This window comes from Pleomorphochaeta caudata, from assembly GCF_055395745.1.
On sequence record NZ_AP042458.1, the window covers coordinates 2,249,191 to 2,306,861 of the forward strand.

The following is a 57,671-nucleotide window of genomic DNA, read 5'->3' on the forward strand; positions in this document are numbered from 1 at the left end:
ACCACATTCTTTACAATCCATTAATGAATATTTATCAAGTGCAACTTGGTAATTACCATTTTTAATATTTCTATAAAGCATAGTTGGCATTAAACCAATTGGACAAACATCAACACATTTACCACATGAGATACAAGCAGTTTCTCTTGCTGCGTTTCCTTCTTTAATGCAAATTACACCACTAGTACCTTTTAATACAGGTAAATCTAAAGATGCAAAAGCAAAGCCCATCATTGGTCCACCACTTACAATTTTATCAGGATCTTCTTTTAAACCACCACAGTAATCAATTAACTCTGAAATTGGAGTACCAATTGGAACAATAAGGTTTTTAGGCTCTTTAACACATTCGCCAGTAACACAAACTACTCTATCAATTAATGGCTTATTTAAGGCACAAGCTTCATAAATTGAATAACAAGTTCCAATGTTTGCAACTACAGCACCAATATCTAATGGTAGTTTACCACTTGGAATTTCTCTATTTATTGTAGCCTTTAATAATTGTTTTTCATCACCTTGTGGGTATTTCATTTTTAAAGGTTGAACAGTAATTGGATAATTATTTTTCTTAATAATTGCTCTTAAGTTTTCAACAGCATCCATCTTATTTTGTTCAATACCAATTATAACATTTTTGGCTTTAGTAACTCTTTTAGCAATCATAATACCTTCAAGAGCTTCTTCACCTCTTTCTAGCATTGTTCTATAATCGCTTGTTAAATAAGGTTCACATTCAACCCCATTTACAACTAAATATTCAACAAATTTCCCTTTAGGAATCATAAATTTGACGTGAGATGGAAAAGTTGCTCCACCTAATCCAACTATTCCTAAATCTTTGATTGTAGAAAGCAATTCTTCATCAGTTTTACTTTCGTAATCAACTCTATCAAAGATAACTGGTTCTGCATCTTGATCTACTTCAATCAAAAATGCATCAGCAACAACACTGTTAGCCAATGGTTGTTTTATAATTTTTTTAATTGTCCCCGAAACAGGCGAATGAACTTCAGCACTAATAAAGCTTGAAGCAGTTCCAATTTTTTCACCCTTAACTACAGTCTCTCCAACTTTTTTTAAAGGCTTAGCGGGGGCTCCTAAATGTTGAGATAAACTGACAACTACTAAAGATGGTGTTGGCAATATTTCTAAAGGTTTATCTTTAGAGTATTGCTTTTGATCTTTAGGATGCACTCCACCTCTTTTAAACGTAAGAACGTCTTTAGGCATTTTTGGCTCCTTATTTTTATCCAATTTGAATATTAATTGATGTATTTGAGTATTAATTTATCTATTGTTATACTTTTTGTGAAAAGTAGACAATAAACGATAACACTCTGGTAATAATAAAGCTTATACACTCTATTTTCAAGTACAGTTTTAAAGAAATTGTACAAAATAAAAGCAAATTAATTTAGGCCGTTTTTGTGAAAATTAGTTAATTATTTTACCTTATAGTACTTAAAATAAAAACGAGTTTAAAATTTAAACTATTTTTTTATTAATATATTTAAAAAAAACAAAACTATAGTTATACTATGTATATATGAATCGAATTTTTAAATACGCATTTTGGAAAATTGGTGGAATAAAAGTATTCGCTTTGGTTGGAAAAAGTGGAACTGGAAAAAGCTTTAGATCTAAAATGTTAGCTGAAGAATATAATATAGACTTAATAATTGATGATGGATTATTAATTAAAGGCAATAAACTAGTAGCTGGAAAAAGTGCAAAACAAGATGAAACTTTTTTAGCTGCTGTTAGAACTGCTGTCTTTGATGATCCTGAACATTATAAAAGTGTTTTTGAAGCTTTAAAAAAAGAAAGATTTAGAAAAATTTTAATTATTGGTACTAGTGAAAAAATGGTCAGAAAAATTGCAACTAGACTTTCACTTCCTCAACCAGATAAAATTTTCGATATCAGTGATATAGCCACAAAAGATGAAATCGATACAGCTATGCGTATCCGTTTTACTGAGGGTAAACATGTTATACCTGTTCCATCTATTGAAATTACTAGAACCTCTCCTAAAATTGTATTAGATTCAATGAAGGTTTTATTTAATAGAAATATTTTGAGACCATGGAAAAGAACAAAAGTTTTTGAAAAAACTGTTGTAAGACCACAATTTACTAAATTTGATAAGACTGTTATAAGTGAAGCAGCACTTACTCAAATGGTTATCCATTGTTTAGATGAATTTGATCCTGCAATAAAAGTAGTTAAATTGAAAGCTAAAATTTTAGAAAATGGTTATTCTTTATCTATAAAACTAAGAATTCCATCAAAGCATATGATGAAAACATCTTTGAAGGAATTACAAGAATTTATATCTGAATCTTTAGAAAAATATGGTTCAATTTTTATAGCAAGAGTTTTTATTGAAATGGAAGAATGGAACTAATTCTTAACTGTGCTTTGTGAATTAGGTTTTTTCTTTCTTTTTGAATTATCAAATTTCTTTGGAGTTCTCTTTTTTGATGCAATATATTTTCGTCTTCTCTCGAAATTTTTATTTGCGCTAGTTTTTGGATGTCTTACACAACCTTTTGGAACTTTATAGCCTTTCATACTTAAAAGTTGAGCACAACATAATTCGACTTCATAGTTGCTAGGGGTCATTGGAGAAATTAAAACTTTTACTTGTCTAAAAGTTTCTTTAAATCTTTCTCTTGCAGTTAAAGTCTCATTACTAAAAATTATTAACTCTTTAACTAAATGCAAAAGCATAATAGATCTTTTAATTTCCTCACCTTCACCAATTTTATATTGACGAATCTTATAATCTAATTCTAAAAGACTATTTTGTACTGTATCTAAGGACGCATATAAATTGAAACAAGGCAATAAATATACTAGAAGTTTATATTTTTTTAATTTAATAAAAATATCTCTACTGTAGCCTGAAGATAATATTTTATTAACTTCTTCAGTTAATCTACTTGTTGAAACTTTTGCAAGTTCACAATGATCTCTTTTTATTGCTCTTTTTACATCCCATCTTAATTTAAAATCTGTAGTTACACTATATTTAATTGCTCTAAGCATTCTAACAGGATCTTCAATAAAAGTTGTTTTTAAATCAATTATGGAAGAAATCTTTTTCTTTTTAAAATCTTCCATAGCATTGTTGAAATCTAAAACTTGCTCATTTATTGGATCATAATAAAGTGCATTTATAGTAAAGTCTCTTCTTTTAGCATCTTGTTCTACAGTTCCAAAAACATTGTTATTGTTTCCAAAGTTTTCTTCTTCTGATCTAAATGTTGAAACTTCTAATATTTTGTTTTCATATTCTAGATGTACTAATTTAAATCTCTTACCAATTATTCTAGAGTTCCAGAATAATTTATGAATTTGTCTAGGAGATGCACTAGTTGTAATATCAAAATCTTTAGGTTTTTTATTCAACAATAAATCACGAACAGCACCTCCAACTATATAAGCTTCAGCACCAGTTGCCTGAAGTTTTCTAATCGCACGGAGTGCATCATTATCTATATATGATAAATTTATTTTATGTTCATCTTTAGTATATATCTTAGCAAATTGAATACTATTGCCTTTTGAATCTTTTTTATATCGAATTAGCATTAACCTTTTCTCATCACCATAGTTTTTAAATTAAATTTTATTTTGACTACCTTTTGAGAATACAATGTTTATTAGCTTTTTGTAAAGTAATTAATAATTAATACTTAAACTTATATTTTTAGCTAGCAAATATAAAAGATTAAATAATATAGCAATCATTGAATAAAATAAAATAATCAAGTATAAATTACCTATAAAATTATAAAAATTTAATTAATATTTAATATACAAATGTTGGAGTATATATGTCACAGAAAAATAAAATTATTGAACCTAAAGTTTTAAAAGGTTTTTCAGATTCTTTACCTACTATTGAAATACAAAAAAGAAGAATTATAAATAAATTAGAACAACTTTTTTCTTCCTTTGGTTTTGTACCAATTGATACTCCTGCTTTAGAATATACTGAAGTATTATTAGGTAAAGGTGGTGGAGAAACCGACAAACAAATTTTCCACTTCCAAGATAACGGTAAGAGAGAAGTTGCACTTAGGTTTGATTTAACAGTACCTTTTGCACGTTTTTTAGCAGCAAACTTTAATGACTTAGCCTTTCCTTTTAAAAGATACCATATAAATAAGGTATGGAGAGGAGAAAAACCTCAAAAAGGAAGATTTAGAGAATTCTATCAATGTGATTTTGATATCGTTGGTGTTGATAATAGTGAAGCCGATTTTGAAATTTTAGCTATGATGAACCACTCATTCTCTAAATTAGGAATAGAAAATTATAAATTCCATGTTGCTCATAGAGGTCTTTTTAATGCGTTCTTAACCCATTTAGATTTAATTGATCATAGTGTAGAAATATTAAGATCCGTAGATAAACTTAGAAAAATTGGTGAAGAAAATGTAAAAAAAGATTTAGTAGAAATTAGTGGTGATGAAACTAAAGCTAAATTGATTTTAGATTATATAAAATATGATGAGAATGAAACATTCTTACAAACTTTATCTAGATTGTCAGCTCTTAGTGGTGGTGAAGTTGAACATACCACTAGAATGACAGAGATCTATAATTACTTAGATAAAGCTGATATTAGTGAACACTTTATTTTAGATCCATCTATTACTAGAGGCCTTGATTACTATACAGGTATTGTTTATGAGACTTTCTTAACTGATTTACCTAATTTTGGTTCAGTTTGTAGTGGTGGTAGATATAATAATCTAGCTTCCTTATATACTAAAAATGAATTACCTGGTGTTGGTTCCTCTATTGGTTTAGATAGACTTTTAAGCGCTTTAGTTGAATTAAAGAGTCCTTTAATTCAAGGTTCAAGCTCAGCAGATGTAATTATTTTTAATAAAGGTGGTCAGTTCTATCCATTAGGAACTATGGTAGCTACAAGTTTAAGAAATAATGATTTAAAAGTAGATCATTATTTAATTAATAAGAAACTCCCACAACAGTTCAAATATGCTGAGAAAAATTCTATCCCTTATGGTATAATGTTAAATGATGAAACAATAAGCGATAATACTTTTACACTAAAGAACTTAGAAACTAGAGAAACATTTGACCATGTAACAATTGAACAAGCAACACAAATCATCAAAGGGAATTAATGAAAGATATGAGTCATTTGCCTGTATATTTACACAGGCAAGAAATAATAGAGAGTTTAAACTCAAACCAAGTAATTGTAGTTGAGAGTCCAACAGGTTCAGGTAAAACCACTCAACTACCAATTATTTTACATGAAGCGGGGTTTGACAATAATTTATGTGTTGGTATAACCCAACCTAGACGAATTGCAACCCTTTCAGTTTGTGATTTTATAAAAAAACAAGTAGAAGATACAGGTACTTTTGTAGGATACAAAATGAGATTTAGTGATACTACAACTTCTTCTACTAAGATAAAAATTATGACTGATGGTATATTATTAATGGAATTGAAATCTGATCCATTATTAAAAAATTATTCAGTTATTTTAGTTGATGAAGCACATGAGAGATCTCTAAATATTGATTTTATTTTAGGTATGTTAAAACAGGTAATGATTCAAAGACCTGAGTTTAAAGTAATTATCTCTTCTGCGACAATTAATACTAAGAAATTCTCACAGTTCTTTAATGATTGCCCTGTTGTATCAATAAAATCTAAATTGTTCCCAGTAGAGGAAATATATTTACCAGATAGTTATAATAATGAAGATGTTTTACACCGTCAAATTGTAAAAATTGTTAAAGAAAACAGCTCTAAAGAAGATGGTGATATATTAATTTTTTTACCTGGTGAGTTTGATATTAAGGGTTGTATAAAAGCTTTAGTTAAAAGTGATCCAAAAGAAAAATTAGTTATTTATCCATTATATGGAAGATTAAGTAAAGAAGAGCAGGAAGAAGTATTTACACCTACTCCTGAAAATAAAACAAAGGTAGTTGTTGCAACAAATATTGCTGAAACCTCAATTACTATAGATAATATTTCTACAGTTATTGATTCAGGACTTGCAAAAATAAATTTCTACAATCAAAAGAATTTTACAAGTTCTCTTATTACTTTACCAATTTCTAAATCTAGTGCTATGCAAAGAAGAGGTAGAGCTGGTAGAACTCGTAGTGGTAAATGTTACAGACTATATTCTAAAAAATCATATACCTCTAGAGATATGTATACTCTAGAAGAAATATTAAGAACTGATTTAAGTGAAGTTGTACTTAGAATGAGTGATTTAGGACTATATGATTATGAACATTTTCCATTTATTACAAAGCCAAATAAAGATGCAATTAAAAGTGCCGAACATACATTAAAGGTAATTAATGCAATTGATGATGATAGACATTTAACTAATATAGGTGAATTTATGGCTAAATTCCCATTATTGCCACGTCATTCAAGAGTTGTTGTTGAATCCATTTTCAACTACCCTTCTGTAATTAATGAAGTATTAATTGCTATAGCTTTTTTATCTTCAAAAACACCTTTTGTTTTACCTCCAGATAAAGTAAATGAAGCTAGAAATGCTCATAAAGCTTTTAATAATGAAAGATATGGTGATTTTGCTAGTTATTTAACTCTATTTAAAACTTATGATTCAATTGAAGCTAAAACTTCAAGAATGGAATTTTGTAAAAATAATTATTTAGATTATCAATCCATGCAAGAAATTGTTCATATTGTTGAGCAACTTGGTGAAATTATAAGTGAAAATGAAATACCTTTAACTGGTAATGGCTCTATGCATGATTATATTTGTTGTATTGCTAGTGGCTTAAAACAGTTTATATGTATTAAAGAATTTGGCTATATGTATAATACATTATTTGCTAATCAAATATTCATACATCCTGGATCAGCAGATTTTAGAAATTTACCTAAATATCTAGTAGCAGGGGAATTAGTTCAAACTTCCCGTTTATTTGCTAGAAGTGTTTCTCCAATTAAAGAGGAATGGCTTGATGATATTCAAAAAGGCCTAAAATATGAATTAGAAAGCAAATTAAAAGGCAATGATAATTCTAAAAGAAATAAAGATAAACGAAAAAGAGAAAAGAACTCTCGACTTGATGAAAAATCACTTAAGAGCGGTTCTATTACTATCTATTCAAGGAATTATAAAGTATTTAAACATAAAAAATCTAAAAAAGAAATTAACATTGTTAGAATCCCTTATAATGAAATATCTTATCTTGCAAAAAAACATTTTAATTCTAAAAAACCAATACAGAATTTAAAAGCTGAAGTTGTTTATCAAGATAGAATTATTCAGAAAAATGGATCTTTCTATTCCTTGCTTGCTTTAGCTGATAAATATGATAATCCTAGAACTGCAATAACTTATGTACCTCTATCAAATTATGATTTAGATAATATTGATTCATTGATTAATGACTTTAATAAAATATTAAAATTAACACCAAGTGGTAAAAATCAATATTTCTTTATTAAATTACATGCTTCAAAAAATGGAGTATTCTTCTTTGAACCAGCAAAGGATTATGGAAAAGCTTTAAATGATACCCTATTCTCTTTACTTGAACTTATGGAAGATTTAAAGAAAATTAATGATAAAGATAACTTTAGAAAAGTTCAAAATTATTATTATAAACTATTAAAATTATTGGATGAATAATATTAGTTTAACCAGTGTAAATAATCTCTTAAATTAAAGAGATTATTTTTTTTGTTTGAAAATTATAGATTAAAATATATAATGGTATAAATAATTAGAAATATTTCTTTATCTAATAATTATTATTTCTATTAGGAAAAAACAAAAAGGAGCTGAAATGAAAATTAGTATCTTTTTAGCTGAAGATGAATTAATCATTAGAGAAAACATAAAAAATAACATTGAATGGGAAAAACAAGGTTTTGATTTTTTAGGTGCTGCAGCTGATGGAGAACTTGCACTACCAATTATTTTAGAGAAAAAACCTGATATTTTAATTTCTGATATTAAAATGCCTTTTCTTGATGGATTACAATTAGCAACTATAGTAAAAAAGAAATTGCCATCAACAAAAATTATTTTTTTAACTGGTTATAAAGAATTCGATTTAGCTCAAAAAGCAATAAATATTGGCGTTACTGATTATCTATTAAAACCAATCACTACAAATAGATTAGTAACTCTATTAAAAGAACTCGCATTAGAAATTGAAAGTGAAAGAGAAAATGAGAAATTACTTCAGCAATATAAAGCTGAAATGAATGAAAAAAAACTATTTTCTAAAAATCAATTTTTTATCGATTTGATTTCAAATAAATACTCTTTATCTCAGATTTTAGATAAAAGTAAAATTTATGATATCGATTTAGTTGGAAACAACTATGCCATAATGCTCTTAAAATTAACATTTTATGATAAAAATTTAGAGAATGAACAATTATATAATAAGATTGGAGAAACTCTGCCAATTGAGAAAGATTGGTTACTCTTTAATAGAGGTGATGAAGGCTTTGGAATTATTTGTAAAAATATTAATAGAGATAAATGGAATGATTATCAAAAAACACTTTCAAATTTTTTAAATCAATACTCTCAATTATATTATTTTGGTGCTTTAGGCCCTATCGTTAATCGAATTTCAGAAATTAATCAATCTTACAAAGCTGCAAATAAAGCTTTTGCATTACGATTTTTTATAAATAAAACTAATATAATTAGTGATTATAAAGATTTGCATATGCTTGAAGAAAAAGAAATTAGTATTTCTTTTGATAAACTTAATAATAATAAAATTGATAGAACTTATATTAAAAGGTTTTTGAAATTAGGCGAGCAAAATGAGATTGCTGATTTTATTAATGAATATATTAACAATAAAAATAAAAATGCAATTGACTCCTCTAGTTTTAGATATTATTTATTAATGGATACTTGTATCTGTTGTAGTGAATTTTTAACTTCAATTGGAATATCAAAAGATGATTTAGAAAAACTTTCCATAGCTGGGGCACAAGCTGTTACTTTTGATAAATTTATTGATTCTTTTGATGATATTATAAGACAGTCCTTGAAATTACGAGATTCAATATCATGGGGAAAACATAAAGAAATTATTGAAAAAACCAAAGATTTCATGCAAAAGAACTATAATAACAAAGAAATTTCTTTAAATTATGTCTCTGATGAAATGGGAATTAGCTCCACCTATTTATCAACAATATTTAGTACAGAAACCAATGAAACCTTTATTGAATATCTAACAAAATTAAGAATGGAAAAAGCAAAAGATTTATTATTGACTACAGAATTAAGATCAAGTGAAATAGCTTTCTACATTGGTTATCAAGATGCTCATTATTTTAGTTATTTATTTAAAAAATACACAAAAATGTCTCCTAGAGATTTTAAAAGGAGAAGCAATTAATGATACAAAATAAGCAAAACTCTTTAAATAAAAGATTAAAAACATATTTTATTCATTCAATTGTTACCTTTGTTGTAATAGTTACTTTTCTTTTAATTTTAATAAGTATAATTGGTAATTCCTATAACCAGATTGTTTTAAATATAACTAAGGCAAATGAGAATATATTAACATTTAAACATGATGTAGATTATGCATTATATAGAACTGTAATTGGTTCTGCTAATAACTGGGATACAACTTTCGATAAAGATATAAAAGATCCTTATAAAACAATAGATAATATGAAAAATAATATGATTATGCTTAAATCAATGACAAATGATAAGGATAATTATACTAGAATAGAAAACATTATTAAAAGATTAGATAGCTTAAGAAATATGGCTGACACTCTATATGATAGGTCTCAAAAAAAAGGTTTTTATGATGAGAATATGAACTTTTTAGAATTAAATGTATATATTCTTACAGAATTGATTACTAACCAAGTTCATGAATATGTTTATTATGAAGCTGCACACTTAGAATTAGTTAGAAAAAGATTAGAAACAACCTTGCTTGTTACAATTATTGTTGGACTTTTGGCATTATTTGTTTCTTTAATTCATTTAAGACATATGAATAATAAGATTAAAGAAAGTGTTTTAATTCCTATTCAAGATATCTGTAATGCAACTAGCGAAATTGGTAAAGGTGAATTTATAAATATCTCTGATGAAAAATATGATTATGAGGTTGCTATACTATCCTCATCAGTTAATAAGATGTCTAAAGAAATAAAAAGACTCTTAGAAAAAACAAAATCTGAGCAAGAACAGTTAAGACTTAGAGAATTACAATTATATCAAGCTCAAATTAAACCACATTTTCTATATAATACTTTAGATACAATTATGGCTTTAGTAGAAAGTAAAAGAAATGAGGATGCTCTTTTGTTAATAGAACAACTATCGTCATTTTTTAGAACTACTCTATCTGGTGGTAGAGCAAAAATTACCATAAAAGAAGAAATTGAGCATGTGAAATCTTATTTGCAAATTCAACAAATTAGATATCAAGATATAATGGAATTTAAAATTGATGTCCCCTTCTCTCTTTATGATTATTTAATAATAAAATTAACATTACAACCTCTTGTAGAAAATGCATTATATCATGGAATAAAACAAAGACGAGGTAAAGGTTTAATTACAATTAGAGGATTAGAAATTAATTCTGATGAGATTGAATTTCAAGTAATCGATAATGGGGTTGGAATGGATGAAGAAAAATTAAATGAAATAAATAGAATTATAGAAAATAAAAAACCCGTTTCTAATGAAATCTTTTGTTTAAGAAACGTTAATCAAAGAATTAAATTAAACTATGGAAATAAATATGGATTAAGAATTGAAAGCAAAAAAAATCTTGGTACTACAGTATTTGTTAGATTACCAAAAGATATCTAAATGTATGCGTTAACGTACACTATAATAAAATTATCTAAAAAAAATCAACTTTGATTTAAAAATATTTAACTTTTAAAAATAATATAAAAAAATTTTCATCAATTTAAATAAATTTGTCTGTATCTTTATTGCGATTTGTATCCCTACAATTTAGATATAAAAAAAAAGGAGTCAAATAATGAAAAAAACATTAATGCTATTAAGCGTTTTTTTGGTAGTTGGTAGCATGCTATTTGCTAATGGATCAGCTGAAACATCTGCTTCAGGTTCTGATAATGATTTAATTGTTGTAGGTTATGCACAAGTTGGAGCTGAATCTGACTGGCGTACAGCAAATACAGAATCATTTAAAACAACATTCGTTGAAGAAAATGGCTATAGATTGATTTTCGATGATGCTCAACAAAAACAAGAAAACCAAATTAAAGCAATTAGAAGTTTTATTCAACAAGATGTAGATTATATCGTTGTTGCACCAGTTGTAGAAACAGGTTGGGATACAGTTCTTAAAGAAGCAAAAGATGCTGGAATTCCTGTAATTCTATCAGACAGAATGGTTAAAGTATCTGATGATTCACTTTACACCTGCTGGGTTGGTGGTAACTTCTTAAAAGAAGGTAGTGATGCTGGTGAATGGTTAGCAGAATATCTAGAATCAAAAGGTAGAGGAAACGAAAAAATTAATATTGTAACTTTACAAGGTACAATTGGTTCTTCTGCTCAAGTTGGTCGTACTGAAGGTTTTGGTGAAGTATTAGCTAAACATTCTAATTGGAATATGTTAGCTCGCCAATCTGGTGAATTCACACAAGCTAAAGGCCAAGAAGTAATGGAATCTTTCTTAAAGAAATATGATGACATTGATGTTGTAATTAGTGAAAATGATAATATGTCATTTGGTGCAATTGATGCTATTAAAGCTGCAGGTAAAACTTGTGGACCTGATGGTGATATTATAATTGTATCTTTCGATGCTGTTAGAGCTGCTTTTGAATCAATGATTGATGGCGATTTAAACTGTGTTGTTGAATGTAACCCATTACATGGACCACGTGTTGCTGAAATTATTCAAAATTTAGAAAATGGCAAATCAGTTGATAAAATTAGTTATGTTGTTGAAAAAGTATTCCCAGCAGAAGTTGCTGCAGAAGTCCTTCCAACAAGAAAATATTAATTCGATGTACAAAATTAATAGACGAAGGGTTTCTCCTTCGTCTATTTTTTAGAACTATTGTTATTAAGATACAAAATTAATAATTAATCATTTATATAAAGGAGCAGGTCCTTGGTTGATAATATTGTATTAAGCATAAAACATTTATCAAAAACTTTTCCAGGTGTAAAAGCTTTAGATAATGTTGATTTTACACTTAGAGAAGGTGAAATCCATGCTTTAATGGGTGAAAATGGTGCAGGAAAAAGTACTTTAATTAAAACATTAACTGGTGTATATCCATTTGATAATGGTGAAATTTATTTAAAAGGTTTTGAAAAAAATATTGTCAATAAATCACCTGAAGATGCACAAAAAAATGGTATTAGTACTGTTTTCCAAGAGGTAAATTTGTGCCCTAACCTATCAGTTGCAGAAAATTTATTTATTGGTCGTGAACCAAAGAAATTTGGAAATATTGATTGGAAAACAATGAATAAAAAAGCCGTTGAGGTTTTGAAGACTTTAGATATTGAAATGGATGTAACTATAGCCTTAGAAAATTATTCTTTAGCTTTACAACAGATGGTTGCTATTGCAAGAGCTGTAGATATGTCAGCAAAAGTTTTAATTTTAGATGAACCTACTTCATCTCTAGATGATCTTGAAGTAGAAAAACTTTTTTCTATCATGAAAAAATTAAAGGAAAAAGGTGTTGGCATAATATTTGTAACACACTTTTTAGATCAAGTTTATGCAATTTGTGATAGAATTACAGTTTTAAGAAATGGTGAATTAATTGGGGAATATGCTATTTCTACATTACCTAAAGTAAAATTAGTCTCTAAAATGATGGGTAAGAATTTAGATGATTTAGCAGATGTTAAAATTAATCAAACAAATGAATATAAATCAGAAGTAATTATTAAAACTGACCAATTAGGTGTTTCTGGTTCAATAAAACCCTTTGATATTACTTTACACAAAGGTGAAGTTGTAGGATTAGCTGGACTTTTAGGTAGTGGTCGTAGTGAATTAGCCAGAGCTATTTTTGGTGCTGATAAACCAAATACAGGAAAGATTGAAGTTAAAGGAGAAAATTTTATTGCACACACTCCATTGGATTCAATCAAAAAAGGTATGGCTTATTTACCTGAAGATAGGAAAGTTGAGGGAATTATAAAAGATCTTTCTATTAGAGAAAATATTATTCTTGCATTGCAGGCTAGAAAAGGTTTTGCAAATGTAATTAGTAGAAAAGAACAAGAAAAACTTTGTAATGAAATGGTTGAGCTTTTAAAAATTAAAACCCCTTCTATTGATATACCAATTAGTCAGTTATCTGGAGGTAATCAACAAAAGGTAATACTAGCTAGATGGTTACTCACCTCCCCTGATTTTTTAATCCTTGATGAACCTACTAGAGGAATTGATATTGGTACTAAAACAGAAATTCAAAAACTAGTAATTAAATTAGCACAAGAAGGGAAAAGCATAATGTTTATTTCTTCTGAAATTGATGAAATGCTTAGAACATGTAACAGAATGGCTGTACTAAGAGATGGGGAGAAGGTTTCAGAATTACAAGAAAATGAATTATCTCAAGAAAAGATTATGCAAACTATTGCTAGTGGAGGGATTAAATGAAATCTAAATTAATGAGTTTAACTAAAAAAAGACTGTTTATGCCTCTACTTTGTTTATTCATTGTTTTAATCATCAATGTTATAAAAACGCCGGATTTCTTTTCGATAACAATAAGAGAAGGTGTTTTATATGGTTATATAATTGATGTAATAAATAGAGCTAGTGAATTAGTAATTTTAGCTGTTGGTATGACCCTTTGTATTTCCTCTTCCGCGGGTACTGATATATCTGTTGGAGCAGTAATGGCAGTTGCAGCAGCAATTTGTTGTAGTATATTAGCCGGTGGACAAGTCTCTGTAACAGCTTATCAAAATCCTTATTTGTTTGCTGTCGTTATGGCTTTATTAGTTGGTGCTCTTTGTGGAGCCTTTAATGGTTTTTTGGTTGCAAAATTAAATATTCAACCAATGATCGCAACATTAATTTTATATACTGCAGGCCGTGGTATTGCTCAATTAATTACAAAAGGACAAATTACATATGTAAGAGTAGATTCTTATAAACTTCTTGGAGCAAATATTCCAAATGTTCCACTTCCAACTAGCGTATTTGTTGCTATATTTGTAATTATTTTAGCTCAAATAATATTAAAGAAAACTTCTTTAGGTATGTACATTGAAGCTGTTGGTATTAATTCAAAAGCTGCAAGACTTGTTGGGTTAAAGAGTACTGCTATTATATTTGCTACATATGTTATTTGTGGATTATGTGCAGGAATTGCAGGTTTAATAATGTCGAGTAGAATTTATTCTGCCGATGCTAATAACATTGGCTTATTAATGGAATTAGATGCAATTTTAGCTGTTGCTTTAGGTGGAAATAGTTTATCTGGTGGTAAATTTAGTTTAATTGGATCGGTTATTGGTGCTTATACCATCCAAGCTTTAACTACAACTTTATATGCAATGGGTGTAAGTGCTGACCAAATACCAGTATATAAAGCTTTAGTTGTTGTAATTATTGTAAGTGCTCAATCTCCAATATTAAAAGATTGGATTTATAGTAAAAAATTAAAAGCTACAAAGTTAAAGACTATTAAAAATGAGGTACTTGCATAATGAAAATAAAGAAAAATTTTGATTCGAAAAATATATTACTAGCAATTACTATTATATTATTTTTTACAATGTATATATTAGGAATGATTATTTATCATGACAGAGGATTTGCAAATTTACAAAACTTTTTAAATCTATTTATCTCTAATGCAGGCCTAATAGTTATTAGTGCAGGAATGACTGTAGTTATGATTACTGGTGGTATTGATATTTCTGTAGGATCTTTTGTAGCTTTAACATGTATGATGCTTGCTGATTTGATGGAAAATAAAGGAGCTAGTGTTGGATTTTCTATAGTATTTGTATTAGTAATAGGAATAATTTTTGGGTTTGTACAAGGTTGGTTTATAGCTTATTTAAAAATTCAACCTTTTATAATGACTTTAACTGGTATGTTCTTTGCAAGAGGTATGACAGCGATTATTAGCAGTGATATGATAAATATTCAAAATAAAGTATTTTTAGCTATAGCTAGTAAAAAGATTTATTTACCATTTGGAGGCTATGTTAACAAACATGGAAAATTAATACTTCCTTATATTTATCCGACAGTAATAATTGCTGTTTTAGCAATATTAATTATTTTCTGGATGTTAAGATATACAAAACTAGGAAGAAGTATTTATGCTATTGGCGGAAATGAGCAAAGTGCATTATTAATGGGACTTGATGTTAAAAAAACAAAGCTTTGTGCTTATACTATAAGTGGTATTTGTAGTGCAATTGGTGGTATATTATTTGCACTAAATACATGCTCTGGATTCGTTGAACAAGCAAAGGGCCTTGAAATGGATGCTATTGCATCAGCAGTTATTGGTGGTACTTTATTAACTGGTGGTGTTGGAAATGTAATAGGAAGTTTATTTGGTGTATTAATTAATGGTACAATTCAAAGTTTTATTACTTTCCAAGGAACTTTATCTTCTTGGTGGGTAAGAATATCAATTGCTGCATTATTAGCTTTCTTTATTATTTTACAAAGTATATTTGGAATTATTGCAGAAAAAAGAAGAAAATTATAAAAAATATGGGGCAAATATGCCCCATTTTTTTTAATCTATAGTATTTAGAATATCAGTTAATTGTTTATATAAACTTTCCATAGAAAAATACTCTTTACCAATTTCAAAATTTTTTTCAACACTATTTTGTCTTTTATTTATATCAAATAAGTATTCTATAGATTCTTTTGCTGCTTTATTCGTTATTTTATCATCTATATAAACTAAATCGGTATTATTATCAGTTTCATAAGAAGAGCCTAAACTTATATAATCAAAACCTTTATTTTTGATATCTGTTATAAAGACTGGATACTCAAAAACAATCATTGGTTTTTTAGCAAACAATCCTTCTAAAAATTGATTACCCCAACCTTCCCAATATGAAGGATATGAAATTAAATCAGCAAAAACATATGTATCCCAAAGACTATAAATTTTTACATCATTATCTTCTCTTGTATGAGCTACTTTTGAGCTTATCACTTTTAGATCAATTTTTTTAAGTTTTGCTTTTGCTTTTAACCTATTTAAATAAGTTCCACTATCATCATCGCCATCGTATCCAGCAAGCAATAAAACGAAATTTGAATTTTTATTAAAAGTCCTACCATCATAAAGTGTTTTATTTATTAATGAATCTTTAAATTTATTCATATTAGAGATAACATCAATTGCTAATTCAATTGCTTTTCTATCAACAATTCGTGTTGCTTGTAAAATGATTATATCATCATCACTTAAGCCAATATCTTTTTTAAAATCTTTATTAAACGAATCTTTTTTCCATAAAGGTGCTCTAAAATCAAATACATTTGGAACTATAGTACTTTCAAGGTTTTTTCTTCTTAAGAGAGTATCATGACCTTGTTGGTTTATTACTACATGTTTATAAGTTGGATTTACTGGAGGTAAATATTTATTAGAAACATACTGTGCAAAATCACATCCGTAATTAACACCTGTTTTTCTTTCCCAAAAGAAATCATGATGTTGAGCTAAAACTTTTAAATGTTTTTTTTCTATTACATTCTCTAAAGCTATTGCAACCGCAATATTCATAGCAACAGACCAAACATTTTGAGCAATGACTAAATCAATATTATTTTCATCAACAAATTTTTCAATAATTTCTTCACATTTTTCTACTTCATGTTTAAGTTTATCTTTATATTCTTCTTCATTTTTAAAAACAGGTTTATTTTGGAAAGAATAGCTATAAAAATCTCTTGCAATTTGGGATATATGATATAGAGGTGGATAAACAATTTCTCTATCCATCTCTCCTCCAAGCATAATTACTTTATGTCCCATTTTATTAAAAATATTTTTCCATTTATCCATTTCGAGGGATACGCCATCTGTCCCCCCTACTTTGTAATGAATCATTAAAATATTCAAAATTTTATTCTCCTTTATTAAACCAAGCAATTTGATAAGGTTCTAATGTTCCATCAAATAATGTCCCATCTAACAAAGTACAAGATTTATAATCGGTTTTAACAGTATCACAACTAACATTAGTTAGACAAATTACACTCTTATTATTATAAATTCTCTCTAAAGCAAAAATTCTTTTATCCATATTATCAATTATTTTCTGATCAGCAAAAGGAGAAAAACATTCATTGCTTTTTCTAATATTTAATAAATTTTTATATCCATCTAAAATTTTAAATCTAGAGGAGTCATTATTTAATAATTTAGCCACTAAAGCATTATATTCAATTTTTTCTCTGTTAATTGATCTATTGCTATTATTAAGTTTTACACCTTCAATCCAGTTTCTTGAACCAATTAAACTATGAATATAAATTCCAGGAATACCTTTTAAACACAAAAGAATTGATTGGCTAGCTAAAAATCTTTTTACTTCTAAATCTTTATCAACATCACCACTTATTTTTAGCGCATCAAAGAAGTTTACATTCATTTCATACGGAGATTGTTTTCCATCAGATTCTGTTTTGTATGAAACAAAACCACCAATAGATTTAACTTTTTTTGCCATTTCTCTTACTTCACCATCTTCAACTAGTCCTTTTGCAGGTAATAAACCTATTCCATCATGACTAGCTAAGAAATTAAAAAATGTAACTTTATTTGATGGTAAATCTAAAGTTGATACCCATTTTTTTATAATTGAAGTGTCTTGTTTCATAAAAGTATATAATGTTAGTGGTGGTAATGGAAAATTATAAACCATTGTTGCTTCATTATAGCCATTACCAAAATAAGAAATATTTTCTTTATGTGGTACATTAGTTTCTGTTATTAATTTTACATCGACCTGTGCCAAATCAATCATCAATCTAATAAGTTGAATAATTAGGTGAGTTTTTTCGTTATGTATGCAGCTAGTGCCTAGCTCTTTCCAAATAAAGGCAATTGCATCTAGTCTAATATACGAAGCACCTTCTTCAACATATAAATTAAATACATCTAAAATTTCCATTAACAATTTTGGGTTTTGATAATTTAAATCAATTTGATCACTTGAAAAAGTAGTCCAAACATTTTTATTACCAGTTTTAGTCATTACTTCAGTTAATAATGGTAATGCTCTAGGTCTAAACACTTTAGTATAATCTTGTTTTGGATCACAAGTAATAAAATAATCATCGTATGGTTTTTTACTATCTAAATAACCCTTAAACCATTCACTGCTTTTTGATACATGATTAGCAACAAGATCAAACATTAATTTAAAGTCTTTATTTAAATCTTTTATATCAGACCAAGTACCAAGTTTCTCATTTACTTTTTTATAATCAACAATGGAAAAGCCATCATCTGAGGTATATGGGAAAAAAGGTAATATATGGACAGTGTTGATATAGTTTTTTAGATAGTTTGAAAGAAACTTATGTAAAGTTTTTAGTGTTTTTTCACCAGTTTCTTTATCATAAATACTATCCCCATAAGTAATTAATATTGACTCATCTGAACCAATGGTATTATTTGATAATTTTTTTCCAACTTTATTTAATTGAGCAATTTTCTCAACTACAATTGGAACATATTCATTAGCAACTTCATTTCCATATAAAGTTGCTAATATATTAAAGATTTTAGTAGTATCATTAAGTATCATTTTTATTCTTTAACTCCACCTTCTGCTGTATTTCCTGATAAGAAATTTTGAATTAACATAAATAAGATAACAACTGGAACGGCTGTTAATAATGATGCAGCACTAATTCTATCCCAAATAGCATTCTTAGAAACAAATAGAGCTTTAAGAGCAATAGGAAGAGTGTGCATATCTGTAAATGATTTCAAGAATACAGATGCAAATAAATATTCATTCCATGCAATCATAAATGAATATACCCAAACTGTTGCAATTGCACTAAAGCTTAAAGGAATAATGATTCTTACAATAGTTTGAAATCTTGAATAACCTTCAATAAAGGCTGCTTCTTCAATTGAAAAAGGAATCGATCTAAATGAGTTGCCGAGCATATATAAACATACAGGTAGTGTTTGTACTATATATATAACAACTAAGGCAAAGGTTGTCCCCCCTTCAGTTGCAGTTAATCCTAAAGTTGTAGATATTTTATATAGAGGAATCAATAATAGAATTCCACCTACCATATATACGAATAAAACACCTCTTTGGATCAACGTTTGACCTCTATATTTCATTCTCGCAATTGAATAAGCACCAAAAATTGCAATTAACAGTGAGAAAAAGGATGCTGTTAATGAGAATTTTAGAGAATTTCCAAAATATTTAAAGAAAGGGAATACGTCAGTATTATCAGTATATTTACTTAAAATAGTATCTCTTTGTTCTGGTGTTAAATTTGGAGTTTCTGCTAATAATTTTTGTACAGATGCAGGAACATCTACAGCCTCTGCTTCACTTAATCCAAGTATTTCAGAATATGCACTAGTATTAATTTCTGTAGGAATTAAAGAAGGATTTCCCCAATCCCATGAGAATTTCAAAGATGTTGATAACATTTGTATAAAAGGGAAAATACTAAATACAACAATTAATAAAACTAAAATTGTGAAGCCAATATTTTTTATAACTCTATGCTTACCATTTACCATTTTAATACCTTCTTTACATACAATAAGATTAATCCAATTAATAAAGTGAATTGAATTACTACAAGAGCTGAGCCTTGTCCTAAATCCATACTTCCTGTAAATGCTTTAAAGTATGTATATACAGAAAGAACCTTAACATTATCTGTTAATAAATATACTTCTTCAAATTTATTAAAATTCCAAATAAATCTTAATAAAACAATAGATCCCAAAACAAAGAATAATTCTGGCAAGGTAATAGAAATAAATTTTCTAAAAGCACCTGCGCCATCGATTTCTGCTGCTTCATACAAAGTTTGGTCAATAGTTTGTAATCTAGAGAGAATCATTAAATAAGTAAATGGAAAAGCTTTCCACATACTGAATATAACTGCAACCCACATAGCATACTTTGGATCAGCAATTAAATTGAATCTATTTGCTGATAAATGGAATACATCAACCATAAGGTGCATAAAAATTCCATTTACTGGGTCAAAAAAGAATTGCCAAGAATATACAGTAGAAATAACAGGAGCAACATATGGTAATAAAACTAAAGATCTAACAATAGCTCTACCAGGGAATTTTTTGTTCATAACTAAAGCTACTAACAATCCCATTAATGTTGTTAAAGTTGTCGTTGCTATAACAAACAGGAAGGTTACCCCTACAGATGCCCAAAAAGTAGGATCAGATAAAACATTAGCATAGTTTTTTACACCAATGAAAAAAGCATCACCATTTAATTTAACATCAAAAAAACTTAAATATATATTGTAAAAGATAGGATATATAATTAATAAACCAATTATAATTACTGATGGTAATACTAATTTTACTCCTAAACGTGCATCTTTCTGTTCAAGTGTAAGTTTTGTCGAAGACATTACTTAAACCTCCATAATCTAAAATTTAATAACAGGAGAAGGACTTTTGTTTCCTTCTCCTGAAAACAAAACTAAAATTTAATCAATTTTTTTCATTTCTGTAGTTGCCCAAGCCATTGCACTATCAATATCCATATTTTCTTGTGTGTATTTATAGATCATTTGAGGAAGGATTTGTTGAGCTGTAATCTTATCTGCTTTTTCAATCTTATTACCATCAACGATACCAAAAGACTTAATGTCTTGCATACCATTAACGATTTCTGTTATAGCATCTTTACCATAACTAGAAAGAACAGGATTATCTAAGAAATCATCTGTATCAGCTATACCTTTAATTACTGGATTCATTCCACCTGGAGCCATATGTAAGAATGTTATATATGAATTAGGTTGGAATAAATATTGTACAAATTTTTCTGCTGCTTGAGTTTTAGCTGCATCACCTTGATCAACAAGACTTAATGATACAATTGTTCCATAAGAAGCTGAATCTGTATTAGTAATTGTAGGAACCATTGATGTATGAGCTGCTAATTCTGGGTCAAATTGTGAACCTTGTAGATCACTGAAGTTTTCACTTGTTAATGAAGAAGCTGCAGCATCTTGAATAGCTAAGTCATCCATGATGTATGTTGAATAGAAGAACATTGCCATCTTACCTTGTAGATAATAGTCTCTTGCTCTCCAAGTTTGTGGTCCTGGTGGATTATATTGTGCTAAACGGCCGTAGAATTCAATTGCTTCTTTCATCTCTGGAGTATTGAAAGTTAAATTTCCATCTTTGTCAAATAATTGAGCACCATTAGATTGAGCGATTGGAGTAAAACATTGTTCTGAGAAGTTTTCTACTTTTGTACCAACTAAAATACCATAAGTATTTTCACTTGGATTATAGAAATACTTAGCAGCTTTTTCTATATTTTCCCAAGTTGTAGGTGGTTCTAAACCAGCTTCTTCAAACCAGTCTGTTCTATACCATAAGCCTTGTAACCAACCGTGGAAAGGAATACCGTATGCAGCACCAGATTCAGATTGATTTATTTTTAATGCTCCATCAAAGAATTTACTTCTACCAATACTATCAATTGTAGCTTTGTTAGCATTAACATCAATTAATCCATCTGTACCAAAAGAAACCATTGTTGTTGCAGGGCCTTCTACCAATGTTGGTAATGTGTTTGAACTTGCAGCAGTAGCCATTTGGGATGTTAAATCATTTTCATCAACAGCAATTAATTTAACTTTGATATTTGGATTCATTACTTCAAAAGTATCAATTAACAATTGAATTGTTGATTGTCTATCTGTCTGAGTTTGAGTAGTCCAATATTCAATTGTTACTGGCTCTTGAGCTTCTTGAGTCACTACAGGTGCTGCTTCTTCTTTTTGCCCATTAGCAAAAATAGAAGTTGTTGCAAACAATAATAGTGCAGTACAAATTCCGAATTTTACATATTTCATAAAAATCCTCCTAATTTTTAATTGTACATATTTAGTCAATTCACCTAGTTTTTAAGTAAATTGTTTTAAGTTTCAAATTTATGTTTTAAGTATTATTTTATAGTTTTTCGTATAATAATTTTGGGTGTAATACTTACTTCATCTTTCATATCGAATAAAAACTCATGGGTTTTTGGATTTAATTTATGTAATAAATAATCCACAGCTATTTGACATTTTAATTCTATAGATTGATCGAGCGTTGTTAATGCAAGCAGTGAAGCTATCTGCATGTTATCAAAACCCATAATACCTACATCATCAGGTATCGAATAATTATTTTCCATTAAATATCGGTATCCACCAGCAGCCATATCATCACAACCAAAAAAGATTGCTTGAGGAGGATCGTCTAATTCCATCAATTGCTTTGCAGCTTGATAACCACCCTCCGCTGATAGTTCAACCGTTATATGATATTTATCATCAAGTGTTAAATTTTTTCTTTCAAGAGCTAATTTAAAGCCCATATACCTATCTCTAATATGTTCATCAAAAGGGGCCCAACTGACAAAGGCCATTTTTGTATAACCTCTTGATATTAAATATAGAGCAGCATCATTACAGCCAATAAAATTATTGTTATGTATACTAAAAGTTCCTTCGCACCTAGTCTGTAACAAGACAAGAGGAATGTTGTTCTTTTCAAAATAATTTTTAGCATTTTCATCTACTAAAGCTGTACTAATAATTAAGCCATCAATTTTTTCCAAATATTCAGGATGTTTAACAAAATAACTTAATATATATTGTCGTTTTTTTATATCAAAAACTAATAATTGATAATTTGTATCAGATAATAATTCACTGATACAACCAATAAGAGCTGATGCGAAAACTGATCTAGGATTTGAAATTGTTAATCCTATTACATAATTAGATTTCTTTCTTTTATTATCAGATAAGCTATAACCAATGCTATCGAGTTTTTGTTGAATCATATCTCTAGTTTCTTCTTTTACTAGATTTGGATGATTCAATACTCTAGATAATGTGCTAGCACTTACTCCTATTTTTTCTGATAATTCTCTTACAGTCATCTTGTTTGTCATAATTTAATGTTATTCACACTCGAGTAAAACGTCAAATAAATTTTTTATTGTTTCATCGTTTTTTTATGAAACGTTTCATAAAATTTAACAACTATATACCTAATTACTTACAATGAAATAAAATAAAAATATAACAATAAAAAAATATTTTTTTAAAACTGAATGAATTAATGAAACATTTCAAAATTTAAATATGAAATAAGCAAAAAAATAATGGCCTTATAAGCCATTATTCTCTATTAAATAATCTAAAAATGCTTCACAACCAAGTTTAACATCTTCGTAAGTCTGATTGAAATTACCAGTATACCAAGGATCAGAAATACTTCTATTTATTTTAGCAAATTCTAATAATAAATAAATTTTACCATAATTTCTTTTATCAATAAGCCTTTTTAAATTTGATATATTATTTTGATCCATACAAATTAAATAATCAAATTCATCAGCCTCAGCTTTAGTAATCAGTTTTGAATAATGTTTAATTAATTTTATATTATGTCTTGATAGTACATCTCTAGTTCCATAATGAGGTGGATTAGAAAGTTCTTCTCTGCTTGTAGCGCTTGATTCAATTAAGAACTTATCACTTAATCCTTTTTCTTTAACTAAATGAGAAAAATAACTCTGTGCCATAGGACTTCTACAAATATTCCCATGGCATATAAACATTATCTTAATCATAAGTTAAAGTCCAACTGGATTTGAAATAACCAATTTCATAATCAATTTTTTATCAACGGGACTTAATACATATTCCCCTTGATTTTTCATTAATACAAATTGTACAACACCATCTTTTTTCTTTTTATCTTTTAATAGACTTGAATAGAAATCAATCCATTCTCCTCTACCAATTTTATAATCAATATCATAATTATATAGTTTAAATAATTTAATTGCATTATTAGCAAACTTTTCATCGATTATACCAAGTTCTAAACTTGTTTCGATAGCTCTAACACTACCCCAGGCAACTGCTTCCCCATGAGAGAATTTTGAGAATCTGCCAGATGATTCTAGTGCATGTCCAAAAGTATGACCTAAATTAAGAGCTTGTCGAACTCCAATTTTTTCTTCAGGATCTTTTTCTATAAATTCTTTTTTAACTTCTAAACTCATTTTTAATAGTGTTAATAGAGTATTTTCATCTCTTAACAATATTTGGCTTTTTCTAGATATCAAATATTTATGTAATAGTTCATCTTTTGAAAGTAGAGCATGCTTTAATACTTCAGCTAAACCATTGTGATATTCTCTTTCAGTTAAACTTTTTAATAAAGATGGGCAAATTAATACATCTTGTGCTGGATAAAATGACCCTACTAAGTTTTTACCGCCCATAAAATCACAAGCAGTTTTACCACCTAATGTTGCATCAACCATGCATAAAAGAGATGTAGGAACTAGAATTAATTTACAACCTCTCATATAAATAGAAGCCACAAATGCTGCTAAATCACAAACAACACCGCCGCCAAAACCTATAATATAATCATTTCTAGATAAGCCTTCATCAACACAAACTTTCAAAATTTTTTCAACTGTTGAGAGTGTTTTTGATTTTTCACCAGCTGGAATTACTATATTAGTAGGAGGTAATCTCTTAAATAAATTAGCAGTATTAGAGTCAGCAACCCATAGAGCTCTGTTTCCAAAAGTGCTTAATTTTGAAGATAATTCATTTAAATCATTAACATAACTTACACTTGTAAATTTACCACAAGATAGTTTAACTTTCATATTTTCTTCCATAGGCTACAATATATCATAAAATATATTCTAATGACTATCGTTTTTTCTAAATTAAATACTTGAATAAAATAAATTTTTAGTAAAATATTATAGTTATGTCTATATATTTTGATAATGCAGCAACAACAAAAATTTCTAATAAAGCTCTAGAAGCTTATAATGATATTTGTATTAATTTTTTTGCTAATCCCTCAGCAAATCATAGTTTAGGAAATTTAGCTAAAGAGAAACTTGAAAAAACAAGAGATGAAATTGCATCTCTATTGGGTGTTAATCCATCAACTCTATATTTTACTTCTGGCGGAACGGAGTCTAATAGTATAATTTTATCATCACTATTATGGAGTAAAAACCCAGGTGAAGTAATTATTAATAAAACAGAACATGCTAGTGTAATTAATTTTGAAAGAATTTTAATTGAAAAAGGCTTTAAAGTTATTAAATTAAATGCACCTAATGGTTTTATTGCTCCTAAAACTCTAGAAAAAAATATTAATAGTAAAACTCGTATGATATTAATCCAAACTGTTAATAATGTTACAGGAGCTATTAATGATATTGATACTCTAGTTAAAATAACTAGAGAAAAAGAAAAAGAATTTAATAGAAAAATTTATTTTCACACAGATGCTGTTCAAGCTCTTTCTAAAGTTGATTTTGATTTAACAAAACTTGATGTTGATAGTGCTTCTTTTTCTGCTCATAAATTTCATGGACCAAGAGGAATCGGGCTCTTATATGCAAAAAACAGCAATATACAATCGCTCTCTAGAGGTGGTGGACAAGAAAGAGGACTAAGAGCAGGTACAGAAAATCTAGCAGCTATAGTTGCAATGAAAGTAGCACTTGATGAGAGTCTAAAAATAGATAATTCTAGAATTTTTGAACTAAACAAATATGTTAGAGAGAATTTAAAACCACAGATACTCTCCCCAATGGATAATTACTCTCCTTTTATTATTAACTTTTCAGTACAACCGTTTCCTTCTGAAGTTTTTACAAGAATGTTAGATGATTCAGGATTTTTAGTTTCTGCAGGTTCTGCTTGTAGCAACAATGCTAAAAATAAAGGAGAAAGTGTTTTATTGGCTATGAATTTTGATTCAAAAACTGCTAAATCAAGTATTAGAATATCGTTTGATAAATATACTAAATCAGAGGATGTTGAATTACTTGTTAAAACTATCAACTCTCTATATGATACACTGGTAAGGTAGGATAACGTGGAAACCAAATTATATTTAATTAGATTAGGTGAAATATCTCTTAAAGGTTTAAATAGACCTTTTTTTGAGAAAAAATTAAAGAATAATATAAAATTAAAATTAAGACCTTTCCATAATGTGGTCACAAAACAAAAAGGTCGTTTATATTTTGAAATTGATAGTGCTTGTAGTGACGAGCAGTGTGAATTAGCTTTTTCAACAACTTTTGGCGTTGTTGGTTTTGCTAAATGTGTTAGATGTAATAAAGATATTGAAATAATTAAAGAAACAGTTAATCAATTATTAGAAGAATATCCTTTCAGCGAAGAAGGAACTTTTAAAGTTGCAGCAAAACGTAGTGATAAAAACTTTGAATTAAGTTCTTATGATTTAAGCTGTGAATTAGCCAAAAATGTACATGAAAAATTTCCAAAATTAACTGTTGATTTAAAAAATCCTGATAATATTTTGCACATTGAAGTTAGAAATAAAGCATATATTTATACTAAAGAGAAAAAAGGTCCTAATGGACTTCCTGTAACAACTGCAGGAAAAGGAATGTTGTTATTATCTGGTGGTATAGATAGTCCTGTTGCAGGATATAAAATGGCAAGTAGAGGATTAAAAATGGAATGTATTTATTTCCATGCTTACCCTTATACTTCAGATAAAGCATTAGAAAAAGTTAAAATTCTAGCATCAAAAATTGCTCCATATTTACAAGGTACTAGATTACATGTTGTTCCTTTTACAGATCAACAATTGTGGATTAAAGCTCATAGTAATGTAGATGAAACAACTCTTATGTTTAGAGCTTGTATGATGAAAGTAGCTACAATGCTTGCTGAAAAAAATGCTGGAACTTGTTTAGTTACAGGAGAAGCATTATCTCAAGTAGCAAGTCAAACTCTTGATTCTATGGCTTTTACTGATTCTACTACTCCTATGCTCATTATTAGACCGTTAGTTGGTATGAATAAAGAAGAGATTATGAGTATTGCTGAAGATATTGATACATATGAGACTTCAATTTTGCCTTATGAAGATTGTTGTGTTATATTTAGTCCTAAGCATCCATTAACTAGACCAAATGTTGAAATTGAGACTCAACACTATAATGAAATGCAAATTGATGAGTTATTGGTTAAAGCTGTTGAAGAAACAGAGACTTTTGACTTTTATGCAACAGGTAAAGAAAAAGTTTCTGCTAAAAACTAGAATATAATCCAATTTCATATTTAAAAGTATTAGATAATACTCCATATGAATATTTAAACCCAGGATAAAACTTTGTTAAATTTAAATTTGTTTGTGTAATTGATCCTCCAAACAATGTATAAAGGTTTACTAGTCCTGGGTATTTATATTCCAAATATACTTGAATATTATTTAAATAAAACGGCAATTTGGTAAAAGATGATTGAATATTTTGCTTATATAATAGAACTGATAAGTTTAATTCGTGAGCAATTTTTGCTTGGTTATTTATTATAAATTTATATGATAGCTTGAAAGGTAAATTCAAAGTTATATTATTAGCTTTTAAATTAGGTAATAAATATGGGAATCGAATATCAGCAGATAGAACATTTCTATATGCAAAATCATTATTTAAATAATCAATAATAGAATCAAATTGATAATAAAACTGATACCTAAAAAGATTATCTAAATTTGGACCAATACTTCTTGAATGACTAAACCCTAATTGATAAGAGCTACTATAATTAATATTGTTCAAAAATAAACCTTGCTCTGTACTTAAGAAAACTAAATTGTTATTCATTAAATCAAAAATTCTTCTATAAATGTAATCAATTCTAACATTTGGTACTGCAACGGTTAAAGTTTTTAAAGGGGCATCAGCTAATAGTGAAAAAGTATTTGATATATTTCCTGTCTCATTATAAAACTGTAAAATCAAGTGAGAATTAAAATCTCCATATAAATCACTATTAAATAAAATTCTAGCATTTAAAGATTCAGATGGATCAATACTTTCAAAATATATATTCCCATTGAACGTTTTAAAATCCTCATTTGGTAAAACATAAGCAATTAATGATCCATCAAAAATATATTTAAATTTGTTATAATTCTTAAAAGTTAATAAATCATAATTAGGTATATTTTTGTTTTCAATTAAAGTCTCATTAATGTTAATTGGATGTTTAGTAAAATCAAATTCATTAAAATTAGTTTTTCTTAATTTGTTTGTTTCAAAGAATTTTGAAATGTAATAAACTTCATCATCAATAACAATTGGATTAAAAACCCCACCTACCATATCAAAATCATTTATATATAATTGATCATTTTTTAAATCAATATATGCTAATCTTGGTAATTGATTGTTTTTTACTGTATTTAAAATTATTTTCTTATTATCGTAAGATATAGAAAAATCTATAATTTCTACATTATCAATATCATATGATTTAAACTTGTTATCCTCTAATATAATATTAATTTTATATTTTTCATTAGTATGTGATAAATAAACAATCTTATCATTTAAAATATCTATTTTTTGAATAAATTCATTATCATTTACACTTATTTTCTTTTCAATAAGGTCATTTTTTACAAAAGCTATATATTGTTTTTGTCCTTCATTATAGATTCCAATAATATAATCATTGTAAGCAATAGCCATTCTAAAATTCTTTATATCTAATTCTGTTTTATTATTATTTCTATCTATTACAATTGTATTAGTCTTGATTAATCTATCTCTTTTATATGCGCTTAAGATTATATTATTTTCATTAGCTGTAGCCCAATATGTATTATCAAGATTTTTAATAAGAGTTTTTCCTGTTTCAACATCTTTTATACTATCATTTCTAAGCTGAGCAACTAAAACTGAATTATTATCTCTAAATATAAAACTTGGCAAATAATCATATTCAACACAATTAATATCTTTAGTTTTTGGGGCAATAAAAGATAATTTAAATTCTTGCCAAACATGATATACATCTTTGGAATAAACTTTTTTAAAACTATAATTGGCATCTAAAAATAAGAGATTTGGAGTATTTAATTCTTTAACATAATTTTGGAATTTTTCTAATCCATAAGTATCAATTAAGTATTGATTAAAAAAAGATCCAAATAGATAAAATACATCAGAGGGATATATATCCCTGTTCCCTTGAACTTCATTATATTTTAAAAATTTATTCTCTAATAATATTTCTAAAATTCTAGATTTATAATAGGCATTATTTAATCGACCTTCTCCATTTTGACTTTCACTAATTACTGCAAGACCTTCTGAATTAAACTTGGTCATGTTAAACATTGAAAAAGATAACCCCTGAGAAAAAAATTCTCTAAATATATTATTTTCACCCATTTTGGTTAATGCATGAGTTAATTCATGTTTAAAAGTATTTAATAACAAATCAGATGAGAAAACATTAAAATCATTATTAACAGCAATAGTATTATATAAAACTATTCTAGGGTTTGGATTGAGTGAAAAATAAGCATTATAATTTTGTATATCACTAGTTATTGCCACATCAATAATTTGAGTTCTTTTTAAATTATAAAAATTACTAATTGATGAATATAAATCTTCACAATTATCATAAACTATTAGAGCTTCATTTATAGAAGTTTCATCAAATACAATATTAAAATGTTCAGTATTTAATTCTTTAAGTGCTTGATTAGAATCATAAACACTACTATAAATATTACTCAACGAAAATAACAAAATTATTATTAAATAGATACTTTTTTTCACATACATATAATATCATATTTATTATAAAAAAGAAGTATATTTGAATTTTTTTAACTAAATAGCTATTATTAATCTGACATTTTTAGTATATTTTGTAATAATGTAAGATGTTGCGATTAATATAATCGATTAATATAAGGAATATATATGAGGTTAGGGTTAGACATAGGATCAACAACAATTAAATGTGTATTAATTGATAGTAACAATAAAATAATTTTTAAAACATATAAACGACACTTTTCGAAAATACAAGAAACTACAATTATTTTATTAGAAACAGTAAAAAACTTAATTGATTCTGAAGATATAAATATTTCATTGACAGGTTCAGCTGGTATGGGAATGGCAAATAGACTTGATATCCCATTTATTCAGGAAGTTTATGCTACAAGAACTTCTATTTTAGAATTTTATAAAGATACTGATGTTGTCATTGAACTTGGCGGTGAAGATGCTAAAATTTTATTTCTAAATGGTAATTTAGAAGTAAGAATGAATGGTACATGTGCCGGTGGTACTGGTAGTTTTATAGATCAAATGGCGACCCTTTTAGATCTTCAAACTGAAGATTTAAATGAGATTGCTAAAAGAGCGTCAATCTCTTACCCTATTGCATCTAGATGCGGGGTATTTGCTAAAGGTGATATTCAACCGTTAATTAACCAAGGTGCAAAAAAACCAGACATTGTGCTTTCTATTTTTCAAGCAGTTGTAAACCAAACAATTTCAGGCTTAGCTCAAGGGCGTCCTATAAAAGGAAATATTGTTTATCTTGGTGGACCTTTAACATTTATGAGTGTTTTAAGAGATTGCTTTGATAAGACTCTTAATACAAAAGGTTTATGTCCTGAAAATTCTCTATATTATGTTGCCTTAGGTACTGCGCTCGGTGCAAATGAAAGTTTTAATATAAATTCTTTAATTTCTCTATTGAAAAATACTAATGTTGTTGGCACATATCATAGTTTACCAGCATTATTTAAAGATGATATGGAACTTCATGAATTTAGAAAACGTCATTCCAAGGCTTCATTGAAATATAAAGATCCAAAACAATATAGTGGAAATGCTTATTTAGGTATTGATTCAGGTTCTACTACAATAAAAATGTGCATAATAGATGAAGAAAATAATTTACTTCATACAAGGTATCAACCAAATAAAGGTAATCCTGTTGAAGCTGTTAGAGAATTTTTAAATTCATTTATTTCTCAATATCCAAATATTAACTTAAAAAAAGGTTGTTCAACAGGATATGGTGAAATATTAATTAAAAAAGCATTTAATCTAGAATATTCATTAGTTGAAACTATGGCACACTATAAAGCTGCTAAATATTTTGACAAAGATACTGATTTTATAATCGATATCGGCGGGCAAGATATAAAATGCTTTAAAATTGTCGATGGAGTTATAGATGATATTTTCCTAAATGAAGCTTGTTCCTCAGGCTGTGGCTCGTTTTTACAGACTTTCTTCCAAGCTTTAGGCTATAGTACTGAAGAAGCTTCAACTTTAGCTTTAAATTCAAAGCATCCTGTTGATTTAGGCTCTAGATGTACAGTATTTATGAACTCCAGTGTTAAGCAAGCTCAAAAAGATGGAGCACAAATTGAAGATATTTTTGCTGGTTTAGCAATCTCTGTTGTTAAAAATGCACTCTATAAAGTTATAAGAACAAATACTGGCCTTGGCGAGCATATTGTTGTACAAGGTGGAACCTTCTTAAATGATGCTGTTTTAAGAGCATTTGAAATGGAATTAAATCTTAATGTAACAAGATGTAAAGAAGCAGGTTTAATGGGAGCTTTTGGTTGTGCATTATTTGCAAAAGAACAAGATGCAACTGATGATATTGAAACTACCATATTATCATTAGAGCAATTAGCCAATTTTACTCACAACACTACTACTAGAGTTTGTAAAGGTTGTACAAATCATTGCCAATTAACAATTAATAAATTTGATAATAATAGAATATTAATTAGTGGAAATAAATGTGAAAGATTTACTAATCCTGATAATTTTATAGAAGATAGTGAATTATTAAATATATTTAAATATAAACAAAACTATATTAATAATTTAAAACCACAAAAAGGAACTAGAGGGAAACTTGGTATCCCATTAGCTCTATCTATGATAGAATTAGCTCCTTTCTATTATACTTTATTTACAGAACTTGGTTTTGAAGTTTATCTATCCCCTTTTTCTAAAAGAGATACTTATCTAAAAGGTCAAAGTCAGGTTCCAAGCGACACTATTTGTTACCCTGCTAAACTAGTCCATGGTCATGTAATAGAATTAATAGAAATGGGTGTTGATAAAATCTTTTTCCCTAACTCAACGTTTAATGTAGATGAGAAAAAGTCAGATAATAATTTCAATTGTCCAGTTGTTGCTTATTATGGTGAAGTAATTTCTAAAAATACACCTCAGCTTGATGAAAGTAATGTTACTTTTATTAATGAATATATTTCTCTTGCTAATAAAAATAAATTTTTTAAGCGCTTGAAATTAATAATGAAAAAATATGGAAAATTTAATAATAAAGAACTTATTCTAGCTACTAATTCAGCATACAAGGCTCAAAATGAGTACAGAAATAACATTATTACTAAAGGTCAAGAAATAATAAAACTAGCTAGAGAAAAAAATATGCAAATAATTGTTCTCTGCGGGCGTCCTTATCATATTGATCCTGAAGTAAACCATGGAATTGATGAATTAATTCTTCAGTTAGGGTGTGCAATTATTAGTGAAGATTCACTTGCACCATATATTGATAAAAAATCTTTTAATGTTTTAAATCAATGGACATATCACAACAGAATGTATTTAGCATCTCATTATGTAAATGAGCAAGATGATATGAATATTGTTCAATTAGTATCTTTTGGTTGTGGTCTTGATGCAGTTACAGCAGATGAAGTTAAAGAAATCTTAAGAGAAAAAAATAAAATTTATACTCAATTAAAGATTGATGAGATTGCAAACCTTGGTTCTGTTAGAATTCGTCTAAGAAGTTTATTAGCAGCAATTAAGGAGGATAAAAATGAAAAATGAAAATAGAGTCATTTTTACTAAAAAAATGAAAAAAGATTATACTCTTTTACTCCCTCAAATGTTGCCAATTCACTTTGAAATCATAAAAGAAGTTTTTACTAATAATGGCTATAAAGCTGAACTTTTAACCAATGAAGGACCTTCAGTTATTCAAGAAGGATTAAAATATGTGCACAATGATATGTGTTACCCTGCTCAATTGGTTATAGGACAAATGCTTGATGCAATTAATAGTGGCAAGTATGATAAACATAAAATAGCTTTAGTTATTACACAAACTGGTGGAGGATGTAGAGCAAGTAATTATATTTTCTTACTAAGAAAAGCTTTAGAAAGAGCTAATTTAGAATATATTCCAGTAATCTCATTATCCTTTGGCCTAGAGAAGAATCCAGGCTTTAAATTAACACCAAGAATTATATTACAAGCTTTTGCTGGTATTGTTTATGGAGATTTATTAACTCTATTAAGTAATCAAACTCGTCCTTATGAAGTAAATAAAGGTGAAACAGAAGCAATTGTTAATAAATGGATAGATTTATTATCTAATAAGTTTAAAAATAATAGTGGATATATCGGTTGGGCAATGAAAAGAAACCTTATGGGAATTACTAAAGATTTTACTAATATTCCAATTAATAAAACTAATAAAATTAAAGTTGGTATTGTAGGTGAAATATTTATTAAATTTGCACCTTTGGGGAATAATCACTTACAGGATTTCTTAGAAGAACAAGGTTGTGAAGTAATGATACCATCACTATTAGGTTTCTTCTTGTATGGGATGGAAAATGCTAAATATGATATTAGATACTATGGTGGATTTAAGAGAATTGTTTCTTACCCTATTAGAAAACTTGGATTAACTATTATTGAAGCTTTTGAAAATATGATTTATAAAAATGTTAACCGTGTTACTGATAAATTTACTTTACCAAAAGGTTTTGCTCATATGAAGTCCCTTTGTAACGGGATAATTGACCATGGAGTAAAAATGGGTGAAGGCTGGCTCTTAACTAGTGAAATGCTAGAATTAAGTGAATTGGGATATAAAAATATTATTTGTGCTCAGCCTTTTGGATGCTTACCTAACCATATAGCCGGTAAAGGTATGATTAGAAGCATCAGCGAAAGAGCTAAAGATACAAATATTGTTCCAATTGATTATGATCCATCAGCAACTAAAGTAAACCAAGAAAATAGAATTAAGCTTATGTTGTCAATTGCAAAAGAAAACATGGAAAAATCAATTAACTAGGTAAATGAAATATAATACCAATAATTGCACCTGCTACAATGTAGATCATCGGGTGCAATTTTATTTTCTTATATAAAACTACAAAAATTAGATAAAGAACAACTTCTAAATATTTAACTGAATAATCAGCATTTAATAAAGTTATGATAAAGACTTTTGATACAGCAAAAATAATTAATGCTAAAACTATACTTCTTAGTCCATACATTGCGTCTTTTACATACCATTTTTCATTAAAGCTTTTTAAATATTTTGATATTATTATTATGATAATAAATGCAGGTAATGCTAAAGCGATACTAGCAACTACTCCACCTAATATACCAGCTACTTTGTAGCCAGTAAAAGTTGCCATATTTACACCCATTGGTCCAGGAGTTGATTGGCTTATAGCTATCATGTTTGAAATATCTACTTGAGTTATCCACTCTGGATGTATTTGTGAAAGATTATTTAGAAATGGAATTGAAGCTAAACCTCCTCCAATAGTAAACAATCCAATTTTGAAAAATTCAAAGAAAAGCATACATAAATTATTTAACATGTTTAATTTTCCTTTGTATTTTTCTAATTAAAATACCTAAAATAATTGAGCAAATTATTAAGATTATAATATTTACATTGAAAAGGAAAAGCGCAACTAAAGCTAAAAGAAATAATACAAACGTAGCTTTATCAACAATACTTTTTTTAACTAATTTATATATTGTATGAGTCATAATTGCACAAACAACTACTTTTATACCGGAAATCGCTGCAATTACATATACATTAGATTGAAAGTTCATAAATAATGCACTTATTACTGTAATAATTATTACAGAAGGAGCTATTATTCCAATTGAGCCAAAAATAGCCCCTAACAACCCTCTTTTATCATAGCCTATATAAGTTGATACATTTATTGCAATAATACCAGGAGTACATTGTCCTAGTGCATAAAAATCAAACAAATCATCACTAGTAATCCAATTTTTCTTATCACATATTTCTCTTTCTAAAAAAGGAAGCATTGCATAGCCTCCTCCAAAAGTTATTAAACCTACAGAAAAAAAAGACCAAAAAATAGATAATAAGGGAACATCTTTATTTTTCATTTAAATACTCAATTTATCCATTTCGATATTTACTAAAGTATCACATCTTTCATTTAATTCAATTCCAGCATGACCTTTAACCCATTTATATTCAACATTTAACTGTGAATTAAGAGCATCTAATTCCACCCATAATTCTTTATTTTTTACAGGTTTCTTATTTGCTGTTTTCCAACCATTTTTCTTCCAATTGTGTACCCAAGTAGTAATACCGTTTTTTACATATTGACTATCTGTATGTAATATAATTTTTTTAGGATTAGTTGTTAAACATGTTTTTAATGCTACAATTACTGCAGTTAATTCCATTTGATTATTAGTAGTATATTTTAAACCAGCACTTTGTTCGGTTATAAATTGAGTACCACTATACATTACAAAAGCCCAAGCACCAACTCCAGGATTACCTTTACAACCACCATCTGTGTATATAATTATTTCATCCATAATTAATCTTTAACTCCAGTTTTTTTTATTATATGATAGCCAAATTGTGTTCTCACTGGATCACTAATTCTATTATAAGCTAATTTTTTTACAGCATTTTCAAAAGGAGGTACCATTTGTCCTGGTTTAAACCAGCCTAAATCCCCTCCTTTACTTTTTGAAGGACAAGTAGAATACTTTCTAGCTAATGTTGCAAAATTTACACCAGATTTTGCTTCAGTTGCAATTTTTTGAGCTAGAGCCTTATCTTTTACTAATATATGAGATGCACGAAATTCCATCTAATAACTCCACAAAAAAATAGAGACCTAAAATTTAAGTCTCTATTATAATATACTAATTTATTATTATTAACAATCCTATTAAAAAGGTTCACCATCAGCTTTTGGAGCTGCACTACTTTTACTAAATAGTACTAGAGCAACCAAAGTAACAGCGTAAGGGAAAACCTTAAATATTACTGGTGGGAAGGAAGATAAGGATGAGAATAATTGTGATACGTTACCAATGGTGGTAGCAATACCAAAGAAGAAAGTTGCTCCTAAAATTCCTAATGGTTTCCATTGACCAAAAATCATAGCTGCAACAGCTAAGAATCCAAGACCAGCAACAGATCCATTAAATTCACCACTATAAGTTACAATCATAACACCACCAGCTAAGGAACCTAAAGCTCCAGATAACATAACAGCAATATATCTCATTTTATGTACATTAATACCAGCAGAAGCAACTGCGGATGGATGTTCACCACAAGCTCTTAATCTTAAGCCAAAACTTGTTTTATATAATAACCACCAGAAGAAACCCCAAATACCTAGACATAACCAAGTACTCCAATATGTATTTGTAAAAATTAATTTACCTAAAATTGGAATACTATGTAAGAGAGGAACATCGCTTCTTACAATACCTAACATAATTGAAATATTTCCTGAACCTGTAACAGTTCTAGCAATATATACTGTAACAGCAGTTGCAATTAAATTAACTGCTGTACCACTAATAACTTGGTCAGCTTTTAAACTAATAGATGCAAAAGCATGTAATAATGAGAATATAGCACCACCAACCATAGCAACAATCAAACCAATTAATAAAGCAGAATTACCAATTATTGGTTGTAAAACTGATATAGTTAATGCACTTATGAAATAACCAACTAACATATATCCTTCAACACATAAATTAACAACACCACTTCTTTCACTAACTAGACCACTTAAAGATCCCATTAACAAAGGAATTGTATATGCAACTGCGTATGGAGCAATTTGAGTAATAGTATCCCACATATTAAGCATCCTCCTCTACAGCATTTGAATCTGCCATTTTTATATTTCGTTTTTCATTAATTTTCTTAAATTTCTTATCCCAGAATTTTTTAAACATAACACTAGTTGCAGTAAAATAAATTATTACAGCAATAATAGTATCAGCAATTTCTGGTGGAACAAAAGTATTACCACTCATAAAACCTTTACCAGCTTGTAGAATTCCAAAGAATATTGAGGAGAAAACAACTCCTATTGGAGAACTTGCTCCTAATAATGCAACTGCGATACCATCAAATCCTTGTGAAGGTAAAACACCAATTTGTATTTTTCCTGAATAACCACAATAATATGCAACACCAGCAAGACCTGCTAATCCACCTGCAATCATCATTGATAATACAACAGATCTATTAACTTTAATACCAGCATATTCAGCACCAAATCTATTATAACCAACTGCTTTTAATTCATAACCTAATGTAGTCTTATCCATAATAAATTTAATAACAATTACAGCAATTATTGCTACAAAAAGACCTGTATTAATATAGTTTGATCCATTAAATATTTTTGTAAGCCATTCTACTCTTAATGTTTTTTCATAAGGTAACATAGCACTTTCAGTCTCTAATGATGGCCCTTTTAAGAATGCAGGAACAAAGTAATAAACACTCCAATAAGCAATCCAGTTCATCATGATTGTTGAAACAACTTCATGAACATTAAAAAATGCTTTTAATAAACCAGGAATTAAACCCCAAATTGCACCAGCTAAGAATCCACTAATTATGATTAAGAAAATTGTAGGTACATGAGGTAAATTTGTAGCAAATGCTACTGTTGTACCAACAACACCACCAGCTAAGATTTGTCCTGAAGCACCAATGTTAAATAGTCCTGTTTTAAATGCAAAAGCAATTGATAAACCTACTAACATTAATGTAGTTGTAATTGCTAAAGTTGTTCCAGTACGTCTAACATTCATCAATGCGCCTTTAAATAGATATCTAAAAGCAGAAATAGGATTTTCTCCAATTATTAATATTAATATAGAACCAGCAATTAAACCTAAAATTACAGCACTAATAGCTATAATAAAGTCATTACTTTTTAATTCTTTTTTCACTTTAGTACTCATATCTTACTTATCTCCTTTTGAGGAAACACCAGCCATCATTAGACCTACAGCTCTTTCATCAGTTTCTTTAGTATTTACAATATCCATCAATTTACCATCACTTATAACAGCAATTCTATCTGATAAATTAAAGATTTCATCTAATTCAAAAGAAACAAGTAATACTGCATTGCCAGCATCTCTATGTGCAACAATTTGTTTATGAATAAATTCTATTGCACCAACATCTAAACCTCTAGTTGGTTGAACTACTATTAATAACTTTGGATTACCAATAATTTCTCTACCAACAATTGCTTTTTGTTGATTTCCTCCAGAAAGAGTTCCAGCAACGGATGATAAACCTTCACCAGATCTAACATCAAAAGTATCAATAATATTTTGGCCATAAGATTGCATAACGCTTTGTTGTAAAATACCTTTTTTACTAAAAGGTTTATGATAATAATCTTTAATAACAAAGTTATCTTTTAAATTATAATCTAAAACCAAACCACGTTTTTGTCTATCTTCAGGAACATGACCTAAGCCTGCTTCATTTCTTTCACGAATTGGAACATGAGTAATGTCTTTTCCATTTACAATAACTTGGCCATTTTCAATTTTTCTTAAACCAGTAATAGCTTCAATTAATTCAGATTGACCATTTCCATCAACACCTGCAATACCAACGATTTCCCCTTCTCTTACCGAGAGTGAAAAATCTTTTACACCAAGAATTTTCTTTGCATTTAATACATTTAGATTTTTAACTTCTAAAATTGGTTTACCTGGTTTTGCTTCATCTTTTACTACTTTAAAGTTAACAGGACGGCCAACCATTAAAGCTGCCATTTCAGCTTGAGAAATACTATCAACATCAACAACATCAATCATTTTTCCACGTCTGATAATAGTACATCTATCTGCTACAGCTTTTATTTCATCTAATTTATGAGTAATTAAAAGAATAGATTTACCTTCTTTTTTTAGACCTCTCATAATTTCTAATAAGTCATCAATTTCTTGTGGAGTTAAAACAGCTGTGGGTTCATCAAAAATTAAGATATCTGCATCAACATATAACATTTTTAATATTTCAACACGTTGTTGCATACCAACTGTTATATCTTCGATGACACTATCAGGATCAATATTTAACCCATATCTATCAGATAAATCTTTGATGCGTTGAGAAGCATCCTTCTTGTTCAGTATAAAACTGCCTTCTTTCCCTAAAATGATATTTTCAGTAACAGTATAATTCTCAATTAATTGAAAGTGTTGATGTACCATTCCAATTTTATGAGCTGTTGCATCATTAGGGTTATTAATTTCAACAGTTTCACCATTAATTTTAATCTCACCTCTATCTGCTTTATACAAACCAAATAGAATGCTCATCAAAGTTGATTTTCCTGCACCATTTTCACCCAGAATTGCATGGATTTCGCCTTTTTTAACTTGTAAAGTTATATCATCATTAGCAACAATCCCTGGAAATTCTTTTCGAATATGAAGCATTTCAATTGAATAATCCATATATATCTCCTAGTGTGTAAAAATACATATAATTGCTTAATACATACAAGGCCACCAAATATAATGGTGGCCTTGATAATGGCAATTAAATGCTTACTTCCATAGGCCAGGAAGTTGTTCAGCAGCAACAGAGATGCTACCAGATTTCATTTGTGAATATACATCATCACATTTTGCTTGAATATCAGCTGATAAGTTAGGATTGTTAGTAGGAATACCAACACCATCTTCCTTAGCTGTTAAAACAAGTGATTGTCCGCCAGGGAATTTATCTTCTAAAACATCTTTGATCATATCATATGATGCTCTATCTAAATATTTCATAGCAGAAGTTAAGATACATGATTCACCATTAGGCATTAAACCATCAGCATATTGGTCAATATCAACACCAACTACCCATTTATCATTTCCAGCAGTTCTTTGAGATTTACCTTCGTTAATAACACCAACACCAACACCACCAGCTGCTGCGAATATTACATCAACACCTCTGTCAAACATTGTTGCAGCCATTTGTTGTCCTAAAGCTACATCACTGAATGAACCTGAGTATAAGCAGTCTTCTTGTGCGATTGATACGTTAGTACCTAAATTTTCGTTTGCATATTTAATACCTTGTTGCCAGCCCCAGTTAAACTTTTGAACTGCAGGAATTTCCATACCACCAACAAAACCAAATTTACTATTAGGCATCTTTAATGCAGCAGCAATAGCAGCTACGAAACCTGATTCTTGTTCTGCCCATGATACAGCAACTGTGTTATCTTTAATTACAACATTATAATCACCAGCATGTGGAACACCATCTAATAAAACGAATTTTACATCAGGATAATCTGATTGAGCTTTGAAGATAGTTGTTTCGAATTTATAACCAGGAGTAATAATCATATTATAACCACTGTCAGCTAAATCAGCAACACCAGCAATATAGTCAGCTTCAGTTGTTCCAGCAGGTTTAATATATTTTGGAGTGAATCCAAAATCATCACCAGCTCTAACGATACCTTCCCAAGTTCCTTGGTTGAAGGATTTGTCATCAATTGTTCCAGCATCGGTAACCATACCAACTCTTAAAGTAGTTTCTGAAGATTGTGTACCTTCAGCTTGTCCATTTGCAAACACTGCGAATGAACCTAGTGCTAACATAGCACATAGTAAAGTAGCAAATTTTTTCATTACTAATTCTCCTCTTTAAATTTAATAGTGGATTTTTATATAATAACATTAACAAAAATAATGTCAAACCTTTATTTTTCTTTTCTAATTATTAATTAAATATATTCCTCAATTTTTTATTAATAAATTTATATATCCCAACCCTAACCTTAAAAAAGTTGCACTAACATACTTTTTTTTACAAATATATAAAAAAAATTAATTTTTTATAATAATTATGTATCTAATAGCATTATAACATATACTTGTGTTTTTATCATAAATTTTCTTTCAAATTTAATTTTTTTAAATATATAAAATCATCTTGATTTTTATAAATTTTAATTTAATAATTAATTTCGTGAAACGAAAAGCTAAAATATTACATAACATATATAAAAGCATAGTAAGAATATCTCTTAATTTTAACTATGATTTTTATGTCTGGAAAGAAGAAGAATTTGTAAAAGGACCAAAGATTTTTTGCTCTAATCATTTTTCTTCATCAGATGTTCATTTTGTAACTACGTTAACTAAAGGACCACTTCATATGGTAATTGGTCCTGGTTTTTCTATCAAATATGTAAACAAATTCTTATATTGGACAGAACAAATTCCTGCATTAACACAGGAAGATAAATATAATGTTGTTGATGCCGCTGTAAAATATTTAAAAGATGGGGATAATGTTTATATATTTCCTGAAGGACGATTAAATACTCAAGAAGAATTAGATATTTTTAGAGCCGGAATAGCTAGAATTTATTTAAAATATCCAGTTCCAATTATACCTATTGGATTAATAGCACCTAAAAGACGTGTAAAAGATAAACATAGCACAACCGCTAGAAGAAAGATTACAGTAGTAAATAAAAACTACTATGCAAATATTGGTAAAGCATTATACTTTAAAGAAGAAGAAGAACTTGCAAAAACAGATCAGAAATTAGCTGAAAAACAAATCTTAGAAAAGTTAAAAGATAAAATTTCATTCTTAATTGATGATGTTAAAACGAACAAGTTTTGGAGTTAAATTATGGATAATAACGAACTTAAAGCATTATTTAATGATTTTAAAAATCAAGTTGATGAAATATCTCAGCACAGCGATAAAGTTAAAAAGCTCGATTTTAATTGTACTTTATTAAATGGAACTGGTTTTAAATTTAATTATGATATCTCAAAATACAATAAAAAAACAAAAAGCTATAAACCCGCTACAACTTTTAATGCTATTGTAGATATTTTAAGTACTATGATATCTATTACTTTCTTAGTATTATTTTTATCTCATAGAGTAAATTTAAATTTTACAGCACCAGCTTTTTCTCGTTTATTAATTGTAACGCTTTTTTCTTTTTTAATAGGTTTTTATATTCTAAGAGCAGTTTATCATTTGTTTCATGCTTCAAGTTTAGTTAGAAACCCTTTATTTAGGGTATCTGAAGCAATTAAACTGGTAATTTTATTGAATATCAACTTTTTAGTTGGAGTTCTTTTTGGTGCTGAAAATATTAATGTAGTAATTTTTATATCCTTTATTTTAATTGCTTTAGCCCTATTATGTATGGGTATTGGAACAAAGTTTGCTTTTAAAATTGAAATGTTTTTTACTTCTTTATTACCATTTTTAATGCTAATAGGCTCTTATGATTTTTCTTTTATTTTCTGTAGTATAATTTTGAGTATTTCTTCATTTATTTATATTATTTTAGGAGATAGTGAAGCAAAAACAAATTCTATATTTATGCTCTTGGGAATTAGCTTATTAGCTATAAATTTATTCTCATTAATATAATAAATAAATAAGGCCTTTAATTGCTTAAAGGCCTCACTTTTAATCTATAATCATTTCTGAATAGTATCGTTTTTCTATATTTGAATATGGTATTTTAAATTTTTCTAAAGTTTCATATAAATTATTAACAAGTTTTCCTGAGTTGATTTCATCAATCTCATCGTCTACTACAAATTCAATTTCAAAGAACCAACCTAAATCATTAACTTCTAACAACTCAATATGCAAAGGAGTATCAAACTTATTATAGATAAAGGAATAACCTTTTTTTTCTTTTCTATGTGATTCTTTAAAGCCTAATTTATCAAAAAATACAATTGAAGAATTAAACTCATCAAACCCTAAATCTACTTCAAACTCAGTATTTTGCTCTATTCCATTATCAATATATTTATCTTTTACTGTATATATTGTTTTTTTACTTAAAATAGTATCTTCTTGTTTTTTTAATTCTTTTCTAACTCTAAAAGCTTGATTAACTATTGGATTAAAAAAATAGATATCAAATTTTTCAGTATATTTCTCATCACTAATATCAGATGATCCTCTCAATAAACTTAGAGTTGCTTGATAATCATCAACATGAGCTTTTAATTCTATTTCTTTTGACATAGATTAATCTTTCCAAGGGAAGATCATATTTTTTATTGATCTATGACCAACATTTTCCCTTTCTTCATATAAGATATCATCCCAATTAACATGTTTAATGTCTTCTTCTGGATTTTCTTCTAACCAATCTAATTTTAATAATAATAATTTAAACGCAATTTGATTTGCTAAAGTTATACCAGTAAAGTTGAATAATAATCCTGCAGTTACAAGAGTTAAAGCAATCTGAATTATATTAAATACAGCTAAAAATATTGAAACTCCTAAATTACCAATTGCCATAATAAAACATTTTTTAAATGTTTTAAGAGGTTTATCGCCAGTAAATCTACTCATTAATGGCAAATAATATTGAATTGATATTAATACAGTAATCAAAATCCAAAAAGTAATAACACCTAAAAACAGTCCAATAAAACTAGTTATACTTAAATAAAAAGGGAGTACAACAGTTGCTAAAAGAACTAACATTAAGTTAATTACTGATAAAAATATAGCATGAGAAGTAAATGTTTTTATTCCAGCTTTATATCCAGCAAATCCTACTCTTTTATAATCACTATAATTTAAAGTAATATTTGCAACCCCAACACTGTGGAAAGAAAATAAGACTAAAGCTATTACAATTATTAAAAAAGTTAAAATTAATGAGGAACTCATATATTGCATTCCAAATGAAAATCCCATTAATACTAATAAAAAGCCTAAATTAGACAAAACTAAACCAATTAAATTATCCCAAGCATCAAAAAATGCTTTTTTTATAAAAAATCCTATCATATGCCTCTAATTTAACAAGAAATCTAAAATATTCATACCACTAGAACTGTTTTTCTTATATAGTTCAGTATATCCACAATTATCACAGCTTATTGTAACAAATTTCTTATTTTGCACATCAAAAATCTTTGCAAAATTTCCACCTGTTGCTTGAAATACATCAGTTTGATAATGAGTGCAACCACACTTTGGACATACATATTGTTTTCTTTCCATATACATCTCCTAATTATTGTTTATATTAAGTATAATAAATAAATAGAAATAAAAAAATATCTGCAGCAAAAAAACTACAGATATTTTACTTTTATTCACTAAATCTAAGGATTTTTATTATTTCTATAATAAAGCAGCTATTTCACTTTCTACTTTTTCAAGATCATAAGTTGGTTCAAATCTTTTAATTAAATTACCATTTCTATCAAATAAGAATTTTGTAAAATTCCATTTGATTTTACTATTCTTAGCATAATCTTTATCAAATTTTGGTAACAAATCTTCAAGAACTGGTGTGATCTCATGTTCTTTATCAAAACCATTAAAGGTTGTGTTTTTTACTAAATCTTTATATAAATCAATAGCATTTTCGCCATTTACATCAATCTTTGCAAATTGTGGGAATGTTATTCCGAATCGACCTGTACAAAATTTATGAATATCATCAATGCTACCAGGAGCTTGTTCACCAAATTGGTTACATGGAAAATCTAAGATTTCAAGATCTTTATCTTTATATTTCTTATATAAACTTTCTAGAGGAGCATATTGTGGAGTAAAGCCACATTCTGTTGCAGTATTAATAACTAAAACTACTTTATCCTTATAAGAGGATAACTCTACATCATTGTTATTCATATCTTTTACTACATAATCATATAAATTCATTTTTTTCTCCTTCTTATTAATATTGATTATTAATAGGTAAAGAATACTAATTAATAATAGATTTGTCAATGAAAATTTTAAATAAATTTTAAGAAATTAAAGATGGCAACCCGAAGGTTGCCAAGTTTCTTTATAATATATTTATACCCTATTTATTGGATTGAGTATCAAGTTAATTATTATTGAATTGAATATTCAATTTTTACGTTACTTACATAGTCTCCAGCTGGAAGCTCACTATTTCCTTTCCAACTTAAATTAAATTGATTTACTAATAAGCCTACATGTTTACCAGCAGTTAAAGTTGTAATATCTGTTGAAGTATTTACTTTAGGAGTGATTTTTGAATCATAATTGTCATTGCCATTGTTTAAGGTTGTTTTAAAGGAATAAGGTGTTACATCAACATTAACTTTTAAATCAGAGTTTAAATTACTTGTAGCAACTACTGTAAATTCTTTTGTAAAACCATCTTCTGTTAAAGGTTGAACACCGATTTCATAAGATTCAATACCATCAGCAATTACTTCATCGTTATAAGCTAATTGATATGAAACAGGTGTTTCAGCAATATTTGTTTTAAGTTGTACATCAGCTGATTGTCCAATTATTTCTGAAGAGCCAGGACCCATTGCAAATAATGAAGCTGATACGATTAATGCTGCTGTTAAGATGGTTAATAATTTTTTCATAATTTTGTTTTCCTTTTAATTATTTTTGTTATTTAGTTTCTTTATGTTTAAAATATAATATATCTTGTAACTTATGTCAACAATTATTATTAAAAATTTTATTTAAAAAGCAATATATTATTTAATTACTTATATAATAAAGAATTAAAAACTAAATACTTATGGAAAGCTATAACACTTATGCACTAAGTTAAAAATTTGGACAAAAAAAAAGACCTAGTAATTAAACTAGGTCTATAGTGGCAAAGGGACTTGAACCCCTGACAAAACGGATATGAGCCGTTTGCTCTACCAACTGAGCTATGCCACCAAAACTGTTCTTTCGAACACGTTGGCTACATTATATTTTATTATGATTTTCGTCAATAGTTTTTATGAATTTTTTTTAAAAAAGTATTAATTTAGTATCTTAATAGACTTTATAATGTTATTATCTTATAAAATTACTTGTCTATTGGAGCAGTTTAATGAAAAAACGAAAATTTTATTCATTACCTTTTGAAATATTTTTAACAATCCTTTCCGCTGTTATTTACGCTTTCGCCTTTCCCTCTTTTCTGGATAATGAAGGGTTCCCTATTTTAGCATTTATTGCTTTTATACCAATGCTTTATGCTGTTAACAGAACAAAATGGGGATACACCCCTTTATTAGGATTTATTTTTGGAGCAACCTTTTTAGGAATTTTTAATTATTGGCTCAGTACCTTTCACCCATTAGCAATATTTATTGGTCCTATTGCGAAAGGTATTCAATTAATATTTTTCTTTCCTTTATTAAAATTATTTTACGTTTTTCCAAAAAAATTTAAGGCCATAGCTCAAGCTATTGGATATGTATTATATTCTTATATTGTTCAACAAGGCTTTTTAGCTTATGCTTATGGATCTTTAGCTTCTACAACAATAAATCTACCAGTAATTGCTCAATTAGCTAGTGTTACTGGAATGTGGGGTATTTCATTTTTATTATTTTTACCTCAGTCATTTATTGCAAATTATTTAGTAAATAGAGAAAACAATAAGAATGTCTCTACTTTCTTATTAGAAAGAAGAGATGGAATATATCTTTATATGTTTATAATGGTTTGTGTGTTAATTTATGGATATTCTTCTATTAATTATTGGAAATATAAAGAACCAGATAGATATGTAAAAATTGCAACAGTTCAACATAATGCTGATACTTGGGAAGGTGGTTATACTCAATACAAGAGTAATTTTGAGAAAATGAAGAATTTAACCTTAGAGTCATTAAAACTTGATCCTGATTTGGTTATGTGGAGTGAAACTGCTTTTGTACCAAGTGTTGCTTGGCATACTAAATATCCTAGCAGTCAACGAACATCTAAACTAGTTGATGATTTTGTTAGTTTTGGTAAAGAGCTAGATATCCCACTAGTTACGGGTAATGTTGAAGGTGTTTTAAAAGATAATGGATTACCTCCTTTTGATGAAAATGGTAACTGGAATAGAGATGATTATAATACTGTAATTCTTTTTGCTAATGGAGAATTAAAAGATACATATAGAAAACAACACCTAGTACCTTTTACAGAATATTTCCCCTATCAAAAACAATTTCCTAAATTTTATGATTTCTTAAAAGCTAACGATTATAAATGGTGGTTGCCATCTGATGTTTCAAAGGTTTTTAATTATAATGGTTTAAAATTTTCTACATCAATTTGTTTTGAAGATATTTTTTCTGATATAAGTAGAAAATTTGTACTTGGAGGATCGACTCTTTTACTAAATTTATCTAATGATAGTTGGTCTAAATCTATTGCTGCTGAACAGCAACACATGTATTTAGGAGCTTTTAGAGCAATAGAAAACAGAAAAAGTGTAGTAAGATCTACAAATAGTGGGATTACTTGTTTGATTACTGCATGGGGAGAAGTTATAGAACCTATTGAACCTTTTACAGAAAATTATAGAGTCTATAATGTACCAATTTATGATAATACAAAAGAAAATATAAGTTTTTACACCAAACATGGTGATTACATAGTTTATATAGCTGCTTTAATTGTTGTAGCAAATGCAATATTTAGATTCTTCCTATTTGTTTATAATAAAAGAAAAAAACACTCTCAAATAGAAAGTGATGAAAAACCTAGAAAAAACTTTTTAAAAAGAAATTATTTAAAAGATAAAGGGATTAAACAAATTCCTACAAAAAAATAATTTTTTTATACTGATTTTTTAATTAGAAATGTGTTAAAATACATAATACGATTAGAAAAATAATATTAAAAGGTTTAAAATGAGAAATTTACATACTCAAGGTTACACACAAAATAGAGAACTATCTTGGTTGAAATTTAATGAAAGAGTTTTAGAGGAAGGTATGGATGAAACTGTTCCTTTATTAGAACGTTTAAAATTTCTTTCCATTTTTTCAAGTAACTTAGATGAATTTTTCATGATTAGAGTTGGATCTCTTTTTGATATGCTTGAATGTAATGATGATGTTATAGATAATCGTTCAGGTTTAACCCCAGAAGAACAACTTAAACTAATTTACCAGGAAGTTAGAATTCTTTATAAAGATAGAGAAAAAACTTATGAAGAGGTTGAATCTCAACTTAGAATTCATCAGATTTCTCATTTAAAATATAAAGAATTAACTCCAAATGAAAAAAAATATGTAAAAAAATATTTTGAAAACAATATTTTACCTATTCTCTCTCCACAAATTGTTGATTCTAGGCACCCTTTTCCTCATTTAGCTAATGAAATTTTGCATGTTGGCGCTATGATAGATCATAATGGGACTGAATTATTTTCCGTAATTCCGGTACCCAAAGCCTTACCTTCTCACATATTTTTACCTAGCTCAAAAATTCGTTATATTAGTATTGCTGATATTATTTTGAAATTTTACAATGATGTTTTTTCAATGTACAAGATTCAAGATAAAACTATTTTTAGAGTTACTAGAAATGGGGATATTAATGCAGATGATGAAGCTTTTGAAATTGAGAATGATTTTAGAAAAAAAATGAGAAAACTTCTTCAAAGAAGGAAAAAACTTGCTGCTGTTAGACTTGAATTATCTTCAGATGTTAGTGGTTCTTTTATTAAGTTTTTAACCTCAAAGATAAACCTAACTGATGAGCATGTTTTTATTACAACTGCCCCTTTAGATTTATCATATGCTTATTCACTTGAGGATTATGTTGAATTACCTACCAAAAGAACTTTATTATATAAGCCTTTTGAACCACAAAAAACACCTAAAATTGATACATCTTCAAGTTTAATTAAACAATTACAGAAAAGAGATTTATTGTTATGTTATCCATACCAAAGTATGTATCCATATTTAAAATTAATTAAACAAGCTGCAACCCATAAAAATGTTATTAGTATTAAAATTACTATTTATAGATTAGCAACCCAAGCTAAACTTGTTGAATATTTATGTACTGCAGCAGAAAATGGTATAGATGTAACAGTACTAATTGAACTTAGAGCAAGATTTGATGAACAAAATAACATTGACTGGTCTCAAAGATTAGAAGAAGCTGGCTGTAAAGTATATTATGGATTTGAAGGCTTTAAAGTACACTCCAAAATAACTTTAATAACTTTAAGTGATAAAGGTAATTTAAGTTATATTACTCAAATTGGAACAGGAAATTATAATGAAAATACAGCTAAGCTTTATACTGATTTAAGCTATTTTACTAGTGATTTAAGTATCGGCCTTGATGCAACTCAGTTCTTTAAAAATATGTCAATTTCTAATTTATTAGGCTCTTATAAGCAATTATTAGTCTCTCCAGTTAATTTTAAACCATCAATTTTAAATTTGATTGATAAAGAGATTGAAAAAGGTGAAGAAGGATTAATTCAAATAAAAATTAACTCAATGACTGATGTTGATGTTATTGAAAGATTAAAATTAGCTTCCTGTAGTGGTGTAAAAATAAAAATGATTGTTAGAGGTATCTGTTGTTTAGTCCCAAATGTAAAAGATAAAACAGAAAATATTGAAATTATAAGTATTGTTGGAAGATACTTAGAACATTCAAGGATTTTCATTTTTGGTAAAGGTGAAAATGAGAAAGTCTTTATAGGTTCAGCAGATTTTATGACCAGAAACACTGAAAGAAGAGTTGAAATTGTAACCCCTATTACTAACCCAGAAATAAAAAATCAAATTAAACATATAATGGAACTTTGTTTAAAAGATAATGTTAAAGCTAGAAGACTTGATAATAAAGGTCGCTATAATAAAATTAAACGAGAAGGAAAAGCTATAGATTCACAAGCAACCTTAATGAAATTAGCAATTGAAGAAAGTAAAAAGCCAGTTGTTTCAGATGATAAATTTTTCAAAAGATTTTTCAAAAGATTTAGAAGGAATAACGATTAAAACTGATTGAAATAATTTTATCCGTTTCTATATCCAATAAGATGTCAATAATTTTATCATTACTTATAAATATTGATACTGCCTTGTTATTAGAATATTTTTTTATTTTTGAACAATACATTGTTGTTTTTATTGGCAATAAAGATAACAGAATCTTACTGTTTTCTTGAGTAAAATTGTATCTATAATCAGCTTTAACATTTTTCTCTATCCAATCTAAATTATATTCTTGTTGAAAAATTTTAATCATATTTGATTCTACTGAATTAATATTACCAAAAGTTATTTCCCCAATCTTTTCATTTGATGGTAATATTGGTTGATTATATATTAATAAGTCAGTATTTGCTGCAAAAAGCAAATTTGAGAAAAAAATTAAAATCAATGTAAAACATATAAATTTTTTATTCATATAAATAAAATAAAATAAAAACAAATACTTCTCAATATAAAAAATCAACTAGAGAAATATTTCTTTTTTATTTATAGTAAAAACAAGGAACATATTATGATAAAAACTAACCTCATCGAATATTTAGAAACAGAATTTAATCAAAGCATTAGAGATCCACTTTTCAGTGATATTAAATTAAGCAATTCAATATATAATGTTTATATGTGTAAGGAAGTTCAAAAACTTTCAAGAATTAAACAATTAGGTCCTACAAATCTTGTTTATCCAGGTGCAATGCATACAAGATTATGTCACAGTCTTGGAGTTTATCATTTGTCCAGGATGATAATAATTACTCTAATTTCAAAATCAAAAGTTAATTATTTTACTATTGATGGAATTAATTCTTTTTTACTTGCTGCCCTACTACATGATATTGGGCATTTCCCATATACTCATTCTTTGAAAGAGCTCCCTTTAATTGATCATGAAATACTTGCAACAAAAATAATTAAAGATTCTAATACCGAATTAAACAAGGTATTAAATAATGAGAAATTTAATATAGAAAAAATTTGTAATATTCTAAATTTTAAAGCACCAGCAATTGATGATGAATTAAAAATTTATAAATCATTATTATCTGGTGCATTAGACCCTGATAAATTAGATTATTTGAATAGAGATGCTTTTTTTGCAGGAGTAACATATGGGATACAAGATTGCTCATATATAATCTCTCATTTAACAATTTATGATGGTAAAAATACTTTATTAGAAAGTGCAAAATTATCTCTTGAGAATTTAATTTTTTCGAAATATCAGATGTACAAAACAGTTTATTGGCATAAAAGAACAAGATGTGCTACTGCCATGATAAAAAAATCGCTTCTTTATAATTTAAAAAATAATATAATATCTGCTGATCAATTGTACGATTTAGATGATTATAGTTTTAATGAATTAGCAAAAAAGAATTTTAACACCTTTATGAATGTATTAGAAGTAAATGATAATAAACTATTAAAAACAGTCTATGAAGAAAATTTTGATGAAAATGAAATAATGCATTCAACTTGTTTAGATTTAGACATTAGAACAGCTAAGGAAGATTCACTATTTAATATTTTAAAAAAGGACCATCCAAATCTAAGACCTGATCAAGTAATAATCGATATCCCTGAACCTATTTCTTTTGAAATTGATATACCTATTCTTTTCAAAAATGGTGAATTAAGTTCATTTAAAGAAATTGATGATATTTTTAATAAATCTATTATAAAAAACTTCGAAAAGTCTTTACGAAAAGTAAGAATTTTTACTATAAATGAAATCACTAAAAAAGAAATGAACGAGGCTATTATTAAATGTATGAAAAAATAGATTATAAAGAATTATTAAAAGGTGATATTCCCCCTTGGGTAAGACGATATATTAAACAAACTGGCAAAACAATTAATGAATTTGATATGATAAAAGAAAATGAAACAATTTTACTTTCTGTTTCTGGGGGTAAAGACTCCTTAGCTTTAGCTTTAGCTCTTTCATTAAGAAGAAAATGGTTGCCAATTAATTATAATTTAAAAGCATTGATGATAAATTGGATTGAACATCCAATAAGTGATAAAGCAAAACAAGCTTTGTATGATTACTTCAATGATTTAGATATCGAATTCACAATTTTTGATGAACAACAATATCCCGCGTCTTTTAATGGAGAATTTAATTGTTATCTTTGCTCTAGAAATAGACGAAGAATACTTTTTAATTATGCTCAAGACAATAACTTAAGAATTATTGCGCTTGGCCATCATCTAGATGATTTGGTAGAAACTACTTTAATTAATACTTGTTTTAGAGGAAATTTCTCGACAATGCTTCCTGTTCAAGAATTTTTTAAATCAACTTTATATATTATTAGACCAATGATTGAAGTACATGAAAGGATTCTTGAAAGATTAGCTGAACACTATAATTTACCTGTTGTAAAACCAGTTTGCCCATATGATCAAACCAATATTAGATCTAAATTAAAGCCAATAGTCTCTAACCTTTGTCATATCGATAAATTGACTAGAGAGCATATATTTAAATCACATAATTTTAATGAAAAAGTTGTAAGATAGCACTATTTTGTTGATACTCTTGTCTTAACTAGCTCTTTTTAACCAAGTTTTTTGTATTTGTTAAAATAAAGTACTTTTAACATGACAATTTATCATGTATAATTTGGTTATAGAAATTTCTGTTAAAAGGAGCTAAATGTGTTTAATAAAAAATTTTTTCTATCTTTAATTTTATTGTTTACAATCAATATTTCTTTGTTTGCATCATTCGGTTTTGATGTTGGCTTAAACTATACTTCTACTGAGATTGATGATTCAGGGACTGAAGTTGATAGCGAATATCCATTTAGCTTTGTTGCTTTACCTTCTTTTAGTATTGGTAAACTTTCTATGGAATTAAATGCACCATTGCATTTTAAATTAGATACAAATTTTATTACTTTTGATTATTCAAATTATCAATTACCAACGCCTCAAAATGATTTAGCAAAAGATGCTTTAACATATTCAAAATATTTCTTAGGTTTTATCAATTACATTCAATGGGGAGCCTTTAATGAAGATTTTGCAATTAGAGTTGGTAAAATAACTAATAGTACAATTGGAGATGGAGCTTTATTAAACCATTATAAAGATAATAATGTTGGTAAATTTTCCACTAGAGCAGGAGCTCAATTAAAATTAGATACGAACTTCCCTATTGGTATTGAATTTGTTACAACCGATATGTTTAATCCTGATTTATTAGGAGGTAGAGTAAATGTAAAACCTTTATTCTTCTCTAATAATCAATTCTTAAATAGATTAGCTGTTGGTTATACAGTTGTATATAATACAGAATTTGATGATGCTTCAAATTACTGGATTGATTTAGCATATGATTTACAATTACCAATCTTCAAAAATGCTGATAACAGTTTAATTACTTATTATGATTTGATAAGTAAAGAAATAAAAGATACAGATACAACTAGTCATAGAATTTTATCTCAAAGAATTGGGTTCTATGGTTGGTTATTTACAAATTTCTCATATGATGCTCACATTGAAAACTTAATTGATGATAATGCAGCAAATTATGATTTTGAACAAAACAATTTAGATTTAATTCAAAGAGCTATTTTACCACAATTTAAGCCTGACTTTGTAGTTAGTGGTAATGCTGGTTTCTATGCTAATAATGGATTATCAGAGTTTGTTTTAGCTTCTGAATTAGAATTCTCAGATGTTCAACTAGATGCATATAATTTAAATCTTACAATCAAGAGTCAAAAAGCAATTGGACCAATAAGTGATATATCAATTTATGCACAAAAAGATTTCTATAAAGAATCCGGTGTATTTAGTGAAAAATTTATTGAAGGTTTTACTTCTTTAAAAAATATAAGTGTTGATCTTTCAGCAAACATTATATTCTATCAAATAAACGAAATTACTGTTAATTTTGGTCTTGTTGGTGATTCAGATGGAAAGATTGAGCCTACATATTCATTAGGTTACAGATTTTCACTCTTTTAAAAAAAACAAGAAGGTATAATTTATGATTAAAATTTATAAAAAATTATTATTTTTATTACTACTAACGTTATGTACATTATCAAGTCTTTATGCTCAATATCTTTCATTTGATATTATTGAAGGAAGAGCTAGTGATTTGTCTTTGTACAACGAATATGGAAAAAGAGTTTCTTTAAAGTCTAATAGTAATATAAAAATAAATAATAAAATAATTTTAAAAACTCAAGATAAAGATGTGACTATTAATTATACTTATGGAACGTTGGAAATTGGTGCAAATTCTATAGTAGTAATTGATCCATTTAAAGTTGAACCTCAAATTTATTTAATTGATGGCCAAATTACTTTAGATACAGATTCTTTATTTATACAAAAATATTCAATTCTAACACCTGTTAGTGAATATGAATTTAAATCTCCAGCAAAAATTAATGTAATTAGTACAGCAGATTTGGAATATGGAATTTTCTACAGTGGCCAAGGTACATCCTATAATGCACTTACAAATGAAAGAACTTACATGACAAGTGCACAAATGATTGATATGGCTTATCCAGATAATTTCTCTCTAGATATTCCTCAAGATTATTTAACTCAAAATATAAATATTGAAACTAATAGGGATATTATAAACTTAATAAAAAGTGAATATGCATATAAAGAACAAGTTATTAGTGCTTCAAATAAAAAAGAAAGCATTGCTAATAGAGAAGCCTTCTTAAATGCTAATTATTTACTTGGACTTAAACCTATACAAAAAAGTAATAATTTTGACAATGTAACCACTATTAATTTTATTGTAACCGGTAATGGACAAGGAAATATTTATAACTTTAATTTGCCTGCTTTATCAGGAATTGTTAAAGATGCAAAAAATAATAACCAAAATATTTTATTGATCGATGGCGGTAATACATTAAACGGCTCCCCTTTTGTTGCATTTGATAAAGGTAAAACAGCAATAAAAATCTTAGATGATATTGGATATGATATTTTCGTTCCAGGTGCGATTGATTTTGCAAATGGTATTAAAAATCTAACTACTTTAAATAAAACTTCTAATATTAATTTCATTAGCACTAATGCAATGAATAATGATAATTTATTCTATTTTAATCCTTATGGATTATATTTATTTGATGATTTTAAAATTGCAGTATTAGGTCTTTCGAATCCTTCTGATTTAACCCAACTTATGGATTTAAATTTAACTGATGATGTTTTAGTCCAAAATGCTCAAAATGCTATTAATGAAGCTAAACAAGTTGCTGATTATGTAATATTAGTTACAAATCTTAATTACAATGAATTTAACTCAAATAATATAATAAGCAATATCAAAGGTATTGATTTAATTATTGATAGTAATAATAGTGATGCTTCTTTATTAAATATTAATGGAGTTCCTGTTTTAAGAACTGGCGTGGGTTATTCAGAAATACAAAATTATACAATTAATGTTAAAGATTCAAAGGTTGTTTCTACTCGTTATGCAAAAGTTTATACTTCTAATTTACTAGAAGATAACAACAGCCTATTAAAATCACTTAATTTAACTACAGCGAATATTGATAGAACATTGAATAATTATATTAATCAAGTTAATGTACCAGATAATCTTTCGGCTTTCTTATTAACTCCAACTATTAAAAGTACATCAACAACAACAAATGATACTAAAATTAAAAATACTGTAAATGTTAATAATACTAATACTCCAGAAGCTCCTAGTTTCAGTGATAATTTATTAATACTACCAGAAGATACAGCTACAGTACTTGATTTAGCACCTGCAAAACCAAACTTTACTAATGTAAAAATTAATGCAAATATTCCCGCTCCAAAGTTCAAACCACTTGCTTTTAGTGTTAGAAAACAAGAAGTAATTGAAGAACCAATAAAAACTGAACCTATTGCTGCAAAAGAAGAACAAACTGTTGAATATCAAAAAGCTAATATTTATTCAGGTGAAAATGAAAAATTAAAAGCTCATATAGGTTTAGATACAACTCTAGTTGCAAATATTGACGTTAAAGATTCTACTTTCTTAAATAATGATTATTATGGAAATGTATCAATAAAACCTTATATTAATTATGGTGGATTCTCTTTTGCTCTTAATTTAGCTGGAGATATTAATAGTGATTTATCATTTAGTACTGACTTATATCCTTTACCACCTACTACACCAAGAGATATAACTGAATATGCTTTAAGCGTTATTGATCATTTAAATATAGTTAATGCAAGTCAAAGTATTGATATAAATATTGATAGAAATACTTTTGATACAAATTTAGATTCTGCAATAGCATATGATAAATTAGGTGGCAATGATTTACATTTAAATACTCAATTAGTAACACCTTTTGCTCAACTAAATGTATTTACTTCAAATTTGAATTTATATGAACCAATTAATAATGAAACAATTGAGAATGTTTCAGTTAATGCAAAATTCACTCCTGTTGATTTATTAAATATTAAGGTTGGTGCTTTAGCTATTGGAAATTTTGGAACATTAGATGTTTATCCATCAATCAATTTTGATTTTATTCCTGTTAATAATAAAGATTTACAAGTTAAATTTAATATTGGAGCAACATTATACTTTAATGCAATTCCAACCTTTGATTATACTACTATAATTGATCCAAATGATCCTAATCTTGTTCCAAATTATATTGCTAATACTTCTTTAGCTATAAATAGTGATGCTTTAAAAGTTTCAATTGGAGCTAACTACTTAATTACTAAAGATGAAAACAAGTTCACAACTTATATGCTTCATCCAGAAACAATTAGAACTGCTATTTTTACACCAGTAGGTTCAAACACTTTATCTGCTATAGCTAAGGTAAAATATAACAATGATATTGTTAATCTATCACTTATTTATACTTTACCATTTGATATGAATACACTTGGATTAGAAGAAGATTTATTGAATATTGATCTAAGCTTAAACTTTGATAGATTTGGATTAGGTGGATATTATTACTTAAATGATGCTATTAACCACATAAAAGATATAATGAATATAAAAAGCTTCTTAATTAATAATAATACTGAATATGGTGGATATATTAGTTATAAATATAAAGATTTAACTTTAAAAGCTAATTTAGCACTACCTGGATCAACTACCGTTCCACTAGCATTCTCAGTTTCAATGAATTATAAACTTGACTTTGCTTTTTAATACTTAAAATTTAATAATCATACTTCTAAGAAGTAATTTTCTTAGAAGTATTTTTTTTTATAATATGTTATAATATTTTTAATATGAGAATACATGAATTAAGTAAACTTGTAGCACAACGAATTGCTGCAGGAGAAGTAATAGAAAGACCCTCTTCAGTAGTAAGAGAGTTAATTGATAATTCAATTGATGCTAAAGCAACATCAATTACTTTAAGAATTAAAAATGGTGGACTTGATGAAATCACATTATTAGATAACGGTATTGGTATTAATAAAGAAGATTTATTAATTTGTACTGATAGTCATACAACAAGTAAAGTATCTAGTATTGAAGATTTATATCATTTGCAAAGTATGGGATTTAGAGGTGAAGCTTTATATTCAATCGCTGCAGTAAGTAAATTAACCATTTCTAGTAGTTACA

Annotated in this window: 47 protein-coding genes and 1 tRNA gene (2 of these 48 only partly in view); 22 read left to right on the top strand and 26 right to left on the bottom strand. The window is 27.6% G+C overall.

From position 1 onward, the window contains the following. A protein-coding gene (rsxC, locus tag ACZ5RS_RS10420; RefSeq protein WP_464635149.1) for an electron transport complex subunit RsxC crosses the window boundary here: on the bottom strand, positions 1 to 1,233 show its 5' portion. The gene continues 84 nt to the left of window position 1, outside the view; the window shows 1,233 of its 1,317 coding nt (coding positions 1-1,233); its start codon is at positions 1,231 to 1,233; the stop codon falls past the left edge of the window. Between the two features lie 316 nt (positions 1,234 to 1,549). Here rsxC and ACZ5RS_RS10425 point away from each other — a divergent pair, with 316 nt between their 5' ends. Then, complete coding sequence (locus tag ACZ5RS_RS10425; RefSeq protein WP_464635151.1) at positions 1,550 to 2,410, top strand: hypothetical protein; 861 nt, start codon at positions 1,550 to 1,552, stop codon at positions 2,408 to 2,410. Here ACZ5RS_RS10425 and pcnB read toward each other — a convergent pair. After that, positions 2,407 to 3,600, bottom strand: coding sequence for a polynucleotide adenylyltransferase PcnB (pcnB, locus tag ACZ5RS_RS10430; RefSeq protein ID WP_464635153.1), 1,194 nt, complete (start codon positions 3,598 to 3,600; stop codon positions 2,407 to 2,409). The two genes, ACZ5RS_RS10425 and pcnB, sit on opposite strands and share 4 nt — an antisense overlap. A 245-nt stretch (positions 3,601 to 3,845) precedes the next feature. Between pcnB and hisS the strand changes: the two genes are divergently transcribed. From hisS to ACZ5RS_RS10470, 8 genes are all read left to right on the top strand, one after another. Then, the gene (gene hisS, locus ACZ5RS_RS10435; protein WP_464635155.1) at positions 3,846 to 5,168 is read left to right on the top strand and encodes a histidine--tRNA ligase; all 1,323 of its coding nucleotides are present in this window, start codon (positions 3,846 to 3,848) and stop codon (positions 5,166 to 5,168) included. Beyond that, positions 5,168 to 7,684 (top strand): helicase-related protein, encoded by a 2,517-nt coding sequence (locus ACZ5RS_RS10440; protein WP_464635157.1) that lies wholly within the window; start codon positions 5,168 to 5,170, stop codon positions 7,682 to 7,684. The genes hisS and ACZ5RS_RS10440 overlap by 1 nt, the downstream gene beginning before the upstream one ends. A gap of 157 nt (positions 7,685 to 7,841) precedes the next feature. After that, positions 7,842 to 9,428: a response regulator transcription factor gene (locus tag ACZ5RS_RS10445; RefSeq protein ID WP_464635159.1), complete on the top strand. Its 1,587-nt coding sequence runs from the start codon at positions 7,842 to 7,844 to the stop codon at positions 9,426 to 9,428. Then, on the top strand, positions 9,428 to 10,879 hold the full coding sequence (locus tag ACZ5RS_RS10450; RefSeq protein ID WP_464635161.1) for a sensor histidine kinase: 1,452 nt from the start codon (positions 9,428 to 9,430) through the stop codon (positions 10,877 to 10,879). The genes ACZ5RS_RS10445 and ACZ5RS_RS10450 overlap by 1 nt, the downstream gene beginning before the upstream one ends. Before the next feature lie 178 nt (positions 10,880 to 11,057). Further along, positions 11,058 to 12,053 carry an ABC transporter substrate-binding protein gene (locus tag ACZ5RS_RS10455; RefSeq protein ID WP_464635163.1) on the top strand — a complete coding sequence of 332 codons (996 nt, stop codon included), beginning with the start codon at positions 11,058 to 11,060 and terminating at the stop codon, positions 12,051 to 12,053. Between the two features lie 111 nt (positions 12,054 to 12,164). Then, positions 12,165 to 13,679 carry a sugar ABC transporter ATP-binding protein gene (locus ACZ5RS_RS10460; protein ID WP_464635165.1) on the top strand — a complete coding sequence of 505 codons (1,515 nt, stop codon included), beginning with the start codon at positions 12,165 to 12,167 and terminating at the stop codon, positions 13,677 to 13,679. Next, the gene (locus ACZ5RS_RS10465; protein WP_464635167.1) at positions 13,676 to 14,737 is read left to right on the top strand and encodes an ABC transporter permease; all 1,062 of its coding nucleotides are present in this window, start codon (positions 13,676 to 13,678) and stop codon (positions 14,735 to 14,737) included. Before ACZ5RS_RS10460 ends, ACZ5RS_RS10465 begins: the two co-directional genes overlap by 4 nt. Then, positions 14,737 to 15,759: an ABC transporter permease subunit gene (locus tag ACZ5RS_RS10470; RefSeq protein WP_464635169.1), complete on the top strand. Its 1,023-nt coding sequence runs from the start codon at positions 14,737 to 14,739 to the stop codon at positions 15,757 to 15,759. Before ACZ5RS_RS10465 ends, ACZ5RS_RS10470 begins: the two co-directional genes overlap by 1 nt. A 30-nt stretch (positions 15,760 to 15,789) precedes the next feature. On the opposite strand, the gene ACZ5RS_RS10475 is transcribed toward ACZ5RS_RS10470, so the two are convergent. From ACZ5RS_RS10475 to ACZ5RS_RS10510, 8 genes are all read right to left on the bottom strand, one after another. Further along, positions 15,790 to 17,139, bottom strand: coding sequence for a glycosyltransferase (locus ACZ5RS_RS10475; protein WP_464635171.1), 1,350 nt, complete (start codon positions 17,137 to 17,139; stop codon positions 15,790 to 15,792). 4 nt (positions 17,140 to 17,143) lie between these two features. After that, positions 17,144 to 18,832, bottom strand: a complete 1,689-nt coding sequence (locus tag ACZ5RS_RS10480) for a sugar phosphorylase (protein ID WP_464635173.1) — start codon at positions 18,830 to 18,832, stop codon at positions 17,144 to 17,146. A 2-nt stretch (positions 18,833 to 18,834) separates the two neighbouring features. Beyond that, the gene (locus tag ACZ5RS_RS10485) at positions 18,835 to 19,803 is read right to left on the bottom strand and encodes a carbohydrate ABC transporter permease (RefSeq protein WP_464635175.1); all 969 of its coding nucleotides are present in this window, start codon (positions 19,801 to 19,803) and stop codon (positions 18,835 to 18,837) included. After that, positions 19,797 to 20,672 carry a carbohydrate ABC transporter permease gene (locus ACZ5RS_RS10490; protein ID WP_464635177.1) on the bottom strand — a complete coding sequence of 292 codons (876 nt, stop codon included), beginning with the start codon at positions 20,670 to 20,672 and terminating at the stop codon, positions 19,797 to 19,799. Before ACZ5RS_RS10490 ends, ACZ5RS_RS10485 begins: the two co-directional genes overlap by 7 nt. Positions 20,673 to 20,750: 78 nt before the next feature. Beyond that, positions 20,751 to 22,136, bottom strand: coding sequence for an ABC transporter substrate-binding protein (locus ACZ5RS_RS10495; protein ID WP_464635179.1), 1,386 nt, complete (start codon positions 22,134 to 22,136; stop codon positions 20,751 to 20,753). 92 nt (positions 22,137 to 22,228) lie between these two features. Next, positions 22,229 to 23,227: a LacI family DNA-binding transcriptional regulator gene (locus tag ACZ5RS_RS10500; RefSeq protein ID WP_464635181.1), complete on the bottom strand. Its 999-nt coding sequence runs from the start codon at positions 23,225 to 23,227 to the stop codon at positions 22,229 to 22,231. Positions 23,228 to 23,446: 219 nt separating this feature from the next. Continuing rightward, on the bottom strand, positions 23,447 to 23,911 hold the full coding sequence (locus tag ACZ5RS_RS10505) for a low molecular weight protein-tyrosine-phosphatase (protein ID WP_464635183.1): 465 nt from the start codon (positions 23,909 to 23,911) through the stop codon (positions 23,447 to 23,449). Between the two features lie 3 nt (positions 23,912 to 23,914). Then, a complete protein-coding gene (locus ACZ5RS_RS10510) occupies positions 23,915 to 24,970 on the bottom strand; it encodes a 3-dehydroquinate synthase (protein ID WP_464635185.1) in 1,056 nt (351 codons plus the stop codon). A 107-nt stretch (positions 24,971 to 25,077) separates the two neighbouring features. Between ACZ5RS_RS10510 and ACZ5RS_RS10515 the strand changes: the two genes are divergently transcribed. Further along, positions 25,078 to 26,199 (top strand): cysteine desulfurase family protein, encoded by a 1,122-nt coding sequence (locus tag ACZ5RS_RS10515; protein WP_464635187.1) that lies wholly within the window; start codon positions 25,078 to 25,080, stop codon positions 26,197 to 26,199. Positions 26,200 to 26,205: 6 nt separating this feature from the next. Further along, positions 26,206 to 27,405, top strand: a complete 1,200-nt coding sequence (gene thiI / locus ACZ5RS_RS10520; protein WP_464635189.1) for a tRNA uracil 4-sulfurtransferase ThiI — start codon at positions 26,206 to 26,208, stop codon at positions 27,403 to 27,405. Here thiI and ACZ5RS_RS10525 read toward each other — a convergent pair. Then, positions 27,395 to 29,902, bottom strand: coding sequence for a hypothetical protein (locus tag ACZ5RS_RS10525; RefSeq protein ID WP_464635191.1), 2,508 nt, complete (start codon positions 29,900 to 29,902; stop codon positions 27,395 to 27,397). The two genes, thiI and ACZ5RS_RS10525, sit on opposite strands and share 11 nt — an antisense overlap. 189 nt (positions 29,903 to 30,091) lie before the next feature. Between ACZ5RS_RS10525 and ACZ5RS_RS10530 the strand changes: the two genes are divergently transcribed. Together ACZ5RS_RS10530 and ACZ5RS_RS10535 are read left to right on the top strand one after the other, a co-directional pair. Further along, positions 30,092 to 33,013, top strand: a complete 2,922-nt coding sequence (locus ACZ5RS_RS10530; protein WP_464635193.1) for an acyl-CoA dehydratase activase — start codon at positions 30,092 to 30,094, stop codon at positions 33,011 to 33,013. Continuing rightward, positions 33,003 to 34,271, top strand: a complete 1,269-nt coding sequence (locus tag ACZ5RS_RS10535; RefSeq protein ID WP_464635195.1) for a 2-hydroxyglutaryl-CoA dehydratase — start codon at positions 33,003 to 33,005, stop codon at positions 34,269 to 34,271. Before ACZ5RS_RS10530 ends, ACZ5RS_RS10535 begins: the two co-directional genes overlap by 11 nt. Here ACZ5RS_RS10535 and ACZ5RS_RS10540 read toward each other — a convergent pair. From ACZ5RS_RS10540 to ACZ5RS_RS10575, 8 genes are all read right to left on the bottom strand, one after another. Next, positions 34,264 to 34,815 carry a chromate transporter gene (locus ACZ5RS_RS10540; protein ID WP_464635197.1) on the bottom strand — a complete coding sequence of 184 codons (552 nt, stop codon included), beginning with the start codon at positions 34,813 to 34,815 and terminating at the stop codon, positions 34,264 to 34,266. The two genes, ACZ5RS_RS10535 and ACZ5RS_RS10540, sit on opposite strands and share 8 nt — an antisense overlap. Continuing rightward, a complete protein-coding gene (locus ACZ5RS_RS10545) occupies positions 34,805 to 35,368 on the bottom strand; it encodes a chromate transporter (protein WP_464635199.1) in 564 nt (187 codons plus the stop codon). The genes ACZ5RS_RS10540 and ACZ5RS_RS10545 overlap by 11 nt, the downstream gene beginning before the upstream one ends. After that, on the bottom strand, positions 35,369 to 35,815 hold the full coding sequence (rnhA, locus tag ACZ5RS_RS10550; protein ID WP_464635201.1) for a ribonuclease HI: 447 nt from the start codon (positions 35,813 to 35,815) through the stop codon (positions 35,369 to 35,371). A gap of 2 nt (positions 35,816 to 35,817) precedes the next feature. Continuing rightward, entirely contained in the window at positions 35,818 to 36,096 is a 279-nt protein-coding gene (locus ACZ5RS_RS10555; protein ID WP_464635203.1) for a peptidylprolyl isomerase, read from the bottom strand. An 81-nt stretch (positions 36,097 to 36,177) separates the two neighbouring features. Further along, complete coding sequence (locus ACZ5RS_RS10560; RefSeq protein WP_464635205.1) at positions 36,178 to 37,110, bottom strand: ABC transporter permease; 933 nt, start codon at positions 37,108 to 37,110, stop codon at positions 36,178 to 36,180. A 1-nt stretch (position 37,111) separates the two neighbouring features. Beyond that, the gene (locus ACZ5RS_RS10565) at positions 37,112 to 38,230 is read right to left on the bottom strand and encodes an ABC transporter permease (protein WP_464635207.1); all 1,119 of its coding nucleotides are present in this window, start codon (positions 38,228 to 38,230) and stop codon (positions 37,112 to 37,114) included. Positions 38,231 to 38,233: 3 nt separating this feature from the next. Then, positions 38,234 to 39,751 (bottom strand): ABC transporter ATP-binding protein, encoded by a 1,518-nt coding sequence (locus ACZ5RS_RS10570; RefSeq protein WP_464635209.1) that lies wholly within the window; start codon positions 39,749 to 39,751, stop codon positions 38,234 to 38,236. A 93-nt stretch (positions 39,752 to 39,844) separates the two neighbouring features. After that, on the bottom strand, positions 39,845 to 40,903 hold the full coding sequence (locus tag ACZ5RS_RS10575; protein WP_464638955.1) for a BMP family lipoprotein: 1,059 nt from the start codon (positions 40,901 to 40,903) through the stop codon (positions 39,845 to 39,847). A gap of 370 nt (positions 40,904 to 41,273) precedes the next feature. Between ACZ5RS_RS10575 and ACZ5RS_RS10580 the strand changes: the two genes are divergently transcribed. Together ACZ5RS_RS10580 and ACZ5RS_RS10585 are read left to right on the top strand one after the other, a co-directional pair. Then, a complete protein-coding gene (locus tag ACZ5RS_RS10580; RefSeq protein ID WP_464635211.1) occupies positions 41,274 to 41,945 on the top strand; it encodes a lysophospholipid acyltransferase family protein in 672 nt (223 codons plus the stop codon). 3 nt (positions 41,946 to 41,948) lie between these two features. Beyond that, the gene (locus ACZ5RS_RS10585) at positions 41,949 to 42,710 is read left to right on the top strand and encodes a hypothetical protein (protein ID WP_464635213.1); all 762 of its coding nucleotides are present in this window, start codon (positions 41,949 to 41,951) and stop codon (positions 42,708 to 42,710) included. Positions 42,711 to 42,749: 39 nt separating this feature from the next. Here the strand turns inward: ACZ5RS_RS10585 and ACZ5RS_RS10590 are convergent, their stop codons facing one another. The 6 genes from ACZ5RS_RS10590 to ACZ5RS_RS10615 form a co-directional block, all read right to left on the bottom strand. Continuing rightward, complete coding sequence (locus tag ACZ5RS_RS10590) at positions 42,750 to 43,322, bottom strand: hypothetical protein (RefSeq protein WP_464635215.1); 573 nt, start codon at positions 43,320 to 43,322, stop codon at positions 42,750 to 42,752. Between the two features lie 3 nt (positions 43,323 to 43,325). Beyond that, positions 43,326 to 44,102 (bottom strand): hypothetical protein, encoded by a 777-nt coding sequence (locus ACZ5RS_RS10595; protein WP_464635217.1) that lies wholly within the window; start codon positions 44,100 to 44,102, stop codon positions 43,326 to 43,328. Positions 44,103 to 44,108: 6 nt separating this feature from the next. After that, on the bottom strand, positions 44,109 to 44,318 hold the full coding sequence (locus ACZ5RS_RS10600) for a zinc ribbon domain-containing protein (protein ID WP_464635219.1): 210 nt from the start codon (positions 44,316 to 44,318) through the stop codon (positions 44,109 to 44,111). Positions 44,319 to 44,441: 123 nt separating this feature from the next. Continuing rightward, positions 44,442 to 44,987, bottom strand: a complete 546-nt coding sequence (locus ACZ5RS_RS10605; protein WP_464635221.1) for a glutathione peroxidase — start codon at positions 44,985 to 44,987, stop codon at positions 44,442 to 44,444. A 179-nt stretch (positions 44,988 to 45,166) separates the two neighbouring features. Continuing rightward, positions 45,167 to 45,679 (bottom strand): hypothetical protein, encoded by a 513-nt coding sequence (locus ACZ5RS_RS10610; protein WP_464635223.1) that lies wholly within the window; start codon positions 45,677 to 45,679, stop codon positions 45,167 to 45,169. Between the two features lie 237 nt (positions 45,680 to 45,916). Next, a tRNA-Met gene (locus ACZ5RS_RS10615) sits at positions 45,917 to 45,989 on the bottom strand. A gap of 157 nt (positions 45,990 to 46,146) precedes the next feature. Here ACZ5RS_RS10615 and lnt point away from each other — a divergent pair. Both lnt and ppk1 read left to right on the top strand, forming a co-directional pair. Further along, the gene (gene lnt / locus ACZ5RS_RS10620) at positions 46,147 to 47,868 is read left to right on the top strand and encodes an apolipoprotein N-acyltransferase (RefSeq protein ID WP_464635225.1); all 1,722 of its coding nucleotides are present in this window, start codon (positions 46,147 to 46,149) and stop codon (positions 47,866 to 47,868) included. 79 nt (positions 47,869 to 47,947) lie between these two features. After that, complete coding sequence (gene ppk1, locus ACZ5RS_RS10625) at positions 47,948 to 50,065, top strand: polyphosphate kinase 1 (protein ID WP_464635227.1); 2,118 nt, start codon at positions 47,948 to 47,950, stop codon at positions 50,063 to 50,065. On the opposite strand, the gene ACZ5RS_RS10630 is transcribed toward ppk1, so the two are convergent. After that, on the bottom strand, positions 50,046 to 50,477 hold the full coding sequence (locus ACZ5RS_RS10630; RefSeq protein ID WP_464635229.1) for a hypothetical protein: 432 nt from the start codon (positions 50,475 to 50,477) through the stop codon (positions 50,046 to 50,048). The two genes, ppk1 and ACZ5RS_RS10630, sit on opposite strands and share 20 nt — an antisense overlap. Before the next feature lie 96 nt (positions 50,478 to 50,573). Here ACZ5RS_RS10630 and ACZ5RS_RS10635 point away from each other — a divergent pair, with 96 nt between their 5' ends. The 5 genes from ACZ5RS_RS10635 to mutL all read left to right on the top strand — a co-directional run. Beyond that, a complete protein-coding gene (locus ACZ5RS_RS10635) occupies positions 50,574 to 51,842 on the top strand; it encodes an HD domain-containing protein (protein WP_464635231.1) in 1,269 nt (422 codons plus the stop codon). Beyond that, positions 51,827 to 52,585, top strand: coding sequence for a PP-loop family protein (locus ACZ5RS_RS10640; protein WP_464635233.1), 759 nt, complete (start codon positions 51,827 to 51,829; stop codon positions 52,583 to 52,585). Before ACZ5RS_RS10635 ends, ACZ5RS_RS10640 begins: the two co-directional genes overlap by 16 nt. Before the next feature lie 138 nt (positions 52,586 to 52,723). Next, positions 52,724 to 54,043, top strand: coding sequence for a hypothetical protein (locus ACZ5RS_RS10645; RefSeq protein WP_464635235.1), 1,320 nt, complete (start codon positions 52,724 to 52,726; stop codon positions 54,041 to 54,043). 22 nt (positions 54,044 to 54,065) lie between these two features. Beyond that, positions 54,066 to 57,245 carry a bifunctional UDP-sugar hydrolase/5'-nucleotidase gene (locus ACZ5RS_RS10650; protein WP_464635237.1) on the top strand — a complete coding sequence of 1,060 codons (3,180 nt, stop codon included), beginning with the start codon at positions 54,066 to 54,068 and terminating at the stop codon, positions 57,243 to 57,245. An 83-nt stretch (positions 57,246 to 57,328) separates the two neighbouring features. Continuing rightward, a protein-coding gene (mutL, locus tag ACZ5RS_RS10655) for a DNA mismatch repair endonuclease MutL (RefSeq protein WP_464635239.1) crosses the window boundary here: on the top strand, positions 57,329 to 57,671 show its 5' end (the start). It continues 1,484 nt past the right edge of the window; only the first 343 of its 1,827 coding nucleotides appear in the window; it begins with the start codon at positions 57,329 to 57,331; its stop codon lies beyond the right edge, outside the window.

What these genes read in the sequence shown, in the direction of transcription:
- ACZ5RS_RS10500 (WP_464635181.1), bottom strand. Translation starts at nt 23,227, where the DNA reads ATGACAAACAAGATGACTGTAAGAGAATTATCAGAAAAAATAGGAGTA.
- ACZ5RS_RS10590 (WP_464635215.1), bottom strand. Translation starts at nt 43,322, where the DNA reads ATGTCAAAAGAAATAGAATTAAAAGCTCATGTTGATGATTATCAAGCA.
- ACZ5RS_RS10575 (WP_464638955.1), bottom strand. Translation starts at nt 40,903, where the DNA reads ATGTTAGCACTAGGTTCATTCGCAGTGTTTGCAAATGGACAAGCTGAA.
- ACZ5RS_RS10600 (WP_464635219.1), bottom strand. Translation starts at nt 44,318, where the DNA reads ATGGAAAGAAAACAATATGTATGTCCAAAGTGTGGTTGCACTCATTAT.
- ACZ5RS_RS10605 (WP_464635221.1), bottom strand. Translation starts at nt 44,987, where the DNA reads ATGAATTTATATGATTATGTAGTAAAAGATATGAATAACAATGATGTA.
- ACZ5RS_RS10495 (WP_464635179.1), bottom strand. Translation starts at nt 22,136, where the DNA reads ATGAAATATGTAAAATTCGGAATTTGTACTGCACTATTATTGTTTGCA.
- ACZ5RS_RS10505 (WP_464635183.1), bottom strand. Translation starts at nt 23,911, where the DNA reads ATGATTAAGATAATGTTTATATGCCATGGGAATATTTGTAGAAGTCCT.
- ACZ5RS_RS10530 (WP_464635193.1), top strand. Translation starts at nt 30,092, where the DNA reads ATGAGGTTAGGGTTAGACATAGGATCAACAACAATTAAATGTGTATTA.
- ACZ5RS_RS10485 (WP_464635175.1), bottom strand. Translation starts at nt 19,803, where the DNA reads ATGGTAAATGGTAAGCATAGAGTTATAAAAAATATTGGCTTCACAATT.
- ppk1 (WP_464635227.1), top strand. Translation starts at nt 47,948, where the DNA reads ATGAGAAATTTACATACTCAAGGTTACACACAAAATAGAGAACTATCT.
- ACZ5RS_RS10455 (WP_464635163.1), top strand. Translation starts at nt 11,058, where the DNA reads ATGAAAAAAACATTAATGCTATTAAGCGTTTTTTTGGTAGTTGGTAGC.
- ACZ5RS_RS10480 (WP_464635173.1), bottom strand. Translation starts at nt 18,832, where the DNA reads ATGATACTTAATGATACTACTAAAATCTTTAATATATTAGCAACTTTA.
- ACZ5RS_RS10490 (WP_464635177.1), bottom strand. Translation starts at nt 20,672, where the DNA reads ATGTCTTCGACAAAACTTACACTTGAACAGAAAGATGCACGTTTAGGA.
- ACZ5RS_RS10560 (WP_464635205.1), bottom strand. Translation starts at nt 37,110, where the DNA reads ATGTGGGATACTATTACTCAAATTGCTCCATACGCAGTTGCATATACA.
- ACZ5RS_RS10610 (WP_464635223.1), bottom strand. Translation starts at nt 45,679, where the DNA reads ATGAAAAAATTATTAACCATCTTAACAGCAGCATTAATCGTATCAGCT.
- pcnB (WP_464635153.1), bottom strand. Translation starts at nt 3,600, where the DNA reads ATGCTAATTCGATATAAAAAAGATTCAAAAGGCAATAGTATTCAATTT.
- ACZ5RS_RS10565 (WP_464635207.1), bottom strand. Translation starts at nt 38,230, where the DNA reads ATGAGTACTAAAGTGAAAAAAGAATTAAAAAGTAATGACTTTATTATA.
- ACZ5RS_RS10540 (WP_464635197.1), bottom strand. Translation starts at nt 34,815, where the DNA reads ATGTTAAATAATTTATGTATGCTTTTCTTTGAATTTTTCAAAATTGGA.
- ACZ5RS_RS10650 (WP_464635237.1), top strand. Translation starts at nt 54,066, where the DNA reads ATGATTAAAATTTATAAAAAATTATTATTTTTATTACTACTAACGTTA.
- ACZ5RS_RS10630 (WP_464635229.1), bottom strand. Translation starts at nt 50,477, where the DNA reads ATGAATAAAAAATTTATATGTTTTACATTGATTTTAATTTTTTTCTCA.
- ACZ5RS_RS10470 (WP_464635169.1), top strand. Translation starts at nt 14,737, where the DNA reads ATGAAAATAAAGAAAAATTTTGATTCGAAAAATATATTACTAGCAATT.
- ACZ5RS_RS10635 (WP_464635231.1), top strand. Translation starts at nt 50,574, where the DNA reads ATGATAAAAACTAACCTCATCGAATATTTAGAAACAGAATTTAATCAA.
- hisS (WP_464635155.1), top strand. Translation starts at nt 3,846, where the DNA reads ATGTCACAGAAAAATAAAATTATTGAACCTAAAGTTTTAAAAGGTTTT.
- ACZ5RS_RS10535 (WP_464635195.1), top strand. Translation starts at nt 33,003, where the DNA reads ATGAAAAATGAAAATAGAGTCATTTTTACTAAAAAAATGAAAAAAGAT.
- ACZ5RS_RS10555 (WP_464635203.1), bottom strand. Translation starts at nt 36,096, where the DNA reads ATGGAATTTCGTGCATCTCATATATTAGTAAAAGATAAGGCTCTAGCT.
- ACZ5RS_RS10440 (WP_464635157.1), top strand. Translation starts at nt 5,168, where the DNA reads ATGAAAGATATGAGTCATTTGCCTGTATATTTACACAGGCAAGAAATA.
- ACZ5RS_RS10465 (WP_464635167.1), top strand. Translation starts at nt 13,676, where the DNA reads ATGAAATCTAAATTAATGAGTTTAACTAAAAAAAGACTGTTTATGCCT.
- rnhA (WP_464635201.1), bottom strand. Translation starts at nt 35,815, where the DNA reads ATGGATGAAATAATTATATACACAGATGGTGGTTGTAAAGGTAATCCT.
- ACZ5RS_RS10545 (WP_464635199.1), bottom strand. Translation starts at nt 35,368, where the DNA reads ATGAAAAATAAAGATGTTCCCTTATTATCTATTTTTTGGTCTTTTTTT.
- ACZ5RS_RS10585 (WP_464635213.1), top strand. Translation starts at nt 41,949, where the DNA reads ATGGATAATAACGAACTTAAAGCATTATTTAATGATTTTAAAAATCAA.
- ACZ5RS_RS10595 (WP_464635217.1), bottom strand. Translation starts at nt 44,102, where the DNA reads ATGATAGGATTTTTTATAAAAAAAGCATTTTTTGATGCTTGGGATAAT.
- ACZ5RS_RS10510 (WP_464635185.1), bottom strand. Translation starts at nt 24,970, where the DNA reads ATGAAAGTTAAACTATCTTGTGGTAAATTTACAAGTGTAAGTTATGTT.
- ACZ5RS_RS10425 (WP_464635151.1), top strand. Translation starts at nt 1,550, where the DNA reads ATGAATCGAATTTTTAAATACGCATTTTGGAAAATTGGTGGAATAAAA.
- ACZ5RS_RS10515 (WP_464635187.1), top strand. Translation starts at nt 25,078, where the DNA reads ATGTCTATATATTTTGATAATGCAGCAACAACAAAAATTTCTAATAAA.
- ACZ5RS_RS10445 (WP_464635159.1), top strand. Translation starts at nt 7,842, where the DNA reads ATGAAAATTAGTATCTTTTTAGCTGAAGATGAATTAATCATTAGAGAA.
- lnt (WP_464635225.1), top strand. Translation starts at nt 46,147, where the DNA reads ATGAAAAAACGAAAATTTTATTCATTACCTTTTGAAATATTTTTAACA.
- ACZ5RS_RS10450 (WP_464635161.1), top strand. Translation starts at nt 9,428, where the DNA reads ATGATACAAAATAAGCAAAACTCTTTAAATAAAAGATTAAAAACATAT.
- ACZ5RS_RS10570 (WP_464635209.1), bottom strand. Translation starts at nt 39,751, where the DNA reads ATGGATTATTCAATTGAAATGCTTCATATTCGAAAAGAATTTCCAGGG.
- ACZ5RS_RS10640 (WP_464635233.1), top strand. Translation starts at nt 51,827, where the DNA reads ATGTATGAAAAAATAGATTATAAAGAATTATTAAAAGGTGATATTCCC.